General features: G+C 67.7%; 53 protein-coding genes (1 of these 53 only partly in view). 26 read left to right on the top strand and 27 right to left on the bottom strand.

Translation table 11 applies throughout. The features are described from left to right. Positions 1-255 precede the first annotated feature (255 nt). The 4 genes from ACT89H_RS07385 to dinB form a co-directional block, all read right to left on the bottom strand. A complete protein-coding gene (locus ACT89H_RS07385) occupies positions 256-729 on the bottom strand; it encodes a DUF1772 domain-containing protein (protein WP_445107758.1) in 474 nt (157 codons plus the stop codon). A gap of 107 nt (positions 730-836) precedes the next feature. Further along, positions 837-1691, bottom strand: coding sequence for a class I SAM-dependent methyltransferase (locus tag ACT89H_RS07380; RefSeq protein WP_445107757.1), 855 nt, complete (start codon positions 1689-1691; stop codon positions 837-839). 133 nt (positions 1692-1824) lie between these two features. Then, a complete protein-coding gene (locus tag ACT89H_RS07375) occupies positions 1825-2754 on the bottom strand; it encodes a nucleoside hydrolase (RefSeq protein ID WP_445107756.1) in 930 nt (309 codons plus the stop codon). A 110-nt stretch (positions 2755-2864) separates the two neighbouring features. Continuing rightward, on the bottom strand, positions 2865-4106 hold the full coding sequence (gene dinB / locus ACT89H_RS07370; protein WP_445107755.1) for a DNA polymerase IV: 1242 nt from the start codon (positions 4104-4106) through the stop codon (positions 2865-2867). 128 nt (positions 4107-4234) lie between these two features. On the opposite strand from dinB, the gene ACT89H_RS07365 reads away from it, so the two are divergent. The 4 genes from ACT89H_RS07365 (at position 4235) to ACT89H_RS07350 (ending at position 6661) form a co-directional block, all read left to right on the top strand. Beyond that, positions 4235-4615, top strand: coding sequence for a BlaI/MecI/CopY family transcriptional regulator (locus ACT89H_RS07365; RefSeq protein WP_445107754.1), 381 nt, complete (start codon positions 4235-4237; stop codon positions 4613-4615). Continuing rightward, a complete protein-coding gene (locus ACT89H_RS07360) occupies positions 4612-5562 on the top strand; it encodes a M56 family metallopeptidase (RefSeq protein WP_445107753.1) in 951 nt (316 codons plus the stop codon). Before ACT89H_RS07365 ends, ACT89H_RS07360 begins: the two co-directional genes overlap by 4 nt. Positions 5563-5717: 155 nt before the next feature. Further along, complete coding sequence (locus tag ACT89H_RS07355; protein ID WP_445107752.1) at positions 5718-6131, top strand: NUDIX hydrolase; 414 nt, start codon at positions 5718-5720, stop codon at positions 6129-6131. A 32-nt stretch (positions 6132-6163) separates the two neighbouring features. Continuing rightward, positions 6164-6661, top strand: a complete 498-nt coding sequence (locus ACT89H_RS07350) for a hypothetical protein (protein WP_445107751.1) — start codon at positions 6164-6166, stop codon at positions 6659-6661. Positions 6662-6724: 63 nt separating this feature from the next. On the opposite strand, the gene ACT89H_RS07345 is transcribed toward ACT89H_RS07350, so the two are convergent. Genes ACT89H_RS07345 through ACT89H_RS07330 form a run of 4 tightly spaced genes read right to left on the bottom strand, consistent with a single transcriptional unit; the run spans position 6725 to position 10434 of the window. Continuing rightward, positions 6725-7324: a GTP-binding protein gene (locus tag ACT89H_RS07345; RefSeq protein ID WP_445108245.1), complete on the bottom strand. Its 600-nt coding sequence runs from the start codon at positions 7322-7324 to the stop codon at positions 6725-6727. Beyond that, complete coding sequence (locus tag ACT89H_RS07340) at positions 7305-7679, bottom strand: DUF742 domain-containing protein (protein WP_445107750.1); 375 nt, start codon at positions 7677-7679, stop codon at positions 7305-7307. The genes ACT89H_RS07345 and ACT89H_RS07340 overlap by 20 nt, the downstream gene beginning before the upstream one ends. 8 nt (positions 7680-7687) lie before the next feature. Next, complete coding sequence (locus tag ACT89H_RS07335) at positions 7688-8101, bottom strand: roadblock/LC7 domain-containing protein (RefSeq protein WP_355073958.1); 414 nt, start codon at positions 8099-8101, stop codon at positions 7688-7690. A gap of 2 nt (positions 8102-8103) precedes the next feature. Beyond that, on the bottom strand, positions 8104-10434 hold the full coding sequence (locus ACT89H_RS07330) for a sensor histidine kinase (RefSeq protein ID WP_445107749.1): 2331 nt from the start codon (positions 10432-10434) through the stop codon (positions 8104-8106). A 186-nt stretch (positions 10435-10620) separates the two neighbouring features. Between ACT89H_RS07330 and ACT89H_RS07325 the strand changes: the two genes are divergently transcribed. Both ACT89H_RS07325 and ACT89H_RS07320 read left to right on the top strand, forming a co-directional pair. Continuing rightward, a complete protein-coding gene (locus ACT89H_RS07325) occupies positions 10621-12174 on the top strand; it encodes a succinic semialdehyde dehydrogenase (RefSeq protein ID WP_445107748.1) in 1554 nt (517 codons plus the stop codon). Positions 12175-12244: 70 nt separating this feature from the next. Continuing rightward, positions 12245-12667, top strand: coding sequence for an MmcQ/YjbR family DNA-binding protein (locus ACT89H_RS07320; RefSeq protein ID WP_445107747.1), 423 nt, complete (start codon positions 12245-12247; stop codon positions 12665-12667). 4 nt (positions 12668-12671) lie between these two features. On the opposite strand, the gene ACT89H_RS07315 is transcribed toward ACT89H_RS07320, so the two are convergent. The 4 genes from ACT89H_RS07315 to ACT89H_RS07300 all read right to left on the bottom strand — a co-directional run bounded on the left by ACT89H_RS07315 (position 12672) and on the right by ACT89H_RS07300 (position 15575). Beyond that, positions 12672-12995: a hypothetical protein gene (locus ACT89H_RS07315; RefSeq protein ID WP_445107746.1), complete on the bottom strand. Its 324-nt coding sequence runs from the start codon at positions 12993-12995 to the stop codon at positions 12672-12674. A gap of 397 nt (positions 12996-13392) precedes the next feature. Continuing rightward, positions 13393-14532 (bottom strand): alkaline phosphatase family protein, encoded by a 1140-nt coding sequence (locus ACT89H_RS07310; protein WP_445107745.1) that lies wholly within the window; start codon positions 14530-14532, stop codon positions 13393-13395. Positions 14533-14575: 43 nt separating this feature from the next. Further along, entirely contained in the window at positions 14576-14887 is a 312-nt protein-coding gene (locus tag ACT89H_RS07305; RefSeq protein WP_445107744.1) for a nuclear transport factor 2 family protein, read from the bottom strand. Positions 14888-14948: 61 nt separating this feature from the next. Further along, a complete protein-coding gene (locus tag ACT89H_RS07300; protein WP_445107743.1) occupies positions 14949-15575 on the bottom strand; it encodes a TetR/AcrR family transcriptional regulator in 627 nt (208 codons plus the stop codon). A 111-nt stretch (positions 15576-15686) separates the two neighbouring features. Between ACT89H_RS07300 and ACT89H_RS07295 the strand changes: the two genes are divergently transcribed. The 3 genes from ACT89H_RS07295 to ACT89H_RS07285 are packed head-to-tail and all read left to right on the top strand — an operon-like array spanning position 15687 to position 17892. After that, complete coding sequence (locus ACT89H_RS07295; RefSeq protein ID WP_445107742.1) at positions 15687-16748, top strand: SDR family oxidoreductase; 1062 nt, start codon at positions 15687-15689, stop codon at positions 16746-16748. A gap of 10 nt (positions 16749-16758) precedes the next feature. After that, on the top strand, positions 16759-16959 hold the full coding sequence (locus ACT89H_RS07290; protein ID WP_445107741.1) for a hypothetical protein: 201 nt from the start codon (positions 16759-16761) through the stop codon (positions 16957-16959). Positions 16960-17007: 48 nt separating this feature from the next. Next, a complete protein-coding gene (locus tag ACT89H_RS07285) occupies positions 17008-17892 on the top strand; it encodes an LLM class F420-dependent oxidoreductase (RefSeq protein WP_445107740.1) in 885 nt (294 codons plus the stop codon). 225 nt (positions 17893-18117) lie between these two features. Here the strand turns inward: ACT89H_RS07285 and mqo are convergent, their stop codons facing one another. Beyond that, the gene (mqo, locus tag ACT89H_RS07280; protein WP_445107739.1) at positions 18118-19614 is read right to left on the bottom strand and encodes a malate dehydrogenase (quinone); all 1497 of its coding nucleotides are present in this window, start codon (positions 19612-19614) and stop codon (positions 18118-18120) included. Between the two features lie 92 nt (positions 19615-19706). Here mqo and ACT89H_RS07275 point away from each other — a divergent pair, with 92 nt between their 5' ends. Then, complete coding sequence (locus tag ACT89H_RS07275) at positions 19707-20630, top strand: LysR substrate-binding domain-containing protein (RefSeq protein ID WP_445107738.1); 924 nt, start codon at positions 19707-19709, stop codon at positions 20628-20630. Here ACT89H_RS07275 and ACT89H_RS07270 read toward each other — a convergent pair. The 5 genes from ACT89H_RS07270 to ACT89H_RS07250 form a co-directional block, all read right to left on the bottom strand. Continuing rightward, positions 20610-20825, bottom strand: coding sequence for a hypothetical protein (locus tag ACT89H_RS07270; protein ID WP_445107737.1), 216 nt, complete (start codon positions 20823-20825; stop codon positions 20610-20612). The two genes, ACT89H_RS07275 and ACT89H_RS07270, sit on opposite strands and share 21 nt — an antisense overlap. Before the next feature lie 90 nt (positions 20826-20915). Further along, complete coding sequence (locus tag ACT89H_RS07265) at positions 20916-21551, bottom strand: HAD family hydrolase (protein ID WP_445107736.1); 636 nt, start codon at positions 21549-21551, stop codon at positions 20916-20918. Positions 21552-21755: 204 nt separating this feature from the next. After that, positions 21756-22706 (bottom strand): Lrp/AsnC family transcriptional regulator, encoded by a 951-nt coding sequence (locus ACT89H_RS07260; protein ID WP_445107735.1) that lies wholly within the window; start codon positions 22704-22706, stop codon positions 21756-21758. A gap of 183 nt (positions 22707-22889) precedes the next feature. Further along, positions 22890-24311: an amino acid permease gene (locus ACT89H_RS07255; RefSeq protein WP_445107734.1), complete on the bottom strand. Its 1422-nt coding sequence runs from the start codon at positions 24309-24311 to the stop codon at positions 22890-22892. 99 nt (positions 24312-24410) lie between these two features. Continuing rightward, a complete protein-coding gene (locus tag ACT89H_RS07250) occupies positions 24411-25556 on the bottom strand; it encodes an LLM class flavin-dependent oxidoreductase (protein WP_445107733.1) in 1146 nt (381 codons plus the stop codon). Between the two features lie 358 nt (positions 25557-25914). Here ACT89H_RS07250 and ACT89H_RS07245 point away from each other — a divergent pair, with 358 nt between their 5' ends. Continuing rightward, on the top strand, positions 25915-26928 hold the full coding sequence (locus ACT89H_RS07245) for an ABC transporter substrate-binding protein (protein WP_445108244.1): 1014 nt from the start codon (positions 25915-25917) through the stop codon (positions 26926-26928). Positions 26929-27003: 75 nt separating this feature from the next. On the opposite strand, the gene ACT89H_RS07240 is transcribed toward ACT89H_RS07245, so the two are convergent. Both ACT89H_RS07240 and ACT89H_RS07235 read right to left on the bottom strand, forming a co-directional pair. Beyond that, positions 27004-28212, bottom strand: a complete 1209-nt coding sequence (locus ACT89H_RS07240; RefSeq protein ID WP_445108243.1) for an MFS transporter — start codon at positions 28210-28212, stop codon at positions 27004-27006. A 250-nt stretch (positions 28213-28462) separates the two neighbouring features. Next, entirely contained in the window at positions 28463-29119 is a 657-nt protein-coding gene (locus ACT89H_RS07235; protein WP_445107732.1) for a hypothetical protein, read from the bottom strand. An 18-nt stretch (positions 29120-29137) separates the two neighbouring features. Between ACT89H_RS07235 and ACT89H_RS07230 the strand changes: the two genes are divergently transcribed. After that, on the top strand, positions 29138-29380 hold the full coding sequence (locus tag ACT89H_RS07230) for a hypothetical protein (protein WP_445107731.1): 243 nt from the start codon (positions 29138-29140) through the stop codon (positions 29378-29380). A gap of 65 nt (positions 29381-29445) precedes the next feature. Here ACT89H_RS07230 and ACT89H_RS07225 read toward each other — a convergent pair whose 3' ends face one another. The 5 genes from ACT89H_RS07225 to ACT89H_RS07205 form a co-directional block, all read right to left on the bottom strand. Continuing rightward, positions 29446-30729, bottom strand: coding sequence for a dihydrolipoamide acetyltransferase family protein (locus ACT89H_RS07225; RefSeq protein ID WP_445107730.1), 1284 nt, complete (start codon positions 30727-30729; stop codon positions 29446-29448). Between the two features lie 19 nt (positions 30730-30748). Further along, positions 30749-31732, bottom strand: coding sequence for an alpha-ketoacid dehydrogenase subunit beta (locus ACT89H_RS07220; RefSeq protein ID WP_445107729.1), 984 nt, complete (start codon positions 31730-31732; stop codon positions 30749-30751). Between the two features lie 19 nt (positions 31733-31751). Next, the gene (pdhA, locus tag ACT89H_RS07215) at positions 31752-32918 is read right to left on the bottom strand and encodes a pyruvate dehydrogenase (acetyl-transferring) E1 component subunit alpha (protein WP_445107728.1); all 1167 of its coding nucleotides are present in this window, start codon (positions 32916-32918) and stop codon (positions 31752-31754) included. A 10-nt stretch (positions 32919-32928) separates the two neighbouring features. Then, the gene (gene lpdA / locus ACT89H_RS07210; protein WP_445107727.1) at positions 32929-34380 is read right to left on the bottom strand and encodes a dihydrolipoyl dehydrogenase; all 1452 of its coding nucleotides are present in this window, start codon (positions 34378-34380) and stop codon (positions 32929-32931) included. A 158-nt stretch (positions 34381-34538) separates the two neighbouring features. Next, entirely contained in the window at positions 34539-35735 is a 1197-nt protein-coding gene (locus ACT89H_RS07205) for a PucR family transcriptional regulator (protein ID WP_445107726.1), read from the bottom strand. Between the two features lie 287 nt (positions 35736-36022). On the opposite strand from ACT89H_RS07205, the gene ACT89H_RS07200 reads away from it, so the two are divergent. From ACT89H_RS07200 to ACT89H_RS07185, 4 genes are read left to right on the top strand one after another with little or no spacing between them, the layout of a single operon-like run. Continuing rightward, positions 36023-36421, top strand: a complete 399-nt coding sequence (locus tag ACT89H_RS07200; RefSeq protein WP_445107725.1) for a TOBE domain-containing protein — start codon at positions 36023-36025, stop codon at positions 36419-36421. Between the two features lie 11 nt (positions 36422-36432). Then, entirely contained in the window at positions 36433-37212 is a 780-nt protein-coding gene (gene modA / locus ACT89H_RS07195; protein ID WP_445107724.1) for a molybdate ABC transporter substrate-binding protein, read from the top strand. Positions 37213-37262: 50 nt separating this feature from the next. After that, positions 37263-38021 (top strand): molybdate ABC transporter permease subunit, encoded by a 759-nt coding sequence (modB, locus tag ACT89H_RS07190; protein ID WP_445108242.1) that lies wholly within the window; start codon positions 37263-37265, stop codon positions 38019-38021. Further along, positions 38018-39067, top strand: coding sequence for an ABC transporter ATP-binding protein (locus ACT89H_RS07185; protein WP_445107723.1), 1050 nt, complete (start codon positions 38018-38020; stop codon positions 39065-39067). The genes modB and ACT89H_RS07185 overlap by 4 nt, the downstream gene beginning before the upstream one ends. Before the next feature lie 58 nt (positions 39068-39125). Here ACT89H_RS07185 and ACT89H_RS07180 read toward each other — a convergent pair whose 3' ends face one another. Continuing rightward, a complete protein-coding gene (locus tag ACT89H_RS07180; RefSeq protein WP_445107722.1) occupies positions 39126-39530 on the bottom strand; it encodes a DUF7144 family membrane protein in 405 nt (134 codons plus the stop codon). Positions 39531-39757: 227 nt separating this feature from the next. On the opposite strand from ACT89H_RS07180, the gene ACT89H_RS07175 reads away from it, so the two are divergent. The 5 genes from ACT89H_RS07175 to ACT89H_RS07155 all read left to right on the top strand — a co-directional run bounded on the left by ACT89H_RS07175 (position 39758) and on the right by ACT89H_RS07155 (position 44045). Beyond that, positions 39758-40294 carry a hypothetical protein gene (locus ACT89H_RS07175; protein WP_445107721.1) on the top strand — a complete coding sequence of 179 codons (537 nt, stop codon included), beginning with the start codon at positions 39758-39760 and terminating at the stop codon, positions 40292-40294. 62 nt (positions 40295-40356) lie between these two features. Continuing rightward, positions 40357-41175: a class II glutamine amidotransferase gene (locus tag ACT89H_RS07170; protein ID WP_445107720.1), complete on the top strand. Its 819-nt coding sequence runs from the start codon at positions 40357-40359 to the stop codon at positions 41173-41175. 17 nt (positions 41176-41192) lie between these two features. Continuing rightward, a complete protein-coding gene (locus ACT89H_RS07165; protein ID WP_445107719.1) occupies positions 41193-42581 on the top strand; it encodes a DUF2252 domain-containing protein in 1389 nt (462 codons plus the stop codon). Positions 42582-42831: 250 nt separating this feature from the next. Beyond that, the gene (locus tag ACT89H_RS07160) at positions 42832-43668 is read left to right on the top strand and encodes a glutamate ABC transporter substrate-binding protein (RefSeq protein ID WP_445107718.1); all 837 of its coding nucleotides are present in this window, start codon (positions 42832-42834) and stop codon (positions 43666-43668) included. 167 nt (positions 43669-43835) lie between these two features. Further along, positions 43836-44045, top strand: coding sequence for a TOBE domain-containing protein (locus ACT89H_RS07155; protein WP_445108241.1), 210 nt, complete (start codon positions 43836-43838; stop codon positions 44043-44045). A 398-nt stretch (positions 44046-44443) separates the two neighbouring features. Here the strand turns inward: ACT89H_RS07155 and ACT89H_RS07150 are convergent, their stop codons facing one another. Beyond that, complete coding sequence (locus ACT89H_RS07150) at positions 44444-45223, bottom strand: enoyl-CoA hydratase-related protein (RefSeq protein ID WP_445107717.1); 780 nt, start codon at positions 45221-45223, stop codon at positions 44444-44446. Positions 45224-45492: 269 nt separating this feature from the next. On the opposite strand from ACT89H_RS07150, the gene ACT89H_RS07145 reads away from it, so the two are divergent. The 5 genes from ACT89H_RS07145 to ACT89H_RS07125 all read left to right on the top strand — a co-directional run. Further along, positions 45493-47055 carry an esterase-like activity of phytase family protein gene (locus ACT89H_RS07145; protein ID WP_445107716.1) on the top strand — a complete coding sequence of 521 codons (1563 nt, stop codon included), beginning with the start codon at positions 45493-45495 and terminating at the stop codon, positions 47053-47055. 290 nt (positions 47056-47345) lie between these two features. Then, positions 47346-48437: an Rv2629 family ribosome hibernation factor gene (locus tag ACT89H_RS07140; protein WP_445107715.1), complete on the top strand. Its 1092-nt coding sequence runs from the start codon at positions 47346-47348 to the stop codon at positions 48435-48437. A gap of 87 nt (positions 48438-48524) precedes the next feature. Further along, complete coding sequence (locus ACT89H_RS07135) at positions 48525-48854, top strand: ArsR/SmtB family transcription factor (protein ID WP_445107714.1); 330 nt, start codon at positions 48525-48527, stop codon at positions 48852-48854. Continuing rightward, positions 48854-49570, top strand: coding sequence for a cation efflux transmembrane domain-containing protein (locus ACT89H_RS07130; protein WP_445107713.1), 717 nt, complete (start codon positions 48854-48856; stop codon positions 49568-49570). Before ACT89H_RS07135 ends, ACT89H_RS07130 begins: the two co-directional genes overlap by 1 nt. A gap of 452 nt (positions 49571-50022) precedes the next feature. Then, positions 50023-57206, top strand: the 5' portion of a protein-coding gene (locus ACT89H_RS07125; RefSeq protein WP_445107712.1) for a non-ribosomal peptide synthetase. It continues 1369 nt past the right edge of the window; only the first 7184 of its 8553 coding nucleotides appear in the window; its start codon is at positions 50023-50025; its stop codon lies beyond the right edge, outside the window.

Below are 57206 nucleotides of genomic sequence, written 5' to 3'. Positions count from 1 at the left end.
GGCGCCGCCCGGAAGGATATGGTCGCCGCGATGCTTGCACGCGGGGCACCGAAGCCGGGAAGTCCCGCCGAACTGGAGGTCTGGCGGTGGCGTTGGGTACGTTCGCCCAGGGCTGTCCGGTGGGCATGAGGACCGCGCAGCGACTCCCGGCGTTCATCCGCATCCACATCGGCATCGACGGTCGCTACGCCTTCCACCTGTCCGACCTCGGTGGCATTCCCGGAAGCTGCGCAGACATACCGCCGCCCAGCGTATTCAGCTCGCTACAGTGGCGGCGAAGAGACACCCGACCGCGACGGCTTGCAGGGTCGCGCGGGGGATGGCGACGCTGTCCCACTTCCGTTGGAGCGTTCTGATGGCGCCGAGGGTCTCGCCTTTCAGGGCTGCTTCGGTCATGGCACGGTTGATGGGGGCATTGATCCGCAGGTAGATGCCGAGCCAAGCCAGTAGAGCGGTGAGAGCCACGCTGTCGAGCACGATCGTTCCGGGTTTTTCCTGGATGATGGCCACTAGCGTGGCCGCTCCCGTCGCGACTGTGCCTCCTATGCCTGGTATCACGAGTCTTCGGTCGCCGTATAAATGGACGAACCCGCTCAAAGCGCCAAGAGCATGGTCGTCGAGGTGCGTCAACGCGGGGCGAAGTACGGTGGCGGCGAAGATGTCGGCCCCGTAGATGACAGCGGTGCCCATGATCGCGATGGCGGTGAGGATGACGTGCGCTGTACCCACAAGGTCTCCATTCTGTGAACCGTCCCCGAGTTCGATGCGCGAGGCCCCTTGGTTCACTCGGGCGAGGGACGCTGGGAAAAGGCGATCACCGTCGCAGATCCGGGCGCTCAGATGTGACGGAAACGGATGATCCCCGACCACGGGTTGCGCACGGGTTTGCGGGGATCGGGCTGGGGCAAGTAGGTGAACGGTCGCAGGTACCAGGGTGCACGGCGGAATTTGCGGGCGTGCAGTAGCAGGCTTTCGAGTTCGATGGGCTGCCAGCCGAGGTCTTCGAAGAAGCGGATCCCGTTGGGCGGCTCGAACTTCATCGGCGCGTTGGCGAAGGTGTCTCCGGAGCGCATCTTCTTCATGCCCAGGCTCAGGTCCAGCAGCCACCAGGCGATCTCGGGGCGGGTCAGGGCGTGCGCCAGATCGGTGACCGTCGGCGGGTCGAGGTACATGAGCAGGCCCTCGGTGAGCACGAGGGCTTTCGACGCGGGCGTGGTGGCAGGGCCGATCGCGCCCAGCGCCTCGTCGAGGAACTTCGCGCGGGAGTCCGGGTCGGCCAGATCGACCGCGCGGCGGATGAGCACACAGTGCGGTGTCGCACCGGCCAGCGCGCTGTCCTTCTCTGCGACGAGTTCGGGCAGGTCGGCCTCGATCCAGAGCAGCTCGTCCGGCAGATCGAGCCGATAGGGGCGGGTGTCCAGACCGGCGGCGAGGTTGAGGACGCGGTCGCAGCCTTCGCTGATCGCTGTGGCGACGAGGTCGTCGATCAGCTTGGTCCGGGTGACGATCGGCCACCCGTCGCGCATCATCGGCGGTGCGTTGTCGGCGATCGCGTGGCCGCGTTCGCCTGCCAGCCGGTCGGCGAGCGGATCGCGGAACAGTGCGTCCGGGCGTTCGGTTTCGCGGGCCCGGTAGGCCGCGACCCAGCGCGCGGTGTCCGAGACGTTGGACGGTACATCCCCTCGGGTCATGCGAGCCAGTCTGTCACATTCGTCGAGTCCTTTTCGGCGCCGGCGGTAGTGGTCGCTCGGCGTGGGTGGCGAGCATCAACAGCGGTGGAAGGCGTCGGAGCCGACCTCGGCCGGGTCGAGCAGACGGGTTCGGCTAAATATCGGTTCCATGCTCTGCAGCAGGGTGACGCACCAACTTCGATTCGACACGCTCCAAGCGGTCGACCAGCCAACGTCGGAATGCTAGATAATCGGCGCTTCGCGCGATATATGCCGTGGCATCGCCGTGCGTCAACCGCCCGGCGTCATCCAGACCGATGTCGACGGATGTCGCGGCGAGGAACGGCATACCGACGGAATGAGCCAAAGTGATCGGACCATGTAAAGTGACATACTTGCTGAACTCGTGGAACCACAAGTCCAGATGTAGGCGAAGCAGGGTTCGCGCTGGGTCCACCCCTTTTTTTAGTACGTCGTACTCGATGGAATCCTCGGTCAGCGCATTGAACGGGTGGAAGGAAATATCTGCCGGCACGATCCACGGGTGTATCCCGGATTCGAAGACATAGCGTGCCGCTGCCGTATCGAGTTCGATATTCCGATGCGGGCCCTCCTCTGCGAAATTGGACGCGCCCTCTTGTTGGGTCACCACAAGACGATCGCCTATCCCAGGGTTCTCCTGGAGCAGGCGCGCAAGGTTGGACATCGGCCCCAAGCCGACCCACCCGACCCGGCCGTCACTTCGCTCGAGAACCTTCATGACCGCCGCACCGACATCCCCCGGCTGAGGGCCGATCAAATCCGGTACCAGGCCCTCAGCCGTCCAGCTGTGGTCGTTGCCCAGATCCGCGCCCGCGACGACCGCGACGTCGCCGCGGCCCATCAAATCCAGCAGACAACGGGCCAGCCGGGCCCTGCGATCGCCATGCTCGTCACTGGTGATCACCAACGACAGAGCGGGCACACCCGCGGCGACCGCCAGTGCGAGCGCGTCGTCCGGCTCGCCACCGATAGCCATATCCACAATAAGCGGCATCGGCGACGGCTCCGGCCAATCGACCGATCGCCGCTCCAGCCCCTCCATCCCCGAGCCGAGCGGAACGGGATTCCGCGTATACTCCGACCAGTCCCTATTCCCGTCCACCCGAACTTCCTTCCGTATCGGTACTACCGGTGTTCGCGTACACGGGCCTGTCAGTCGGGGAGAAGGGGGACCGATAGGCCCTCGCCGCGGTGCAGGAGGGCGGCGCGGGTGACGGCGGCCGAGCCGAAGCGCTTGCGCAAGTCGTCGAGGGTCGCGTCGAGGCGGTTGGCGGCGCGGGCCTCGAAGGGCAGGGTGAGCTGCACCGAGGCAGCGTCGTCGAGGTTGGTCAGCGCGAGACCGATCAGGGTGAGGCCGCGTTCCTGGATCAACGGCATCGCGCCGGCGAGCAGGGTGCGGGCCGCGTGCAGGATCGTCTCGGTGTGGTCGGTGGCCCCGGCGAGCGTGTGAGAGCGGGTGGCCCGGGTGAAATCGTCGAAACGCAAACGCAGCACCACGGTTCGGCATACGCGGTCGGCGGCGCGCAGGCGCCTGCCGAGCCGATCGGTGAGCCCGTGCAGGTAGGCCTCGATCTCGTCGGGCGGCCGGTGCGCGCGGCCGAGTGCGCGTTGGGCGCCGATCGAGCGCCGCCGCCGACCGGTCTCGACCCGGCGCGGATCGCGCGCCCAGGACAGAGCGTGGAGATGGCGGGCCGCGGCGGGACCGACGATCGCCCGCAGCGGGCGCTCGCCCAACTCGGCCAGTTGGCCGACTCGGGTGATGCCGTGCTCGTGCAACGTTCGCGCGGTGACTTCGCCTACGCCCCAGAGTCTTTCGATCGGCAGCGGATGCAGGAAATCCAGTTCGCCATCCGGCGGTACCAGTCGTAACCCGTCGGGTTTGGCGACGGCGCTGGCCACTTTGGCGAGGAACTTGGTGCGGGCGATGCCCACCGAGATGGGCAAACCGACCCGGTCGCGGACTTCCGCGCGCAGCCGCGTCGCGATGACGACCGGCTCGCCCGCGATCCGGCGCAGGCCGCTCACGTCGAGGAACGCCTCGTCGATCGAGATGCCCTCGACCACGGGCGTGGTGTCGCGAAAGATCTCGAAGACGGCTCTGCTGGCCTCGGCGTAGGCGGACATGCGGGGCGGCACCACGATCGCGTGCGGGCACAACCGGCGCGCCTGACCGCCGTTCATCGGGGTGCGTACTCCGAACGCCTTCGCTTCGTAGCTGGCCGCCAGGACGACTCCGCCGCCGACGATCACCGGCTTGCCGCGCAGCCGCGGGTCGTCACGCTGCTCGACCGAGGCGTAGAACGAGTCGAGGTCGGCATGCAGGATCGATGCCTCCGGCCGCGCGAGGATCCGGGGCCTGCCGGATCGGGAGACGGGCGCATCGGACACGAACATATGTTCGCACAGGCCTCCGACATTGTGGGTCGTCGCGGATGGATCTACTGGTTGCCTCCGTAGTAACCCGTCGCAGCCGGTAACCTGTTCCCACGACGGGGCACAGCTCGGATGAGGGAGTCGGTACGGTGCGTGGATTCGGGGACCTGGAGGCGGTGATCATGGACCGCATCTGGGATCAGGACGCAGAGGACACAACGGTGCGCGAGATCTTCGACGAGCTGTCGGCTCAGCGCGACATCGCATACACGACGGTGATGTCAACCATGGACAACCTGCATCGCAAGGGCTGGCTGGCGCGCGAACGCGCGGGCAAGGCCTATCGATATTGGGCGACGCTCACCCGGGAAGAGCACAGTGCCCGGCTCATGCTGGAGGCACTGGGTTCCGGCGGACGCTCGGATCTGGTGCTCAGCCATTTCGTCGATCGGATCAGCGCCGAGGAGTCGGCCGGCCTGCGGGCCGCGCTACGCAGGCTCGCGGCGCGCAAGTCACCAGAAGTACCGTGAGCCTGGCTCTGGCACTGACGCTGTACGGCGGCGTCGTGGCGACCTTCGGTCCGCCCGTGCTGCGCAGACTGACCCACCGCGGGATCGCGCCGCGGCTCGGTGTGATCGCCTGGGTGGTCGCGATCATCGGTGCGCTGAGCGCATGGGGCGTCGCGGCGGCACTGCTGACCGTCGAGTTCGCCACCTACTGGGGACATCCGAAGGACGCGTTGCGCGCGTGCACCACATTCCTGTTGACTCCGGTGGATGCGCACGGCGCCGCGGCCGGCCACGCGGCCACGTTCGCGGTGGCGGCATTGGTGGCCACCGGCACCGTCGCGCTGGTGGCGCGCGCCGTGGGTGTCGTGATGGACATGCGCAGGCGCACCAGCGTCCACGCGCGGGCGGTGCGCCTGGTCGGCAGACCGGTGCCGGGTATCGGGGCGGTCGTGCTCGACTCACCGCAGCGGCAGGTGTACTGCGTACCGGGACGGCCCGACACCATCGTGGTCACGACCGCCGCGTTGGAGGCGCTGGACGACGATCAACTCGCCGCGGTGCTCGCGCACGAACGCGCGCACCTGTCCGGCAGGCACGCGGCGTTGACGGCGGTGCTGCGCGCGATATCCAGCACACTGCCCGGCCTGCGGTTGTTCACCGGTGGTGCGGCCGAGATCGCCCGGCTGCTGGAGATGTGCGCCGACGACAAGGCCGCAGGCGAGCACGGTTCGCTGCCACTGCTGGGCGGACTGCTGGCGATCGTCGGAATCACCGAGCCCGCGCCGCCGGGTGCGCTGGCCGCGGCGGGCACGGCGGTACTGGCCCGCGCCGAGCGGCTGGCCGACCCGGTCGGCGCGATCCGGCGCGCCACCACCCGCACCGCCCTGCTCGGCGTGATCGCCATGACGGTCACCGGGTCGGCGCTGGCCGCGGCGACGGTCGCCTGTGTCGGCACGCTGCTGAACTGAGTACGAGAAGGAGTCCGACCAGGTCGACGCCCTGGCCGCCACCGCGCCGAGTGCGACGGTGCACCTGCTCGGCGCCACGAGCGGCGGTGCGGCGGGGCACCGCGAGGACCACGGCCGATTCCGCGGTCACCGCCGCGCGGCGATAGGCTGCGGCGGTGGCGGACGGGCGAGTGCGGCAACTGATCGACACGGTGGCATGGGTGCGGATCGAGGAGGGGCGCATTCTCTGCGCCAGACCGCGTGGCAAGGACGTCTTCTACATCCCGGGCGGCAAGCGCGAGGGCGGCGAGACCGATCTGCAGACTCTGCTGCGCGAGATCGAGGAGGAACTCACCGTCGCGCTGCTGCCGGAGACCGCCGCGCACGTCGGCACCTACGAGGCGGTACACGGCCCGGCGGACGGTGCGCTGGTGCGGATGAGTTGCTATACCGCGGATTACCGCGGAACGCTGGCGGTCAGCAGCGAAATCGAAGAGGTCGCGTGGTTCTCCTATGCCGACCGCGCCCTCGTGCCTCCGGTCGATCAGTTGCTGTTCGACGATCTGGTAGACGCGGGCCTGCTGCGGTGAATCGCGGGTCGAACAGCGCTGCCGTCGGCGGTATGTCCTGGTTTCGGCCGCTGCTGCGCTACGCTGCCTACGCACTCCGGGCGCTGCCGCTGGCGCCGCGGCGAATCCCGACCCGGCTGCGCGTGCCGCGGCGAATGCTCGGCGAATCCGTTCTGCCGCAAAGGTTCTCGGCCCTCCGGTCGGTGTCGCACTCGGTCCTCAGTGGTGGGGTGGGCCTGCTGGCGTGGTTCCTGGCGTTTCTCGCGGTCCTCGGCGCGTTCCGTGGGGTGTGCTATCCACTCGTAGCGCGCGATGATTTCGAAAACTCTTGGGGCGGGCCGACCTTGGCGGGGGCTTGGGCGGTGCACGCCGCGCTCGGGCTCGGATTGCTGCCGGCGTGGCTGTTGCTCCTGGCCGGGCTGGGCGCGCTCCAGTTGTGGCTCACCCGCGGCCTGCTCGGCCGCAACGGGCCGCGGTGGCCCGTTCCCGTCGCGGTCGCGATGATCGCTGGTGGCGCGCTGCTGTTCGTCGCCTCGATGCGGCAGATGTGAGCCCCGAACACTCGGGGCGCCGTCACCGGGAGCCGGGCCCCGGGTGGGGAATAGCGGGACCGCTCAGGTGATGGCGCGTGCGCGCTGCGCCCGCTGGATCAGGTACTCGAGGAGGGTGAGCAGGACGTCCTTGCAGGAGCTGCGGTTGCGGGCGTCGCAGAGCATGATGGGGGTCATCGAGTCGATGTCCAGGGCGTCACGTACTTCGTCGATCGTGTATCGCGGCGCGCCGTCGAAGCAGTTGACCCCCACCATGAACGGCAGACCGCGCCGCTCGAAGAAGTCCACGGCGGCGAAGGAGTCGCCCAGCCTGCGGGTGTCGGTCAGCACGACCGCGCCCAGCGCGCCGCGGGACAGTTCGTCCCAGAGGAACCAGAACCGGTCCTGGCCGGGGGTGCCGAACAGGTAGAGCACCAGGTCGCGGTCGATGGTGAGTCTGCCGAAGTCCAGGGCGACCGTGGTCGTGGACTTCTGCTCGACGCCCGACAGATCGTCGATGCCGGTGCTCACCTCGGTGATCAACTCTTCGGTGCGCAGTGGCGCGACTTCGCTGATCGCGGAGACCATCGTGGTCTTGCCGACGCCGAACCCGCCGGCGACGAGGATCTTGACCGAGGCGGCCAACTGCGGTGTGCCGCTCGGGTCAAAGTTTTCGGATTCCATCGTGTACCGCTCGCAATATGTTGAGGTCATCGGGTCCGGCCTCCGTCGGAACGGGAGCACGGAAGATCAGTTGCCCGTCGCCGATCAGGTCACCGACGAGGATCTTCGTCACCGCCAGCGGCAAACGCAACTGTGCGGAGAGTTCGGCGACGGTCTGCGAGACCCGGCACAGGCGGAGGATTTCGGCGTACTCGGGTTCGCTGCGTCGCAGTGCGGACGCGGAGGTGTCCGCGACCACGGTGGTGAGCATATCCAGTTCGGGTCCAGCGCTACTGGTGCGTCCGCGGGTCAGCGCGTAGGGACGCACCAGCGGGCCTGCCGCATCGTCGAACCAGGGCTCACGCGGATCGGTCATGACGGTCGCTACTCGACATGTCCGACGAGGTCTTGGCGCGGGGTCGTGGACAGGTAGTTGCCTACGCGCTGGACGGTCAGGTTCATCTCGTAGGCCACCATGCCGAGATTGGCCGATTCGGCGGCTTGCAATGCCAGGCAGGCGTTGTCGCCCGCGGAGGTCACGAACAACACCGCGCGGTCGAGTTCGATGACCGCTTGACGGACACCGCCGCCGTCGAACCGGTTGCCGGCGCTGCGCGCCAGCCCGTAGAGCGCCGAGGACATCGCGCCGAAGTGTTCGGCGTCCTCGCGGTTCATTCCGCTGGAGCGACCCAATAGCAGTCCGTCGGTGGACAGCACCACCGCGTGGCGCACGCCGGCCAGCCGGTCGACGAGATCGTCGAGCAGCCAATTGAGATCACCTGCGGGAGAAGCGGACACACCTAGCCTTCCTGTTCGTCGGAGATGACAGCGCGACGGCCCTGTCTGGTCCCGTTCTCGATCGCGGACATCAGATCACGGGCGTGCTCGGCGGAGTGGGCCGGCCGCACGGGTGCGGCCTGCTCCGGAACCGGCTGCGCCGATTGCGGTGCGAGGCTGGGCTGTCGGTGCCTGCGGGGCAGCGCCGGACGGCCGTCCGGACCCGCTTGTGTCGGCGCTTCGGTGTACGAGCGAGGTCCGTAGCGCGGGGGCGTGGCGGGTGCGGCAGGCAGGGTCGCCACCGGCGACGCCGCGGAAGTCACCGGATCCGTCGCGACCGCGGTACCGACGGTGAGCGTGCGCCGGCTGCCCGGATCGGTGAGCTGCGGCGGTGTCTGCGGCGCGGCGGAATCGGCCGCGACCAGCGCGGACGGAATGAGCACGATGGCCTTGATCCCGCCGTAGTCGGAGTCCGACAGCCGCACCGCGACGCCGTGACGCGTGGCCAGCTGCGCGACCACGAACAGCCCGAGCCGCGAGTCCTCCGACAGCGCCGCCACGCCGAAATCCGGCGGGTTGCGCAACATCTCGTTCGCCTTGGCCAGGTCGGCTTCGGACATGCCCATGCCCTGGTCACCGATCTCGACCACGACGCCTTTGCCGACCACGTTGCCGGTCACCTCGACCCGCGACTGCGGCGGAGAGAAGGAGGTCGCGTTGTCCACCAGCTCCGCGAGCAGGTGGACGAGATCGGCGACCACCGTTCCGAGCACGTGGATCTCGGGCAGTCGCGCCACCCGGACCCGCGTGTAGTCGAGGGTCTCACCGACGGCGCTGCGCACCAGATCGACCAGCGGAACCGGGTTGCGCCACTGCCTGCCCGGCTTGCCGCCGCCGAGGATGGTGAGGTTCTCGGCGTTGCGCCGCTCCCGGGTCGCGAGATGATCGAGGCGGAACAGGGTGTCGAGCAGGACCGGGTCCTCCTGCCGCTGCTCGGCTTCATCGAGGATTTCCAGTTGCCGGTGGACGACGATCTGGCTGCGATGCGCGATGTTCAAGAACACCGCCTTGACGCCTTCCCGGGTACGAGCCTCGGCTACCGCCGCGGAGACGGCCGCGGAATGCGCGTGCTGGAACGCCGTGGCGACCTGGCCGATCTCGTCGCTGCCGTAGTCCAGGTTCGGGGATTCGGCCGCGGGATCGACGGTCTCGCCCTCGCCCAGCCTGCGCATCATCTCCGGCAGCCGTTCATCGGCCATAGCCAGCGTCTGGGCGCGCAACCGCTTCAACCGGCGGATGACCCGATCGGCGAGCACCACGGCGATGAGAAACGCCAGCACGCTGACCACCAGCACGCCGCCGCCGGCGAACGCGGATCTGGTCGCGGTCGCGGCGGCCTTGTCCTCCGCGAGTTTCTGCGATACCCGGTTGTGCGCGGTCCAGGCATCGATCAGGCCGCGGTTGACCTCGGCGGCGACGCTGTGCCATTCCTGCGTGCTCAGCGGAGGCGGACCGGGCGAACGGGCACCGCTGCCGGATGTGCTCGAACCGGTCGCCGACGCGGCCGGGGCGACGGCGCGCTGGGCTATGGCGTTCTCCATCGTGGTCAGCTGCTGCCAAGCCGGCCCCGCGGTCAGCGTCCGCAGTTGACGCTGCTCGGTGCCCTGCAGTTCCGCGCTGAGTGCGGCGATCTCGGTGTGATAGAAGCCGACCTGCCGCAGGTACTCCTCGGCGGGAATGGCGGGTGCGGCGGCGCCGTCGACGTACAGGCCGCCGAGCGCGTTGCTGCGCGCCATCGCCTCGGTGGCGTTGAACAGGCGCATGCCGGTGGCGATGCGCACGCCGATCTCGGTGTCCGGCGCGGTCTGCTCGGCGATTTTCGTACCCACGGAGATCACGTCGAGCAGGCGATTGAAGAACAGGTACGCGTCCGCGGGCGGCAGCGCCGCCGCGTCGACGCCGGAACGCACCGCGGCCATGTTCTGAGTCAGGGTGGTGAAGTCGGCGACGTTGTCGCCGAGCTTGGAGTCGTCGACGTCGCGGAGGCCCTCGGAGGCCTGGATCAAGCCGCGCAGCGCCCCGTCCATCCGCATCCGCGCCGCGCCGAGCGGGGCCGCCGCCGTGGGGTCACCGCTCAGCTGCGCGAGTGTCAAATATCGTTCCTGCTGAACCGCCTCCATCAACTCCCTGGTCGAGGAGATGGCCTTCTGGTTCTCGGCGGCCCAGTCCTTGGCTTTGGTTCCTTCCGCGACCAGATAGCTCGCAGCGCCCACGCCGACGACAAGCAGAGTCAGGCTCGGAATGAGCGCGATCGCCAGAATCCGGGCGCGAACCCCGAGCCTCGCTCTGAACATCGGCACAACGTAATCCACGAGCCCGGCGATTCGGGCGTCGTGTCCCGCTGAGCGGGACTGGATTTGACGTGACAGCGTCCTGGTGATTCGGCCGACGATCTGATGGAACGCATTGCGAGTTCATGGCGCCTCGGTGGCGGCGTAGATTGTCCGTATCCCTCGGTTACTCACAAGTAGGAGGCAACGATGCCCGCGCCGGAAGCCGATGTATTCGACCGCCTCAGCGCGCTGGCCGCGATCGAGGCGCCCGCAGAACGTCAGCGCAAGACGATCGCCGAGACCTTCACTGGAAAGCCGCTGGGCAGCGTGCCGGTCGGCACCGTGGCCGATGTCGCCGCCGCCTTCGACAAGGCCCGGCTCGCGCAGGAACGCTGGGCGGCCAGACCGGTGGCCGAACGCGCCGCCGTACTGGATCGTTACCGCGCACTGGTGGTGGAGCACCGCGCATTCTTGATGGACGTGCTGCAGGCCGAGACCGGCAAAGCTCGCTGGGCGGCTCAAGAAGAAATCATGGGCTTGATGTTCGCGGCCCGCTATTTCGCCAGAACCGCGCCGGGCCTGCTGGGCGGCCACCGGGTACCTGGCGCCTTTCCGGTGCTGAACCGGGCCTCCGTGCGGTACCAACCCAAAGGCGTCGTCGGCGTCATCGCCCCGTGGAACTATCCGCTGCTGCTGTCGATCGGCGATTCGATACCGGCGCTGATCGCGGGCAACGCGGTGGTGGTCAAGCCCGACAGCCAAACTCCGTTCTCCACGCTGGCCGGTGCGGAGTTGCTCTACCGGGCCGGTCTGCCGCGGGAGTTGCTCGCGGTCGTCCCCGGGCCGGGCGGCGTCGTCGGCACCGCGATCGTCGAGGCCTGCGATTACCTGATGTTCACCGGCTCATCGTCGACCGGCCGCACCCTGGCCGAACAGTGCGGCCGCAGACTGATCGGCTTCTCCGCCGAACTCGGCGGGAAGAATCCGATGATCGTGACCGCGGGCGCCGACTTGGACAAGGCAGCGCGGGCGGCGGTGCGCGCCTGCTTCTCCAACGCCGGGCAGTTGTGCATCTCGATCGAGCGGCTCTATGTCGAGCGGCAAGTGGCCGCGGCGTTCACCGAGAAATTCGTCGCCGCTGTGAACGCCGCGAGACTCGGTGCCGCCTACGACTATTCGACCGACATCGGCAGCCTCATCTCCGAAGCGCAACTGGAGACGGTAGCCAAGCACGTCGCGGACGCCACCTCGAAGGGAGCGAAGGTGCTGACCGGCGGTAAGGCCCGCCCGGATCTGGGCCCGCTGTTCTTCGAGCCGACCGTGCTCGGCGAGGTGACCGACGAGATGGAATGCGGCCGCAACGAAACCTTCGGCCCGCTGGTGTCGATCTATCCGGTCGACGATGTCGAGGAGGCCGTGCGGCTGGCCAACGACACCGACTACGGTCTCAACGCCTCGGTCTGGGCGGCGAGCAAGTCCGAAGGCGAGCGGATCGCGGCGCGGCTGCACGCGGGCACGGTCTGTGTGGACGAGGGCTACGCGCCGGCATGGGGCACCACCGGGGCTCCGATGGGCGGTATGGGCAGCTCCGGTGTGGGGCGCCGGCACGGGCCGGACGGCCTGCTCAAATTCACCGAGCCGCAGTCGATCGTGGTCACGCGTTTCATGAATCTCGACGCGCCGAAGCTGTTCCCCAAGGGCAAGTGGCAGCCGTTCCTGATGACCGTTGCCCGCAGTCTGCGTTTCCTGCCCGGGCGCTGACGCACGACTTCCGTCCGGGTGGTCGTGCCCACCCGGACGGAAGTGGCCGGTCACACCATAAGCTGCTCGCATGCGGACCGGTTCTGGGCGGGCGCGCCTCGCCGACGTGCACGAAGTGGCCTCGGGTATGCCCTATGTGACGCGCGTCGACGGACCGCGCGGTAACCCGATCTACCAGGTCGGCGGCAAATCGTTCGTGTTCTTCCGCAATCCACGCCCGGACGCCGTCGACCCGGTGACCGGCGAACGCTACGCCGATGTGATCGTGATCTGGGTGCCATCGGAGTCGGACAAACAAGCACTGGTCCAGGATCCGGACTCGCCGTTCTTCACCACGCCGCATTTCGACGGGCATCCGTCGGTCCTGGTGCGCGCGGCCCACCTCGGCGAACTGAGCCGCCAAGAGCTCACCGAGGTCATCCAGGACGCCTGGTTGTCGCGGGCCTCGCGTAAGCGCGCGGCCGACTGGCTTGCCGCCCATCCGCCGCGCTGAGCGGTCACTTCCGGATGAAAATGCCTGCGATGTCGGCGTTCTTGATCGGGGTGTCGGCGTTGGCCTGGGCTCCACACAACAGATCGACCGAGACGATCGTCGCGTCCACCACCGTCCCCGCCGGTTCGCGGTCGTCCTTGCTTTGCTGCTTGACGAACTTGGTGATCGTCGTGCGCTTGGCGTCCTGGTTCTGCTTGACGTACTCGCTGCAGGGGGTATCGCCGCCGCGGTTGAGCGCGCGTTCGATATCGGTGCAGCCCACGAGCGCCATGGCGACCATCGCGATCCCGAGGCCGGTTCGGCCGGTTCGTGACAGCGTGGCGTTCATGGGACTCCTCCTGACGGTTCGGCGGCGCCGCCCGCCGCAATCGGGCTCCAGAGTAGGCGTACCTCCGCCTTCGCTGCGGCCATGCGCGGAATGAGGACGGACTGCGTCCGGCTGTGCCCGTTATGCGTACCTCCGCCTTCGCTCCGGCCATGCGCGGGGCTAAGGACGGACTGCGTCCGGCTGTGCCCGTTATGCGTACCTCCGCCTTCGCTGCGGCCATGCGCGGGGCTGAGGACGGACTACGTCCGGCTGCGCCATTTTATGCGTACCTCCGCCGTCGCTGCGGCCGTGCGCGGGGTTGAGGACGGACTGCGTCCGGCTGCGCACATTAGGCGTACCTTCGACTTCGCTGCGGCCGTGCGCGGGGTTGAGGACGGACTACGTCCGGCTGCGCTCTCTAGGCGCGGAAGACGCACAGCGGAACATCGATCTCCGCCGGGGTGAGCGAACCGTGGTGGCCGATCAGCCGGGACTGCAGCGGTTCCGCGCCGGTCCGGATGACCCCGCGTCGACCACGGGCGACCACGACCAGATCGCCGATGCGCTCGGCGATCGCGGGGTCGACGGTGGGGCCGAACCAGCCTCGGCCAACGGTTTCCTCCTTAGCGAGCACCGCGAAGTCCGCGCCGAGCGTGGCCTGCCATGCTGCCGCGACGTCGGATTCGGCGCCCCGCTGGGTGTAGACGTGCCGGGCGCGTGCCTCACCGCCGAGCGCTCGGACACCCTCCTGCAACGCGGGGGTGGTGTCGAAATCGATACGGTCGTCCACCTGCACCATGCCGTGATCGGCGGTCACCAGCAGCACCGCGCCGGCGGGCAACTCCTCGGCGAGCGCGGCGGCGAGCCGGTCGGCGTTCGCGAGTTCCAATTCCCAGGACCGGGAGGCGGGCCCGCGCACGTGCCCGGTGAGGTCGAGATCGCCGTGGTAGGTGTAGACCAGGGAGCGTGGACCGGCGCGCAATGCGTCGCTCACATTGGCGACGAGATCGCCGAACGAGAACTGCGGGCGGAACTCGCAACCGCGCAATACCGCCTCGGTCAGTCCCGATCCCGCCTGATCACGTGGCGACACCTGCGCGACGGCGATGCCGTCGGCGACGGCGCGTTGGAAAACCGTTGTGCGGGGCTGGAACTCCGTCGGAACGAGCTCCTTCCGCAGATCGGATTTCGGTACGCCGTGCAGCCGCCAGGACAGGGGAGTGAACAGCGGGTCGTAGCCGGGGACGTGGAACAGGTAGCCGACGATGCCGTGCTCGCCGGGTGGAACGCCCACCCCGATGGAGGCGAGGCTGGTAGCCGTCGTCGTCGGGAAACCGGCCGTGAGCGAGGTCGGTGCGAGCCCGGACAGGAACGGCGCCGCAGCGGGATTCGCTACGAGATCGTGGTAGCCGAGCCCGTCCACCAGCAGGACGCAGACCTGGTCGGCGTCGAGCCGCAGTCCGAGGCGGTCCGCCTCGCCGGGCACGCCGAGACCGGCGAGGACGGAGGGGAACAGGTCGGCCAGGGAACCCGTACCGTAGCGCGGCGCGACGAACACGAAAGTCAGGATGTCAACACGGACGGCAGGCCGGCAAGGGTATTCACGCCTGTCCGGTCTCGAAACGGCTCACTTTGCCTTCCCGCAGCACGAACCGCCACGTGGTTCGCATCGAGCCCCACCGGGAATTGGTGTAGTCGGCGACCAGTTCGGTGCCGTTGTCGTCGGCCGACTCGACTCGCATCCGCGCATTGGTGTCGAAGATCTCCGCTTCGGTCCACTGCGCGAGGTTGCGCTCCACACCGTCGTCGGACATGGTGGCGTCGTCGGTGAGAACCGCGTAGAACCGGTCCTGATCATTGGCGTTGAGCGCGTCGACGAACTCCTGCACCGTCGGATCCAGCTGCGCGGTCATCCGTGTCGTCCTCTCGGATCGGTGTGGGAAGCATCGGAGGAGCAAACGTCTGGCATTCACTCTAGGGCAGCGGCGGCGTGCCCGGTTCGATCAATGTCGCGAAGGTCCGGATCACGTCGTCGACCAACGCCGAGGCGGTGCTGCCGAACTGTCCCGCGCGCTTCTCCAGCTGCCCGTCCAGCCAAAGCGAGGCCAGGCCGTGGCCGATGCCCCAGAACATGACGGCCAGCGTGTCGGCTTTATCGGCCGGTAGCACGCCCGCGCGGACACATTCCGTGATCGCGTCGGCCAGTACCCCGAACGCCGCGTCGCCGGCCGCCACGGTGTCGGGATGCTTGTCGGGCTGGGAGAGTTCGGGCCGGAACATCAAGCGGAAGTAGGCCGGTTGTTCGCGCGAGAACCGCACATAGGTGTTCGCCAGGGCGGTCAGGGCGGCCATCGGCGTTGCCGCCTCGGAGCGGGCGGCCGCCAGTTGCGCTGCGAGCAACTGGAAACCCTGGGTGGACAGCGTCGCCAGCAGGGCGGCTCGGTCGGGGAAGTGGTGGTACGGCGCCGCGGTGCTCACGCCCGCTTCGCGAGCCACCCGGCGCAGGCTGACCGCTGCGAGTCCTTCGGTCTCGATCAAACGCAGGCAGGCGGCCAGCAGCGCGTCGCGCAGGGCTCCATGGTGGTAACTGGTCCGCGTCACCGTCCGAGCGTATGTGATGCGTCCTGGACAACCTAACTATGCGGTGCTTAGATTATCTGAGCGGCGCTCAGATGGGCGTCCCGGTAGCCACTCCACGAAACGGATGAAGCCATGGGCACACGGGTATCGGTCACCGGCGCAACGGGATTCGTCGCCGGTCACGTCATCGCCGACTTGCTGGAGCACGGCTACGCCGTGTGCGCGACGGTTCGCGACCTCGCCGACACCGGCAAACGGGCACACCTGGTCGAGCGGGCTCGGCGAACCGGGGGCGAACTGGAGTTCGCGCAAGCCGACCTCAACGGCGACGACGGCTGGGCGGCCGCCGTCGCGGGTAGCACCGCGGTGCTGCACGTCGCCTCGCCGTTCCCCACCACTCCCCCCGACGACGAGCGTGAACTCATCGACACCGCGGTCGAGGGAACGCTGCGCGTGCTGCGCGCTTGCGCCGCCGCGGGCATCGTCCGCCGGGTGGTGCTCACCTCCTCGATCGCCGCGATCGTGTCCGGACACACCGAGGACGTTCTGCGCACGGAGAGCGACTGGACGGTGGTCGAGCGCAGCCCGGCCTATCAGAAGAGCAAGACGCTGGCCGAGCGAGCGGCCTGGGATTTCGTCGCGCAACTTCCGGCGGGCGAGCGATTCGAACTGGTCGTCGTCAATCCGGGCATGGTGCTGGGGCCGGTGCTGTCCACCGCGACGAGCACCTCGCACGAGCCTGTGCGGAGATTGCTCGCCGCAGACGTGCCCGGCACGCCTCGCGTCGGCTGGGCGCCGGTAGATGTGCGCGATCTCGCCGCGGCCCACCGGCTCGCGCTGGAGACGCCGGACGCCGCGGGCAACCGCTATATCTGCGCGGGCGAGCACCTATGGATGGCGGAGATGGCGCGCATCCTCACCGAAGAGTACGGGCCGCGCGGATTCCGGGTACCGACCAGGCAGCTGCCGGACTGGCTGGTGCGCTGCGTCGCGATCGTCGACAAGGGCGTCCGGCTGACCCTGCCGACGCTGGGACGCACCGAGTCGCTCAGTGCCGAGAAAGCCCGGCGCGAACTGGGCTGGACCATGCGGCCGGTGCGGGAAACCGTGGTGGACACCGCCGAAAGCCTGTTGCGGCACGGAATCGTCACGCCACAGCGCCGCAGGTCCGCCCCGCGCGCCGTGCGGATCTGAGGGCGCGGGCATGCTGGTCGCGACGTTGATCATCACCGCGGTCGCCATGACGCGGCGCTGGTTCGCCCGCCGATTCCCGCACGGCACCTCCGCCGGACGCGGCGCTGCAGGCCCGCTCCGGCAGGCGCTGCGCAGACCGGTGCCGGTGGCCGCCGCTGTCATCGCACTGCTCGGCGTCGCGGTGGCCGCGGGCGCGCTCACCCAGTGCTGAACCGGCCCCGAAGTGCGGCGGTCGGTGCCGGTTCGCTAGACAGGACACGTGACTGCGCAGCGCCCCTTCCGATTCGGTGTCAATATGGTGGTCCCCGATTCCCGGTCGAATTGGATCGAAAAGTGCCGTCGGGCAGAAGAACTCGGCTTCGACGTGGTCGGTGTCGCCGACCATCTGGGCCTGCCCGCGCCGTTCCCCGCGATGATCCTGGCCGCCGAGGCGACCGAGCGGGTGCGGTTGAACACCCTCGTGCTCAACACCGCGTTCTACAACCCGGTGTTGCTGGCCCGCGATGTGGCCGGTGCCGATCAGTTCACCGACGGACGGGTCGAACTCGGGCTCGGCGCGGGCTACGTGCGGGCGGAATTCGAGGCCGCGGGCATCCCGTTCGACAGCGGGAGCAAGCGCGTCGAGCACCTGGAGCAGACGGTGATCACACTGCGCAGGCTGTTCGCCGATCCGGAGTATCAGCCGCGGCCCGCGCAGCCGTCGGGTCCGCCTGTGCTCGTCGGCGGATGGGGTGACCGATTGCTCGGCGTCGCCGCGCGCCACGCCGACATCATCGCCTTCACCGGTGCGGCGGCCGCGCGCAACGGCGGGCCACTGCAGATGGCCGGGCTCGCCGAGATCGAGGAGCGCGTCGCCTACGTCCGGGAACTGCTCGGTCCACGGCGGGACCGGGTCGAGTTCAACATCCTTGTGCAGCGAGTGGTTCCGCCCCGCGAGCGCGCGAGCGTATTGGAGGTTTTCGGTCCGGCGCTGCCGCCGGACGTCGCCGACTCCCCGGAGGAGCACCCGATCCTGCTGATCGGCACCCCCGAGGACATGGCCGACCGACTGCGCGATCGGCGGGACCGCTACGGCATCAGCTACGTCACCGTCCTCGAGGACAGCATGGAGAAGTTCGCCCCGGTCATCGCGTTGCTGCGCTGATCCGCGGACGCGCCGCACAGTAGCGGATCGATCTGCCACCTCCTCATCGCGTGGTAGCGGTGGCATTGGCGCTCGTGGTCAAGCAGTGCGCGGGTGGCTTTCGCGGTCTGTGCCCCCGCATGCCAACGAATCAAGCGGGGCGGGTTCCGGCAATAGCCGTATGACGGGAGACTGTCACGGCCTGTCATACTGTTCTGATCCGGCTGATGCACCAGCTGCGAGATATTAGGCCAAACCGAGGGCCTGCCCCGTCCAAGCGAGGTTGTCATCGACGCGCTGCTGCTCGATGCCCACCGGTGTTGTCATAGCCGGCATCATCTTGTGGAGTATCGGCTCCCAACGGGTTTTCTCGTGTGGGAAGCACCGCGTGAGCAGGTCGAGCATGATCGCCGGAGCCGTCGATGCACCAGGAGAGGCGCCGAGCAGTCCCGCGATCGTTCCTTCGGCCCCGGTCACGAGTTCGGTGCCGAAGGAGAGGACGCCGACGCAATCGGGGCTGGGCTTGACCAACTGAGCGCGTTGTCCGGCCTGGACCAGATACCAGTCGGCGGGGTCAGCGGTCGGGTAGAACCGCTGCAATTGTGCGAATTTGCGGCGGTGTGTGGAGAGCAACTGCCCGATCAGGTACCGGAGCAGTGCCAGGTTCTGGATACCGGCCGCGAGCAGGACCGCGATGTTTCGTAGGCGCAGCGTGGTGAACAGGTCGATAAGTCGGCCGTGTTTGAGCAGCCGTGTACTGAAGGTGGCGTAGGGGCCGAACAACAGCGATTGCTGACCGTCGATCACGCGTTTGTCCATGTGCGGCACCGACATCGGCGGCGCACCGAGTGACGCCTGGCTGTAGACCTTCGCGTCATGGCGGTTGACCACGTCGGGATTGTCCGTCCGCAGGAATTGGGCGCCGAATGGAAAGACCGCATAGCCACGAACTTCCGGGATCCGGGCCTTCTGCAGCAGCTTGAGAGCATAGCCGCCCGCACCGACGAACACGAACCTGGCTCGAACGGTGAACCGCCGTCTGGTATCCCGGTCTCGACCTGTGATCGTCCAGACCCCATCCTCGTCGCGACGAAGCCCGGTCACCTCGTGTCCGACCTTCACCTGCGCCCCGGCCTTGGTCATGACACCGACCAACGCCGCAGTCAGAGCACCAAAGTCGACATCGGTGCCGAGGTCGTAGCGGGTGGCAGCCACCGGCTCGGTGTGCTCGCGGCCGGTCATCAGCAGCGGCGCCCACGTGGCGATCACCTCGGGATCGTCGCTGTATTGCATCGCCGAGAACAGCGGTAACGACCGCAGGGTCTCGAACCGCCGGCGCAGGAACGCCACGTCACGCCCGCCGAATACGACGTCCATGTGCGGGGTGGGACTGATGAACGTTGCCGGGTCGGTGAGGTCGCCGCCGTCGACCAGTGCGGCCCAGAACTGCCGAGACAGGTGAAACAGTCCACCGATCTGCTCGGCTTTCGTAGGGTCGTCCGGGTCGGGCATGTAGTTCAATTCGCACAGTCCCGAATGTCCGGTCCCAGCATTGTTCCACGCATTCGAGCTCTCCGCGGCGATCTGCCCAAGGCGTTCGAACATGACCATCTTCCAGTCCGGCTGAACCTTGGCGATCATCGCGCCCAGCGTCGCGGACATGATGCCGCCCCCGATCAGCACAACGTCGAGAATCGTTTCGGGTGCAATCGGTTTTCTGGTCGCGGTGTGTGTTGCTTGCATGTCGATTCCTCCCGTGGAGCGGTGTCGAGGAAATCTTCACGGCCGGCCGATTCATGCGTCTACAATCAATAGTGGACAGTTAGCATCCATTAATGGATGAATTTCTGTCGGCCGAGGTCGGGGCGCTGGTGCCACTGCTGGCGGCATTCGATGTCACCGCCGGTGAGGGACACATCACACGTGCCGCGCAGCTGCTGGGAGTCCCGCAGTCCTCGCTGAGCCGGCGGTTGAAAGCTGTCGAGAAGACCCTCGGAGTACAACTGTTCCAACCGTTGGGTCGGGGGATCGCTCTCACTCCGGCGGGGCTCGAGCTGTTCGAACGCACCCGTGGTCTCGTGCGCTCCCTCGACGACGCCGTCAGCGTGGTGCGTAGCAACGCCGACCCCGACAGCGGACTTGTCCGGTTCGGGTTCCCACTCACTCTGGGGCCGATCAGCGTGCCTTCGCTGCTGGCCGACTTCCACGCCACCGCACCCCGAATCCGGCTTCACCTGGTCCAGGCTCACGGCGAAGCGCTCGCCGAGTCGATCCGCGACGGCCGTCTCGATATCGCCGTGATGATCCCCTCACCTACCGACCTGCCTTCAATAGTGCTGGGGCGTCAGCGCATCCACCTCTACGTCGCGCGCCACCACCGTCTCACCGCCCATGACACCATCGACCTTGCCGACTTGTCCGGCGAAATTTTCATCGCCAACCCCCCGACCTACCATTTGCGCAACTTGCTCGACTCCTGGTGCGCCGAGAGCGGATTCACACCCAACGTCGCATTCGAGATCACCGAATTCGAGACCCTTCGCTCGCTAGTCGCCCATGGTCTCGGCGTCGCGCTACTCCCCGAACCCGAAATGCCACATCCCGACCTGATTCGTATCCCTTTCACGAATCCCCGTGATCGCACGATCGGACTCGTCTCCGGAAACCACCGGCCCACTCCATCAGTCGCCCGTCTTCACAGCTATATCGCCCAGCATGCGCTGACGCACATCGAAAGATTACACACCCGCCTGCAGTGAATCGGAATGGTTGCCAACCGACCCAAAGACCACTTCGCCGTCATCGAACCGCGTCGTATCGGAGAGCGGCGCGCTCATACCGACGATCGGACTCGTCCGCACGACGTCGACGAACGACAACGCCAGACCCACCGCGGCAATGAGCGGGAACACATACTTGCCGATCGTCGTGCGTGTGCGGTCGACACCGGCCACGGGGCGCAGCCCGACGGGTCGAGGCCGCGATCAAGGGTCCGCGAGGCGTACTTCCGCCTTCGCTCCGGCCATGCGCGGACTGAGGACGGACTACGTCCGACCGCACCCATCGGTGGTGACGGCCCCGAATTCCGACGCGAGCCAGGCGGGGAATTCGGTGAGGTCGGCCAGCACCACGTCCGCGCCGGCCGCGCGCAGTTCCTCGGCCGTGCACGGCCCGGTGCTGACGCCGACGGCGAAGACGTCCGCGGCGCGCGCACCGGTCATGTCGCCGACGTGGTCGCCGACGAACAGATTCGCGCCTTGTTCGCGCAGGGTCGCCGCCTTGCCCGCCGACCAGAGGTCACCGGCCAGATGGTCTACACGCCAACCGAGTTCGGCGATGTGCAGCTGCGCCAGCGGGCCGTGCTTGCCGGTGACCACGACGATTCGCCCGTTGCGGGCTTCGACGGCCGCCAGCGCGGCCTGCGCGCCCGGCATCGGGGGAATGCTCGAGACGATCGTCGGATAGAGGGCGCGGTAGCGGGTCACCAGGGACGGAACGAGATCCTCGGGCGCGCCCGCTTCGACGAGCAGGGTGGCCAGCGGCGGGCCGAGCCGATCGGCGAAGGTCGTCCCGCGCAGCGGCAGATCGAACTCGATGCCGAGCAGGTCGATGGCCCTGACGACGCCCGGCCGCGAGTCGATCAGCGTCATGTCCAGGTCGAAGCCCACGGTCCAGCTCACCTGATCGACCCTAATTCAATCGCCCGCGTGCGGCGGCGTGGCGGCCCGGCTGTTGTGATCCACAACTCGGCCGCGGGAGTGGCGGATCGTCCGAACGGTGTCGCTCGGTGGCGGCGGTCCTGATCCACGTGGAACCGACGATGCACTCGTTGCCGCGTAAGATGCTGTGCTGCTGGATGTTTCGGCAGCGGATGCAACTCGGCGTCAGGTGTATCGCGGTGGCGCGGCGCGCTTGGTGTAGCCGCTGACCGGGCTGATCTCCATCCGATTGACTCCGCTCAGCGCCCCGATCCGCTCCGTGGTGTAGCGGAACAGATCGTCCGCGTCACGACAGACGACGCACACCAGCAGATTGTGCGGTCCAGTGATCGCGCCGACAAACGCCGCCTCCGGATCGGCGGCCAGCGCGGTCGCGACGGTGAGCAGGTTGGCGGGGGAAACCGTGAGCCACAGCAGGCTCTGCACGGTGAACCCGAACAGCGCGGGGTCGATCTCGACATCGAATTCGAGCACGCGGGCATGGCGCAGTTCCTCGACCCGCCGCCGCACGGCGGATTCCGACCAACCCACGGCTCGCGCGAGCCGTGGATACGCTGCCCGCCCATCGACGGCCAGGGCTGGAAGCAGAAGCCGATCGAGCTCGCTGGGCGCCACGGTCGCGGCCGGGCCGGTGCGCGATGCGCCCAGCGCCGCGCCCTGCTCGGCGGACAGTGCCGACATCCGTCCGCGCCAGCGCCGTTGCATGACGTGCCGCAGTACCCGCTGGGCGTCCACCGCGCCGACCGCCGGATGGCGGGCCAGTTCGGGCAGGGGCGCGTCGCCGAGAGCGCGGAACAGGCAGATCAGTTCGGCTCCGCCGCTGATGACGGTCACCCAGGCGGTATCGGCACGGCAGGCGAGGGTGCGGGCCAGCGCGGCGGTGGCATCCGGCCGGACCCGCAGCCGGACCAGCCACTCGGTGTGGCCCACCCGCCCGGTGTCGGCGACACCGGTCACTCGTAGCCCTCCGGTGTCCAGCAAACGCCGATAGCGGCGGGCCAGCGTGCGTTCCGAGACGTCCAGCACCGGGGCGAGCCTACTGAACGGCGCCCGGCCGTCGAGCTGCAACGCGTGCAGCAGGCCTCGGTCGACGTCGTCCAAATTGACCGAATCCACCACATCAGCGTAGGGCAGTGCCGGAATCCTGCGAATCCTCCGTCGTGCCTGGCGGCGTGGCATCTGCCACACGCATCGTGGACGTCATCGGGAATGCGGATGTGCCGGTTCTCGAGACGGACGAGGGTTCTTTGTCTCCGCGCGATGCCTACCGCGCGGGACTGTTCTTCGCGGCGGAGTGAGTCAGGAGCCGGTCGGCGGGGTGGCGCCGAGGCGCGGTTCGGCGAGGGTGGAGCGCTTGCGACCGTATCCGAGGTAGACCGCGATGCCGACCAGCACCCACACGCCGAACCGCACCCAGGTCAGCGCGTCCAGAGTGGTCGCGAGCAGCACACAGCCGATCAGCGCGAGCACCGGGACCACGGGCACCAGCGGGGTGCGGAACGGGCGTTCACGCTCGGGCTCCGCCCTGCGCAGCACCAGCACACCCACGCACACCACCGCGAACGCCGACAGCGCGCCGATGTTCACCAGTTCGACCACGATGTCGATCGGCAGCAGGCCCGCGATGATCGCGCCGAGCGCTCCCAGCAGCAACGTCAGCCGCACCGGCGTGGAACGTGTGCCGGTCGCCGCGAGGGAGTAGGGCAGCAGCCGGTCGCGGCACATCGCGAACATCAACCGCACCTGTGCGTACACGATCAGCAGCAAGCCTTTCGTGAGCGCGATGATGGAGGCGATCACGATGACGTCGCCGATCCAGCCGATGCGCACCGCGCCGAACGCGGTGGCGATCGGCGCGCTGTTGTTCAGCGTCGCGAACGGCACCATGCCGGTGAGTACGGCGCTGACCAGCGCGTAGAGCACGGTGGCGATGAGCACCGTGCCGATGATCGCGAACGGTACGTCGCGGCGAGGGTGGCGCGCCTCCTCCGCGGACGCGGCGACCACGTCGAAACCGAGGAAGGCGAAGAACGCGATCGCGGCACCGCCGATGATCCCGCCGACCCCGAACGGCGCGAACGGGGTCCAGTTGTCCCCGCTCACGTGCGGGGCGCCGACGGCGATCACCAGCACGAGCACGCCGATGGTCACCGCGACCAGCGCCTTGGTGATACGCGCGGTGAACGTCACCTCACCGACCAGCACCGCGACGACGGCGGCGACGATCAGGACGGCGGGCAGGTTCACCGCGCCGCCTTCGGCCGGCCCCGCGACGACTGCGTGCGGGACGGTGACCCCGAACAGCGAGTCGAGCGCGGACACGGTGGTCGCCGACCAGCCGATCGCCACCGCGGCGCCCGCGATGACGAACTCCAGTAGGAGGTTCCAACCGACCAGGAATGCCGGAGCCTCGCCCAGGGTCGCGTAGGTATAGGTGTACGCGCTGCCGGAGACCGGCACCATCGCCGCGAGTTCGCTGTAGCACAGCGCCACCAGCACGCACACCGTTCCGGCCAAGGCGAACGACAGCACGATGGCAGGCCCGGCCTTCTCCGCGGCCGCCACGCCGGTGATGACGAAGATCCCCGCGCCGACGATGGTGCCGACGCCCATCGCGGTGAGATCGAGCCGTCCGAGCCTGCGCGCCAGCGTAGGGGCGCCCGCCTCGGTCGCGGTGTCGGGTAGGCGGCGGCGCCATCGCCGGGCAGATGCGGTGGTCATGACTCCCTCGAGAAACGGTCGATCGGCCACGGCGGTGTGCCGGACCGATAGACCATTCTCGCCGCTCGGCGGGGCGTTGGAATAACTGGGGTGTTGCTCTCAGCTGCTGGGTGACGTGGCGAAGGGCGTCGCGGCGGCGACGCGAGCCGTGCGGTTCGGATGCCGCCACAGGCCCTCGCGTTCCAGGATCGGTAGCACGCCCTCGCCGAACCAGTACGCCTCTTCCACGTGTGGGTAGCCGGAGAGGATGAAGTGGGTGATCCCCAGGTGCGCGTATTCGGCCAGCCGTTCGGCGACTTCGGCGTGCGAACCGACCAGGGCGGTGCCCGCGCCGCCGCGGACCAGGCCGACGCCCGCCCAGAGGTTGGGCGCGATCTCCAGCCGTTCGGTACTGCCGCCGTGCAGTTCCAGCATGCGCCGCTGGCCTTCGGATTCGCTGCGCGCCAGATTCGCCTGTACCCGTTCGATGTCGGCCGGGTCGATGCCGGACAGTAGCCGGTCGGCCTCGGCCCACGCCTGTTCGGAGGTGTCGCGGCTGATCACGTGGACGCGCAGGCCGTAGTCGAGCACACGGCCGTGGTCCACCGCCAGACGGCGGATCCATTCCAGCTTCCTGCTCACCGCGGGCAGCGGCTCACCCCAGGTCAGGTAGGTGTCGCTGTAGCGGGCCGCGACCGGGCCCGCCGGTTCGGAAGAACCGCCGAAGAACACCGGCGGCACCGGGTCCGGTCGATTGCTCAGCAGTGCCCGATCGACTCGGATGTGTTCACCCTCGAACTTCACCGGCTCGGTGGAGGTCCACAGTTTCCGCACCACGTGCAAGAATTCGCCCGTGCGTGCGTAGCGCTGGGCCTTGTCCAGGAAGTCGCCGTAGGCCTGCTGCTCATGCGGCTCGCCACCGGTGACCACGTTGAGCAGCAGCCTGCCCCTGGAGTGCCGCTGGAAGGTGGCCGCCATCTGCGCCGCGAGCGTCGGACTGACCAGGCCGGGCCGGAAGGCCACCAGGAACTTCAACGTCTCAGTGGACTCCACCATCATCGCGGTGGTGAGCCAGGCGTCTTCGCACCACGCGCCGGTGGGGGTGAGCACGGCCTCGAACCCGTTGTCCTCGGCCGCGGCGCCGATCTGGTTCAGATACCGCAGGCTGGCCGGGCGGTCACCGGACATGAAAGTGCCGTGCCCACCTGCGATCAGTCCGCGGGAATCACCGTACGTGGGAAGGAACCAGTGGAACGACAGACTCATCTCGAGCCGACTCCCTTCCAGAGGCCGTGGTCTGGCCACCGCGGTGACCAGCGTGCACGCGAAGCGGGCGCGCCGCGGTTATCCATACTGGGCGCTCGACCGGCGCGGGTCACGATTTGCGACCAAGCCGGTTTTTATTCCGCCACGAGTGCGCATGCGTGGTTCGCGGGTAGTACGCGTCATGATCGCGGCTGCCTGCGCGGGAGACGTGCCACCGGGCCACCGGCCCGGCAATCCTCCGTGTCCTTTCGAATCTCGCCGAAGACAACCATGGACACGAAATAGCGGATGCTCAACGATCGCTGCACTGCGACGCGACGGCGCGTTGGCCGATGTATCGAGGGAGAGCATGAGCGTGATGACGCGTAGCAAGTTTCTGATAGGTGCGGTAGTTGCCACCACTGTGGCGCTGCTGTCGACCGCATGCGGTGGCGGAGAGGCCCGTACCTCCGGCGGCGTGCCGGTACTTCGGTATCAAGGCTGGCCCTCGCAAGTTATCATTCCCGAACTCGCCGAGGAGCTCGGCTTCTTCGAAGGCAAAGTGAAGCTCGAATGGCAGGGCAATACCATCAGTGGCCCGCAGGACATTCAATCGGCGGCGACCGGCCAGGTCGACTTCGGCGGCGCGTTCGGCGGAGCGGTGGCAAAGCTGGCGCAGGGCGGTGCGCCGATCACGGCGGTGGTGAACTACTACGGGTCCGATGAGAAGACGTTCACCGGATTCTACGTTTCCGACAACAGCCCGATCAGAACTCCGAAAGATTTGCTGGACAAGAAAATCGGGGTGAACACCCTGGGCGGTCAGGCCGAGGCGGACGTCCACACCGCGCTGAAAAAGGCCGGTTTGACCGAGCAGCAGATCAAGTCGGTTCAGCTGGTGGTGTTGCCACCGCCGAATACCGAGGACGCCGTGCGGCGCGGCCAGGTCGACGTCGCCGCTCTGAGCGGACAGTTCCAGCAGCGTGCGATCGCCAACGGCGGTCTCCGTCCGGTCTTCACCGACTACGAGGAGTTCGGCCCGTTCAACGGCGGACAGTACGTATTCCGCAACGACTTCATCGCCAAGAACCCCGATAGTGTCCGCGCATTCGTCGACGGGGTCGCCAAGGCCATCGAGTGGCAGAAGACGACTCCTCGTGACCAGGTGATCGCGAAGTTCACCGACATCATCGAAAAGCGAAAGCGTTCGGGGGAGGACGCTTCGTCGGTGAAGTACTGGCTTTCGGTCGGCGTGCCCGCCGTCAACGGCGCGATCGTCGACGCGGACTTCCTGCGCTGGGAGGACTGGCTGCGGGATACCGGCGCCATCACCGGTTCGCTCGGGCCGTCGAAGTTCTACACCAACAAGTACAACTCGCAGGCTTCGAAGTAACACAGGCGACGGATCAGGCTGCGCTGCGTAGGCGGACCTGATCCGTCGCCCCTGTCCGATCAGCCGGAACGGTGACTACGGGCGAAGTGGGCGATTGCCGAGTGCGGGCCGAGGGATGTACACCGGAATGTATCGAGCCATCACCCCGGCACCGAGCGCCGATACTCCTCCGATGGCGAGGACCGCCACGGCCAGCGGACCGATCGCCGCCAGCCCGCTGACCACCAGCGGCCCCACGAAGAAGCCGCCGTCATGGGTGAGCCGCCACGCGGCGAGGAACTCGGCACGGCCGGCGGCGGGCGCGATATCGGCGCCGATGGTCATGATGACACCGTTTCCGATACCATTGCCGATCCCCATGACGATCGCCGCGGCACCGAGTGTGAGCGCCGAATGGGTCAGCGCCACCGAGAAGTACGCGACGGTCAGGATGAGCAGCGACGGCACCGCGATGAAGCGCCTGCCGTACCGGTCCATCACATGGCCGGCCGGATAGGCGCACAGCACATCGAGGCCCGCTCCGATGCCGAAGATCAGGCTCGCGGTGGCCGCGTCGACGCCGAGATGATCCGCCCAGAGCGGCAGTACGGCTTCCCGTGACGAACGCGCCGCGCCCATCAACAACGACCCGCCGCCCAGCGTCAGCAACAGCGCACGATGTGCACGCGTGATCTCGATGAGCGACAACGGCGGTCGCGGTGTCGCCGCGGCGGCCGAGGTCTTCGGATCGGGCAGTCGGGCCATCAGCCACCCGGCGATCCCGATGGCGATCAACTGGACGACGAATCCACCGCGCGCGCCCAAACCGGTGATAGCGGCCGCGCCGAGAAATGGGCCGACGAAGAACCCGAGTCGCATGGCTCCACCGAACAACGACATCGCCCGCGCTCTGCGTTCGAACGGTACGACCTCGGAAAGATAGCTCATCCGAGCCAATCCCCAGACCGCGTTCGACAGTCCGACGATGATCAGCCCCGCGCACAAGATCGGCACCGCCCGGGCGAACAAGCACATCAGCACCCCGATCGAACCGGCCGTACTCGCGGCGACGATGGAGATCCGTTCACCGAGCCGGGCCACGACCTGTCCCGCGGGAATGTCGCCGAGTATCTGTCCGAGTCCGACCAGGGCCACCGTCAGTCCGGCCACGGCAGGCGACGCACCCAGGTCGAGCGCGGTGAGCGCCATGACCGGCGCCGCGGCTCCCATACCGATTCCGTACGCCGCCGCGGGTACGTACACGGTGAACAACAATGGCCGCAGCGAGGGGAGTTCGACCGGCATACCGTCCTGCCGGTAGGTGGTCACGCGATGACTCGACTATGCGTCGGCAAGAAAAGCACCCTTCACTGATCGGATGATGGGACCATATCGGGCCACTGTACGAATATTCCGATCGGCTACACATCGTGAAAATCGGGGTGATTTTTTCTGGGGCAGTGGGATTCGGTAACGGCCGAGCGGAATGCCGCCACTGCCCTTCTCACTCGCCGAGAACCCCTGCGCGTTCCAGACCTCCGGGCTCCCGATTCGGTCAGGAATTCGTGCGATCCGGTGTCCGGACGGCTATTTCGCCACTCAATGCGTGGTCGCCGGACAGCCGTAGTCGGTCTCCGCTCCAGAATCGGCCCGGGTCGTACCAGTCGGGGCTGCGGTGTTCGGGCAGCAGGCCCATCGCTTGGTATGTCGCGGCGACGATTTCGGCGCAGTACGCGTTCTCCAGTTCGCGGGCGGTCGATCGGCTCGGCTTCCGGCGGGGCAGACGGGCACGACCGCGGAGCCAGCGCCCCGCCAAGCCCGCGGTGGAGGGAAAGGGAGTGCCGTCGAGCCGGGCGATGGTGCGCAGCACGCTGTCCTCCATTTCTCTGGTCGCGGGCGGATCCAACTGGCGCAACCATGCCTGCTGACCGTAGCGGTGCGCCCACACCAGCACGGCATCGCGCAGGTTGTGCAACTGGGCGCCACGGTGTGCGGTTCCCGACCACATGTCGGGTAGCGAGCGTCCGAGCTCCGCGTGCCAGATCAGCGCGGGCAGGTCGTCGATCACGACGGACATCCCGACGTGATTCACCGGACTGTTCGTCGTCATGCGAATGACCCGGTCGGCTGTGGAATGGCCACGGAAAAGCCAGATGTCACCCGTCCTGGTGACCTCGACTGCTCGGTCGAGATCGATGCCCGTCCCCGTCATGGTCGTAGCCTATGCGGTATGAGGTGGTGGAAGGCAGTGGGATTGGCGGGTGTAGCCGGTGTGGTCGCCACCGGCGTCGTGGTGGTGCGCGCCGAGCGCCGCCGCCGTGCCTACACTCCGGACCAGGTGCGCGAACAACTGCACGCGCGATTCGTCCAGGCGGCGACCGGGGAAATCGCCCGTGCGCAGCCGCAACCTGTGCCGGGCCTGACCGAGCGTGTCCGGCGATGGTTCGGTCGCTGGTCAGGACGCGGCAAGTAAGGTCGTGTGCTTCTTCCGAAGCGCGGAAAGTTCACCTCCCGCTCGGCAGGCTGAGCACCGAAACGTCAGGTCACGATGCGCAGCGGATGTTCCAGCAGGTCCTTCAGCTCGTGCAGGAACTGCGCGGCCACGGCTCCATCGATGGCGCGGTGGTCGGCGGACATGGTGATCCGCAGGATTTTCCGGGTCACCACTCGGCCGTCGTCCAGACGCAGTTCGTCCGTGGCCGCGCCGACGGCCAGGATGGCGGCCTCCGGCGGGTTGATGACGGCGGTGAAGTGCTCGACACCGAACATCCCCAGGTTGGAGATCGTGAAAGTGCCGCCGCTCATCTCGTCGGCGCGCAGCTTGCGCTCGCGGGCGCGTTCGGCTTTGTCCCGGCTCTCGGCCGCGATCTCGGACACGCTCTTGCGATCGGCGTCGCGCAGCACGGGAACGAGAAGGCCCGCGGGCGTCGCGACCGCCATACCGAGGTGGATTCCGCGGTGCCGCAATAGTTTGTCGCCTGCGAAGGAGACATTGACCGTTGGGTTGTTCCGCAGCGTCACGGCGACGGCCTTCAGCAGCAGATCGTTTACGCTGACCTTCGCACCTGTCTGTGCCAGTGTGGTGTTGACCTGTGCGCGGAATTCGAAAAGTTCGGTCACATCGATCGCGGTGGTCAAATAGATGTGCGGAGCTTGCTGTTTGCTCTCGGTGAGCCGCGTGGCCGAGACGCGTTGAACAGTGGTCAGCGGAATTTCCTCGTAGTCGCCCGCGACCGGAGCCGCGAGCGCGACCGGGGGAGCGGGGACGACTTGCTGCTGCGGATCGAGTTCGGCTGTGCGATGGGCGGATTCGACATCCTGCCGGATGACGCGTCCACCTGGACCGGTGCCGACAACGGTGGTGATGTCGACGCCGAGCTCGGCGGCGATCTTGCGTGCCAGCGGAGACGCCTTCTTTCGCTCCGCCGCCGTGGGGGTGTGGGAGGTGGATTCGGCGACGGGGGCAGCCGAAACCGCGCGCTGAATGCCGAGCTCGGAGCTGTTCGTCTCGCGAGGGGCCTGCTCGACGGGTGCGTTCGTGGCCGGGCCGGGCGCGCTACCGGCGGAGCCGCTCGCGGCGGCACCACTGCCGTCGCCGATGAGGCCGATCGGAGTGCCGATCGGCACCCGCGCGCCATCTCCCGCGAGGATCTGCTCGAGCACGCCGCTGTCGTACGCCTCGAGTTCCATCAGGGCTTTGTCGGTTTCGATCTCGGCGAGGATTTCGCCTTGTTCGACGGGATCGCCCACCTGCTTGAGCCAGGAGACGATGACGCCTTCCTCCATGGTGTCGGAGAGACGGGGCATGGTGATTTCGGGCATGAATGCGTCCTCTGGTGTCTCAGCGTCGCTTGCCGACTGCCGCGAGGGTTTCCACCGCGGCGGTGTACAGCGAATCGGCCGATGGCAGGGCGAGCCGTTCGAGCGGCTTGGCATAGGGCAGCGGTACCTCGGCCATGGCCACCCGCCGCACCGGGGCGTCCAGGTAGTCGAAGGCGCCATCGGAGATGGAGGCGGCGACCTCGGCGCCGATGCCGTAGGTGAGCCAATCGTCCTCGCCGATCACGGCGCATCCGGTCTTGCGGACGGACGCTACGAGGGTGGCGCGGTCCAGCGGACGAAGGCTGCGCAGGTCGATGATCTCGGCCGAGTAACCGTCGGCGGCGAGTCGCTCGGCGACCTCCGAGCAGATGGTGGCCATTCGGGAGTAGCCGATCAGCGTGATGTCGGAGCCGGTCCTCGTGACCGCGGCCTTGCCGATCTCGGCGCTCGGAAGATCGTCCGGCACTTCGCCTTTGGTGTTGTACAGCGACAGGTTCTCCAGGAACAACACCGGATCGTCGTCTTGGATGGCGGCTTTCAGCAGTGCTCGCGCGTCGGCCGGGGTGCTCGGCGCGACCACCTTCAGGCCCGGCACGAACGCGTAGTACAACTCCACGTTCTGCGAGTGCGTCGCGCCCAGTTGCTGCCCGCCGCCACCCGGGGTGCGGATGACCATGGGCACGCTGGTCTGCCCGCCGAACATGCCGTAGATCTTCGCGGCGTGGTTGACGATCTGATCCAGCGCGAGCAGCGAGAAATTGATCGTCATGATCTCGACGACCGGGCGCAGTCCCAGCATGGCGGCGCCGATGGCGGCTCCGACGAAGCCCTCCTCGGCGATGGGAGTATCGCGCACCCGCTTCTCGCCGAATTCGGCCAGCAGGCCCGCGGTGATCTTGTAGGAACCTTCGAAGACGCCGATCTCCTCCCCGATGAGGAAGACATCGTCGTCGCGGCGCATCTCCTCGCGGAGGGTCTCGCGCAGCGCTTCCCGATAGGTCATGACAGCCACGGTGATGTCCTTAATCGCGGAAAAGCGGATCGGCGGGCAGGCGGCGCGAGTCACCCGCCACGGGCGTCGCGTAGTTGTAGTCGAACAGGCTCGACGGCTCCGGATGGGGACTGGCGTCGGCGAACTCGACCGCCGCGGCGACCGCGTCCGTCACCTCCGCTTCGAGCGCGGCCACGGACCGATCGTCCAGCACACCGGCGGCGAGCAGCGCGTCGCGCCAGCGCACGATGGGGTCGTTGCTCCGGGCGGTCGAGACGGCCTCTTCGGTGCGGTATTTTGCCGGGTCGACCACGGAGTGACCTTTGAGACGGTAACTGACCGCCTCGAGCAGCGCGGGGTTCTTCTCGCGCCGGACGGTTTCGATCACCTCACCGGCCACATCGCGCACGGCCAGCACATCAGTGCCGTCGACCCGCTCCCCGCGCATGCGATAGGCGGCGGCGCGCTTCCACAGATCCGGTTCGGCGGAGGAACGTTCCACCGTGGTGCCCATCCCGGTCTGGTTGTTGATCACCAGGAACACCACCGGCAGGTTCCACAGCGCCGCGATGTTCAGCGACTCGTGAAACGCGCCGATGTTCGTCGTCCCCTCACCCATCTGGCACACCACGACGTCGTCGCCGCCGCGGTAGTCGATGGCCAGCGCCGCGCCGACGGCCAAGGGAACCTGACCGCCGACAATGGCGTAACCGCCGAGCATGCGGGTCGCGGTGTCGTACATGTGCATGGAACCGCCCCAGCCCTTGGAGGTGCCGGTGGCGCGGCCGTAGAGTTCCGCCATGACCCGGCCGGGTTCGATGCCTTTGGCCAGCGCGTATCCGTGCTCGCGGTAGTTGGTGAACAGATAGTCGGTCGGACGCATGGCCGCGCCGAGGCCGACGACGGTGGCTTCCTCGCCCAGGTTGAGATGGCAGTAGCCGCCGATCTTGGCCTGCTGATAGCTCTGCGCGGTGCGCTCCTCGAATCGGCGCACGAACAGCATGTCGCGAAACAGCCCGCGCAGACTGTCCGGATCCTCCGCGGCGATGCGCGCGTCGACCGGGACGGAGTCGATGTGCGTCGGCGCGGGTACGGCGTCGTCGCTCGCGCGATCCTCGGCGACCGGAGCTGAGCTGCGGGCGGCCGTCGACCGAGCTGTCTCGCGACTCGGCTTACGGGGTGCGGTGCTGGTGGTCACGACAGGCTCCTCAACGCTTCCGGGGCGGGATGTGCACGGGTAGTCCGAGTCCGGCCAGGGCCGCCTCCATGCCGATCTCGCCGAATGTGGGGTGGGCGTGGATGGTGTCGGCGAGTTCGTCGAGAGTCGCCTCCAGGGCAATGGCCAGGGCGCCCTCGGTGATCAGGTCGCTGGCCGACGGGCCGATGATGTGCACCCCGAGCACTTCTCGATGACGCTGCCCGGCAACGATTTTGACGAAGCCCTCGGTTTCGCCGAAGGTCTTGGCCCGGCCCAGTGCCGCGAAGGGGAACCGCGCGACGACGACGTCGTGCCCGGCGGCGCGGGCCTTCGTCTCGGTGAGCCCGACGCTGGCGATCTCCGGGTGAGTGAAGGTGGCGGCCGGGATCGCGGTGTAGTCGATGTGCGCCGGGTGCCCGGCGATCACGTCCGCGGCGGTGAGGCCCTGATGTGAGGCTACGTGCGCGAGCAGGGCGCGCCCGGTGACGTCACCGATGGCGTAGACGTGTTCCACGCCGGTGCGCAGCTGCTCGTCGACGGGAATGAACCCCCGCTGATCGGTGTCGATGCCCGCGCGGTCCAGGCCCAGGTCGGCGGTGTTGGGACGACGTCCGACGCCGACCAGCACCACGTCCGCGTCCAGGGCGGCGGCGTGCTCGCCCGCGACGGTGACCCGCAGGGCATCGGTCCGCGTGATGGATTCGACGGTGGAGTTGGTGAGCACGGTGATGCCGCGCTTGGTGAACGACCGTCCCAGCGCGGCGCCGACCTCGGCGTCCTCCAGCGGCACCAGGGTGTCCCGCAGTTCGACGATGGTCACCCGGCTGCCGAAGCTCGCGAACAGGCTGGCCCATTCCGCGCCGACCGCACTGCCGCCGATGACGACGAGGCGGTCGGGTACCTCGGTCAGCCCGAACGCGCCGTCGGAGGTGATGACGCCCGGCAGGTCCGCACCCGGAATCACCGGCCGGACGGGCACCGATCCGGTCGCGATGATCACGTCGCTCGCGGTGATCGTCCGGGTGGCCGTGGCCCCCGCAGCGGCGGCGTAGCGGGGGCCGCCGGGGAAGATCGGTGATGGTCCCGCCTCGAATACCTCGACGCTGGTCGGCCCGGTGAAACGGGCGTGGCCCTCGATCACTGTCACGCCGTTGGCGGCGAGCAGGCTCGCCACACCGTCGGTGAGTTGCTTGACGATGCCGTCCTTGCGTTGCCGCACCGCACTGAAGTCATAGCGCACGTTGTCGGCGTAGACACCGAAATCCGCTGCGGCCGTGAGCGTCTGGAATATCTCCGCGGACCGCAGCATCGCTTTTGTCGGAATGCAGCCCCAATTGAGGCACACGCCGCCCGGGCGCTCTTTCTCCACCAAGCCGACCCGCAGGCCGCGCTGCGCCGCGCGGATGGCGGCGACATACCCGCCCGGGCCGCCGCCGACCACCAGTAGATCGAAATCCGGCACTCGTGGTGCTCCTCGTCCTCGACGATTCGATCCGCCTCCGGTTGTGGGGTGGATCATCGCTATCGAGTGTTGCCGTAGCGAAGTGCACAGACAATCGCCACGAAGCCCAGAAGTGCAATCGTCGGATTGGGCGCCGCGCCCAATCCGACGGGATCGGATCAGGGTTTATCCGGTGACCGGTCAAGGTCGAGGGCGGCCAGGGCCAACGACAGTTCCACATAACTGCGCTGACCTTCGAGCGGGCGGCCGAGCAAGGTCGAGACGCGGTGGAGGCGGTTGATGACGGTATTGCGGTGGCAGTGCAGCCGTGTCGCGGCATGGGCCGCCGAGCAGTCGTTCGCCAGCCATGCCGCGAGCGTGTCCAGCAGAGTCGCGCGTTCGGCGGCGGGCAGTGTGAGCACCGGACCGAGAGTGTGGGCGACCAACATGTCGGTCAAATCGGTCGAGCGCATCAGCAGCGCGTGCTGGAAGCGTTGATGCAGGGGCACGAGCCCCGTCGCGTCGTCGGGCAGGGTCTGCAGGGTGAGCAGTGCCCAGCCGTGCGCGGTGCCGATCTGCGCCAAGCCGGCGACGGGGGGAGAGGCCCCGGCTCGTCCGCGCACATGCGGTTCGATCCGTCGCAACACCGAGGCGATGTCGTGGCGCTCCACCGCGATCAGCCCGACTGTCGAGTCGACGCGATCGTGCCACACCGAACGGATGCCGACCGCGGCCAAGGCCGCTTCCGTGCCGGTGTGTATCGCCGCGCCCGCACCGCAGGCGACGACGACGAGATAGTCGCTACCGGCCGGAAGGTTCAACTCGCGTGCGGCGCGTGCGGCGAAGGTGGTGTCGTTGGCTCGGCCTGCGAGCAGGTCCTCGATCAGGGCGTGCCGCCTGCGTTCGTCGCTGCGCAACTGCTCCAATTCGGTATTCCGGTAGGACGTGACCAACGACGTGGACAGCCCGTCGATCACGGCCCACAACGCGGTGCCCGCCGCGCGGATCTCGCCGGGAGCCAGGTCGTCCGACTGGTCGAGCAGGACCTCCCATACGATCCGGCCGCCGAGCCGAAAGGTGCGCAGCATGGCCTCCAGCGGCACGCCCTGTTCGGCGCGGCGGCGGCCGATCGACGCGGCGACGTCGTCGTCGACCGCGGTCGTCGGAGCAGCCAGCAGGTCGAGTATGCGGGTCACGTAGCGGCGGCAGCCGTCGACCAGATCGGCGCGGGCAACCCGCGAGTAATCGGTCCATTCGGGGTTGTCGGTGAAGATCTCGGAGATCAGCCGATCGGTCAGGGCCGGAATCTCCGCACGACAGGCAGCCACCAGAGCCCGCGTGCACGCGTCCGGATTCACCTTCTTCGAGGTCGGCATGTCGCTGGAGATCCTTCTTCTTCGGCCGTACGCCACGACCGCGCGAGTGATGGCGTACCACGACGGTATAGCCATCCGGATTCTGCGCCGATAGCGACGCTCGGCGAAACACACCGACGGGCGGTGCCGCCGCCGAACCGCGGCGCCTACCGCCAGGGGCGACGTCGACCCCGTCGTGCGCCTACCAGGGGGCGGGCCGATCGAACGGTGATATGCGACCCGAAGTAGTCGGAATCGCGGATCCGATCGACTATCCATGCCGTGGATTCGGCAATAAACTGTCGTCCGTGTCGAATCTACGGATCAGTGAAGCCGCCGCGTTGCTGGGCGTCAGCGACGACACGGTGCGTCGATGGATCGATCAGGGCCGCCTGACCGCGATTCAGCTGGACAACGGCCGTAAGGGTGTCGGCGGTCGCGAGCTCGCCCACTTCCTGCGGGCCAATGCCGAGGCGCCCGCACCCGGCGCGACGGTCGCGGCGTCGGCCCGCAACCGGATGCGCGGAATCGTGACGCGGGTGGTGAAGGACACCGTTATGGCGCAGGTGGAGATGCAGGCCGGACCGTTCCGGCTGGTGTCGTTGCTGAGCCGGGAATCCGTGGACGAACTCGGTCTGGAAGTCGGCAGCATCGCTGTCGCGTCGGTGAAGTCCACGCACGTCGTCGTGGAGATACCGGAGAGTTGACGAGGATGAGGATGATTCGCAAGTTGAGTGTCGCCACCGCGACCGTACTGGCTGTGGTGACCGCGGCCGGCTGCGGTTCGGACGAGACGACCGAACACACCGGCGCCGAGCAGGTCTCGGGAACGGTGACCGTGTTCGCCGCCGCCTCGCTGACCGAGACGTTCACCGAACTGGGCAAACAGTTCGAGGCCGCGCACCCGGGCGTCAAGGTGATCTACAGCTTCGGCGCGAGTTCCGCGCTCGCCGAACAAATAGCTCAAGCAGCGCCGGCCGACGTGTTCGCCTCGGCGGCGCCGAAGAACATGCAGCAGGTCCGCGACAAGGGCGAAGTCACCGCCGCACCGGTCATCTTCGTGCGCAACAGACTCGAGATCGCGGTGCCGAAGGGCAATCCCGGACATATCGCCGGGCTGGCCGATTTCGGCAGGGCCGAGCCCAAGCTCGCGCTGTGCGCCGAGCAGGTGCCCTGCGGCGCGGCGGCCAAGACGGTGTTCGAGACCGCGAACATAACACCACAGCCCGATACCCGCGAGCAGGATGTGAAAGCGGTTCTGACCAAGGTCACGCTCGGTGAGGTCGACGCGGCGCTGGTGTATCGCACCGACGTCAAGGCGGCGGGCGACAAGGTCGAGGGCATCGACTTCCCGGAGTCCGGCACGGCGATCAACGACTACCCGGTCGCGCCGCTGGCGCACGCGCCGAACCGGGCGGCCGCTGCGGCATTCGTCGACTTCGTGACCTCGGAGAAGGCCAAATCGGTCTTCGCCGCGGCGGGATTCGACACCCCGTGATCGCGCCCTCGCGGCGGCGGGCGGTGCTGGGGCGGCGACCGGTCGCGCTGATGCTGCCCGCCGTCTGCGGGCTGGCGTTCCTGGTCCTACCACTGCTCGGGCTGCTGGTGCGGGCGCCATGGGCGACCATGCCGGATCGTCTGTTCAGCGCCGATGTCGGCCGGGCGCTTCGGCTTTCGCTGTGGTGCGCGACCACGGCCACGGCGATCTGCCTGGTGCTCGGCATTCCGCTGGCCTGGGTGCTCGCGCGAGCGGAACTCCCAGGGCGTGGGCTGATCCGTGCCTTGGTCACCGTGCCGCTGGTGCTGCCGCCGGTGGTCGGCGGTGTCGCACTGCTGCTCGTGCTGGGGCGGCGGGGGCTGATCGGGCGGTATCTCTACGAATGGTTCGGTGTCTCACTGCCGTTCACCACCGCCGGGGTGATCGTGGCCGAGGCATTCGTGGCCATGCCTTTCCTGGTCATCTCCGTCGAAGGAGCCCTGCGAGCGGCCGATCCGCGCTTCGAGGAGGCGGCCGCGACGCTCGGCGCCACCCGCTGGTACGCCTTTCGCCGGGTCACGCTGCCGTCGGTGCTGCCCGGAGTGGTCGCGGGCGCGGTGCTGTGCTGGGCCCGCGCGCTCGGTGAGTTCGGCGCCACCATCACCTTCGCAGGCAACTTTCCCGGCCGCACCACCACGATGCCGCTGGCGGTCTACCTCGCGCTGGAGACCGATCCGGACGCCGCGATCGTGCTCAGCCTCGTGCTACTGGCCGTCTCGGTCGCCGTGCTGGTCGCGCTGCGCGAACGGTGGATCCGGGGGGCGATGTGAGCTTGGAGGCCGACCTGCGGATCGACCGAGGGCATTTCGCGCTGGAACTGCCGCTCGCCGCCGCGCCCGGCGAGGTGATCGCTCTGCTCGGACCGAACGGGGCGGGCAAGACCACCGCCCTGCGAGCCCTGTCGGGGCTGATCGCGCTGAGCGGCGGGCACATCCGGCTGGACGGAACCACCTGGGATGCCCCACCGTCGGCGTTCGTGCCCGCCGAACGCCGACGGGTGGGCGTCGTGTTCCAGGACTACCTGCTGTTCGGGCATCTGTCGGCCGTGGAGAACGTCGCTTTCGGGCTGCGCGCCCGTGGATGTCGGCGGGCCGTCGCGCGGGAGCGGGCCACCGAGTGGCTGGGCCGGGTCGGGCTGGCCGATTACGCACTTCGCAAACCCCGGGCGCTGTCGGGAGGGCAGGCCCAACGGGTCGCCTTGGCCCGCGCGCTGGCCACCGAACCGCAGCTGTTGCTGCTCGACGAGCCGCTCGCGGCGCTGGACGCCGGTACCAGGGTCCAAGTGCGCTCGGACCTGGCCCACCATCTGCGCGATTACCCCGGCCACACCGTTCTGGTCACCCACGACCCCCTCGACGCCATGGTTCTCGCTGACCGGCTGATCATTCTCGAGGGCGGTGCGATCGTCCAGCAAGGCACCCCCGCGCAGGTCGCGGCCAGACCACGCTCCGACTACGTGGCCTCCCTGATGGGCCTCAACCTCTACCGCGGCACCGCTCGCGGCACGACTGTCGACTTGGACGGCGGCGGCAGCATCACCATTGCCGAACCCGCGCAGGGACTGGTTTATGTGGCCTTCAGCCCGAACGCGGTGGGGCTGCACCCGGAACAACCCGTCGGCAGCCCCCGCAATTGCTGGCCGGTCACGATCACCGGTATCGAGCAACACGCGCACATCACCAGGATTCGTCTCGACGGCGCCACGCCCGTGCTCGCCGACATCACACCGGCCACCGTCGCCGAGTTGCGGCTGCATCCGGGGCAGCGGCTGTGGGCCGCGGTGAAGGCCACCGAGACTCGCTCGTACCCGGCATGATCCAGCGTCGGCGGCAAAGGTGTCCGTCGGCCTCCGCGGGCACCTCGGCCTGGTCACCTCACATGCGGCTCGGCTCCCAGGTCGTCACCGCCCAGATCACGACGACGTCCAAGGCGATCACGATGGTCGACCACCACGGGTAGTACGGCAGCCACAGGAAGTTGGCCAGGATCGACAGCGCGGCGAGAAACACCGCGGTGACTCTCGCCCACATGGCTCCGGCGATCAGCGCGATGGCCGCGATCACCACCAAGATCCCGAGTACGAGATGGATCCAGCCCCAGGTGGTGGTGCTGAACTGGTAGGTGTAAGCGGGCCCGGTGACGAAGAGATCGTCCTTGGCGATCGCGGAGATCCCCTGAAAGATCGACAGGAGCCCCGCGGCCGACAGCAGAACCGCGGCACCGATCGATGTACCCGCCGCGACCGCCTGCTTGACGGAATGCTCATGAGTTGCTGACATCTGCCGGTAACCTCTCTCATCGGCGATGCATGGACGAATGCATCGGTCTGAAGGCGTCACTTGCCCGATCCGAATAGGACATACCGAAACAAAGCCCGCGCACGTCTCCGCGCGCTCGACCTAAGGGTAAGCCCAGCGATCTTCTGGCTACTATTTAGTGGGTCATTGCCGTGGCTCGGCACAACTCGGGATGACGAATCCCCGGCGACGAACTCGGTGAGAGGTCGATGGAAGCCAGCAGACAAGCACTCCTGCACGGACCGCTGTTCTCCCGGAGCGCTCCACTGGACCGCCGCAACGCGGCCAGCCGGATCAGCGCGTATGTCTATGGCAACGTCCTGATCCTCGCGGCGCTGATACCCGTGACGACCTCCGTCGAACATGTCGGCATTCTGATCGTCCTCGGGACGGCCCTCTCGACGTTCATCGCGCATTCCTTCGCCGAAGGGGTCGGGCAGAGCGTCCGGCAGAACCGTCCGATCTCGTCTCGGGAGCGCTGGATGGACCTGCGGGACTCGGTGCCGATCCTCAGCTCGGCGGTGCTGCCGTGTGTGATCCTCGGCGTCGCCGCGATCGGGTGGATCGAACCGCGCACGGCGCAACTGCTCGCGGAGGTGGTCATGCTGGTCCGGATCGGCGGAATCGTGTTCGTCATAGAGCGGCTCAACGGTGCGCGGCCCCGGCGTTCGACCCTGCTCGAGGCGCTGCTCTTGGCGGCTGCGGCCACCACCGTCGTGGTGGTCAAGGTGATCATGACCCACTGACCGCGGCGCGGCCGGTAGCCGACGACCGTCCGGTCTGCTTCAATCGATATATGTGCAGGTGGATGGCTTATTCCGGTGAGCCGATCCGGGCAGAGGACCTCTTGTTCCGGCCGGCGCATTCGTTGATCGACCAGAGTTTGCACTCCCAGCTCGGTGCGACGACCACGAACGGTGACGGCTTCGGGATCGGCTGGTACGGCGAGGGCCCGCGACCGGCGGTGTTCAAGAACATCGAACCAGCGTGGAACGACCGCAACCTGCGGGAGATCGCGGCCGAGGTGCGGACGTCGCTGTTCTTCGCGCACGTGCGCGCGTCGACCGGAAGCCCGGTGCAGCGCAGTAACTGTCACCCGTTCCGGCACGGGCACTGGTTGTGGATGCACAACGGCGCCTTGCGCGGGTTCCGGCAGTGCAAGCGCGATTTGCTGACGGCGGTCGATCCCCTCCTGTTCGGTGACATCGAGGGATCGACGGATTCGGAGTTGTTCTTCTTCCTCGCATTGACCTTCGGGCTCGTCCACGACCCGTTCGGCGCGGTCGCTCGTGCGGTCGGCTTCATCGAAGAAGTCGGCCGCGCCCACGAGGTCGACGCTCCGGTGCAGATGACGGTCGCGACCACCGACGGCGAGTCCATGTGGTTTTTCCGGTATTCCACCGAACGGCAGACGCGATCACTGTTCTATTCCAATGATGTCGCGAAAGTGCGCGCGCTGCATCCCGAGGTGAAAGCGCTGCGCGCGCTGGGGGAGGAGGCACGATTCGTGGTCTCCGAGCCGCTGCGCGACCTGCCGGGAGCATGGAACGAAGTCCAGGAATCGTCGGCCGGCGTGGTGCGTCTCGGTCACGATGAAACGCGCCCGTTCGAACCGATCACACCCTGAGTCGCCGGACGGTCACCGTGAATGATCGCAACGCCACCCGCGCCGCGCGCACCGAACTGGGTCTGGCCGCTCGGCGGACGACCCCGATCCCCGCTCTCGCCGAGCACGATGCCACCGGGCGGGACCCGATCGGCCTGCTCGATCGGCAGTCCCGATCGCGCATTCCGCAACTGATCCCGGTCCGGTACGGCCGCATGGTGAGCTCACCGTTCGCTTTCTATCGCGGGGCGGCCGCGGTCATGGCGGACGATCTGTCCCGAGGGCCCACCACGGGGCTGTGTACTCAATTGTGCGGTGATGCGCACCTGAGCAATTTCGGGATCTTCGCGACGCCGGAACGTCGTCTGGCTTTCGACATCAACGATTTCGACGAGACCTACCCCGGTCCGTTCGAATGGGATGTCAAGCGGCTCGTCGCCAGCTTGGCGGTTGCCGCCCGGGAGAACGGATTCTCCACGAAACACCGGCTGCGGGTGGCGCAAGCGTGTGCGGCCGAATACCGGACGACCATGCGGCACCAAGCCGAACAGAGCACCACCACGGTGTGGTACTCGCGCATCGACCCCACAGCCGAATTGCCCGAACTGCGCGACGAACTGGACACCTCGACCCAGCAGCGGGTGCGCAAGGCGCTGGCCAAGTCGCGGACTCACGACAGCCATCACGCACTCGCGAAGCTGACCACTCGCGTCGACGGCAGGCCGAGGATCATCAGCGATCCTCCCCTGATCGTCCCGCTCGAGGAACTCTTCGCCGAGGTCGACGCCGACCATCTGTATCGCGACCTGCGCCGACGTCTCAGCGACTACCGTGCGACGTTGCAGGACAACCGCCGTGTTCTGCTGGACCAATTCGAATTCGCGCAAGCCGCGCGCAAGGTGGTCGGTGTGGGCAGCGTCGGCACCCGCGCCTGGATCATCCTGATGCTGGGAGTCGACGGGGATCCATTGTTCCTGCAGGCGAAAGAGGCACAGCCGTCGGTATTGGCTCGGTATCTGGCGGGTCCGTCGTTCTCGAACCAGGGTGAGCGGGTGGTGCGGGGACAGCGGCTGATGCAGGCGGCGAGCGACATCCTGCTGGGCTGGCAGCAGGGTCCCGACATCGACGGCGAACCACGAGACTTCTACTTCCGGCAACTGCGCGACGGCAAGGGCTCGGCGGTCATCGAGACCATGGGCCACAAGGGGCTGCGACTATACGGCCGACTGTGCGGGCGGGTGCTGGCGTACGCACACGCCCGCGCGGGCGACCGGATAGCGATCGCTTCGTACCTCGGCGCGACCGACGAGTTCGACCGTGCCATGGCCGAATACGCCGAAACCTACGCCGACCAGAACACACGCGATCATGCCGAACTAGAGCGCGCGATTCGGGAAGGGCGCATCACCGCGCAAATCGGAAGGTGAGAGCGTCGGCGAAGCCGGCTCCGCGTTGGCGGGAAGCTTCGCGGCAGCCTCCCGGGCATCAGCTCACGAGCGCGCGCGACCCGCGATGCGCAGCGTCGCGGGGAAGGATTCTTCGGACGCAGCACCACGCCTGCGCCCGCACTTTCCACTGGCGGGAGGACAGTCGGGCCGGGCGCTGCGACTTCCGGGAATGATGACGTGTCGTCAGTCCTTGGGACCGACAGCTCAGCGCGAGAAGGAGCCGAATTCGATGAGGATCAACCGAACACTTCGCCTCGGTATCGGGGCGATCGCTGTCACCCTCGTCGCCACCGCCTGCGGTGGTGGCGGCGACGCCGCGTCCACCGCCGATCACGTGCGGGACGGCAAGTTGACCATCGGCATCAAGTTCGACCAGCCTGGACTCGGGTTTCGTGAAACGGACGGCTCCTACCACGGGTATGACGTCGAGATCGCCGAGTACGTCGCGAGCAAACTCGGCGTGCGGCCCGACGGCATCACTTTCAAAGAAACGCCGACGGCTCGACGTGAGGCGATGATCATGGACGGCGAGGTGGACTTCATCGTAGCCACCTATTCGATTACCACCGAGCGCAAGGAAAAAGTCGACTTCGCCGGACCGTACTTCGTCGCCGGACAGGCGCTGCTGGTGAAGAACGAGACCACCGATATCACCGGTGTCGAGTCGCTGAACGGCAACAAGAAGCTCTGCTCGGTCACAGGCTCCACCCCGGCGCAATACGTCAAGGATCACTACGCCAAAGACGTGCAGCTGGTGGAGCTCGACACCTACTCACAGTGCATCGACGCCCTGCGGCGCGGTTCGGTCGACGTGGTGACCACCGACGACATCATCCTCGCCGGTTTCGCGGGGCAGGCGTCGGGAGAACTGAAGCTGGTCGGCAACACGTTCACCACCGAGAAATACGGGATCGGCCTGAAGAAGGGCGATCAGGAGACCCGCAACAAGATCAATGACGCGCTCGAGCAAATGGTCGCCGACGGTTCTTGGCGGAAAGCGTTCGAGGAAACGATCGGACCGCTACGCGACTCGACACTGACGCCGCCGGTCATCGACCGGTACTGACCGGAACTCACGATTCGCATCCGCGCGAACAGCGCAGCTGCTCGGGCAGGCCCGATCTCGAAGTCGAGTATGCATCGGAGTCGAGGATGCAATTGCCAGGGGCGCAGCCCGCGGACACCCAGCGGCAATCCGCACCACCCGAGCCAGGTCTGCGTACCATCACCGACATGCAGCTATCCACCCGCAACCAGCTCGACGGCGCCGTCGTCTCGATCACCCGCGGCGAAGCCATGGCCGTGGTCCGTGTCCGGCTCACCGGCGGAGACGAGATCACCTCCTCGATCACCCGTGACGCTGTCGACGATCTGGGACTCTCCGAAGGCTCGCGCGTCAAAGTCCTCATCAAGTCGACGGAGGTGGCGCTCGGCGTGGAATAGCCGGGTGGCGCCGTTCGCCCGGACGTGACGAGGGCGTGGCGAACGCGAGGTGCCGCGCTCAAGGGTCGTCTCGGTTCGGCGGCGCGGAGATCGCCTCCCGGCGTCGCCAGGCCGAGGGGCCTGTGCCTCGGGCACGCTTGAACGCGACGCTGAAAGCGTCGAACACCGGATCGGCTTCGGTGTCTCGCCCGAGGCCGCACGGCTGCCCGCCGGCATTCTCAGCCGGCTTCCGCGCGGCGGCCCCGGCACCATACCCACCGATCACGTGCAACAAGCCGGCCCGGACATTGGAGAACTATGTCGCCGAAGCCGCCGCCGCGGGCCATTGGCACCGGCCCGCGCGACCCGCAACCGGTACCGACTGACACCGACAGCGCGAATTCACGTGCCGGACTGCGCTAATCGGGCCAGACAGGTGGGCGCTTCGCCAGGAAGGCTGCCATTCCTTCGCGGGCGCCCGGAAGTTGAGCGGCGGCGGCCATGACTTCCAGCGCGAGGGTGTAGGCATCTGCTTCGGGGCGGTCGAGTTGGCGGTAGAGCGTGCGTTTGCCCAGTGCTTTGCTGGCCCGGCTGCCGCGGGTCGCGCGGGCGAGCAATTCGTCCACGGCGGCGTCCAGTTCGGCGTCCGGCACCGCTCGGTTGATCAGGCCCCATTGTTCGGCGGTGCGGGCGTCGATCGGATCGCCGGTGAGGGCGAGTTCCATCAGTCGCTTGCGGCCGACGGCGCGGGCCACCGGCACCGCGGGGGTGTGACAGAACCAGCCACCCTTGCCGCCGGGGAGGGCGAACCCAGCCGATTCGGCGGCGACAGCAAGGTCGCATGAAGCCACCAGTTGGCAGCCTGCGGCCGTGGCCAGACCGTGCACCCGGGCGATCACCACCTGCGGCACCGATTCGATGGTCGACATGAGCTCGGTGCACAGTGTGAGCAGTTCCCGTACGCCGAGCAGGTCACGAGCTGCGACGTCGGCGAAATCATGTCCCGCGGAGAACACCGGGCCGCGCGCCCCGAGCACGATCCCGGTCGCGTCGGTCTCGCCGGCGGCCCGGAACGAGGCGAGCAGTTCGCCCAGGTGTTCGCCCGACAGCGCATTGCGCTGCTGCGGCCGGTTCATGGTGATGCGCACGGTGTCGCCGTCCCGCGCGACCAGCACATGCCGATACTCCACGGCGGTCATACCTCCACCGTAGATCCCCACGGGCAAGGACACGACACCTCGAGAGCGATCCAGGCCAGGACGCAGGGCCGAGACCCCTACCGAAGCGATGGTGACGGGGCCGGTCTCGGCGTGGTGACCGCTCGGCCCGCGGTCGGATGCCGCGATGTCCGGGCCCGTCACCGGTGGTAACACTGCACACTGATCGGATGATTGTGGGGATCGACGGCTCACGTTCAGCTCGATGCCAACTGGCGGCCGGGCCCGGACGGTACGCATCGCTGGTGAGAATGCAACGCAGTACCCGAACCGCGCTCGTCACGGTCGCCGTGTGCGCGACAGCTGTCCTGTCCGCTTGCTCGTCGTCGAACTCGGAGGCCGGCTTCACCGCCGCCAAGGATCAGCCCTTGGTGATCTCGCTGGACGATCTGCTGGCCGAGACCGGCGGCAGCGCCGCGGTCGCGATCGCCGATCCGCAGCACGGCACGATCACCCGGCGCACCGACGGTGCGGTGGTGTACACGCCGGCGGCCGGATACACCGGTTCCGACAGCATCACCGTGACCACCACCGACGCCGTGAAGTTGTTCACCACCGATATTCCGCCGCTCGGTGACTTCGGTGGCGTGAGTGTGCAGGGCAGCGGATACGGGTCGGCGTTCACGCCGGTGCCCGGATCGACCGACGAGTTCTACGGTCTCACCGACCGCGGTCCGAACGTGGACGGTAAGGGCAAGAACGAGAAGCTCACGCCCGTACCGTCGTTCACCCCCACCATCGCGAAGTTCAAGCTCGTGGGCACCAAGGCGGTGGTGGAAAGCACCATTCCGTTGAAGAATTCGGCGGGCAGGCCGTTCAACGGCCTGGTCGACACCTCCGCCGGCACCGGCGAGACCATCCGCGACCTCAGCGGCACGATCCTGCCGCCCACCGATCACGGTATCGACAGCGAGGGCCTGGTCGCGTTGCCCGACGGCAGTTTCTGGGTGTCCGACGAGTACGGGCCGTTCATCGTGCACTTCGATGCCGGCGGCACCGAGCTCGAGCGGCTCGCGCCGGGACACGGTCTGCCCAAAGAGCTTTCGCTGCGCACCCCGAACCAGGGTATGGAGGGGCTCACCATCACGCCGGACGGCAGCACACTGGTCGGCATCGTGCAGAGCGCTCTGAACGAGCCGGGTGTCGCGTCGGCGCGTGAGGTGCCAATGACCCGGATCGTCACCGTGGATCTGAAGACTCGGGACGTCAAGGAATTCGTGTATCCGCTGGAGAATCCGAAGCAGAAGCTCGCGGTCTCCGAGATCACGGCGCTGAGCAATACCACCTTCCTTGTCGACGAGCGCGACGGCAACAAAGCGCCCAAGGCCAGCAAGAAGCTGTGGACGATCGACATCACCGGCGCCACCGATGTCGGCCCGCAGGCGAAAGTCCAGGGCGCGCAATATGATCCGGAGCTGGGCCTGTTGGTCGACGGCAAGCCGCTGGAACTGCTCGTCGGTGCCGTGCCCACCGCCGACGGCGTCGCCACGCTGCGGAACGCGGGGATCACTCCCGTCACGAAGAAGTCCAACCTGGACCTCGGTGGACTGCTGGACAGCCTGAACGCCGACGGCAAGTTCTTCGGCCACGACAAGATCGAGGGCGTCGCCACCCGTGACGGCGGCAAGACCCTCTACATCTCCGACGACAGCGACTTCGGCATCGAGGCCGCCACCGGGGACCAGCCGCCGTTCGGCCTGAAAGCCAAGATCCTCGCCAACGGCGTGCAGGACTCGGGTGAGGTGCTGATGGTCGACACCACCAAACTGCCCGCCAAGACGCAGACGAGGACGATCACGATCACCGTCAAATAACGAACGAACACCCGGCGCCGTCGGCAGCCTTCCCCTCCCCGAAGTCGTGACAGCCGCGACCGGGAGGGCGCCTGCCGGTCGGTGCGAGAAGACGTCGGCGTCGCCGGGTTCGGTTTCCAACACCAGCCGCGTCGACGTCGGTTTCGGCCATGGCTTTCACTTCCTTGACGGTTGTCGTGGCGACTACCCTGGCCGGGCTGGGCCGAACCGCCGTACGGAACGGCTGCCGAGTGCACTCGCGGCTCTTGATTCGCCCAGGTCCAGCCGGGTACGCGCAGGATGTGTATGGCATGAATCTCAGAGAAATAGCGCAACGCCGGGGTCCGTTCGTCTCGCTCTGCATCGACGCCTCGCACAACACCGAAGACGCCGAGAAGCAGAGAGCGCTACGGTGGCGCTCGATCCGCGAGCGGCTGGCCGCCCAGGAAGTTCCCGAGAAGACACTGGCGCTTCTCGACGATGCGATCGGCAAGACCCAGCCCGATCAGGGACGGGTCGGGCGTGTGCTGATCGCCGATTCGGACAGCCTCCTCGTCGATCACTTGCTCGCCGAGCCACCCGCACGCGAGATCGTCCGGGTGTCGGCGCTTCCTTATCTGCTGCCTCTCATCGAGCAGCAGTCCCGCGAGGTGCCACATGTGATCGCGGTGGTCGACCGCGTCGGCTGCGATCTGTACGGCGTCGACAAGGACGAGAATCTGATCGAGATGACCGCCGAAGGTACCGCGCATCCGGTGCACCAGGTCCGTCACGGCGGAGGGTGGGCACATCTGTCGATGCGTCGCCGGGTCGAGGAGACGATCCGCAGGAACGTCGAGGAGGTCGCCGCGGCGGTCCGGAATCTGGCGGATCGGGTCGACGCGCAGATCATCGTGCTGGTCGGTGAGGTCGGCGCCCGTGCCGCGCTGTCCAAGGCGCTCGATTCGCCTACCGCTCGGATCGTCGAGGTGGAGGCGGGAGCCCGCGCGGCGGGTGCGGATTCCACCGCCCTGGAGGCGCAGGTCGAGCAGGCGGTGCGGACCCATGCGCGGCAGCAGCAGGGGCAGGTCGTCGAGCACTTGAACACCGCGCGCGGCAGGGCCGACGGCATGGCCGTCGAGGGGCTGCCCGAGACGGTTTCGGCGCTGCTGGCGGCGAACGCCGATACCTTGCTGATCGACGCGGAGACCGTGGGAGATCGATCCGTCGAACTCGATCCGGAATTGCTTCGCGGTATCTCCGCCGCGCAATGGATCGATGCCGACGCGACATCGTCTCGCTCCTACCGCGCGGACGAAGCACTGCCGGTGGTCACGTTGCTGCAAGGCGGTTCGATCGTGCCGGTCGAAGGTGCTGTCGTGCCGCGGGAAGGGGTCGCTACCCTCTTGCGCCACCGCGGGTGACTCTCCGCCGGTGGGCTCGATCGCGGCTCGGGTGGCGGCCACGATTCACAACTTTCTGAATACAGATTTCCATGTATCGTATGGATTGTGGAGACCGCTGTACACCACGACGCACTGGCCCGCTTCGGGCACGCGTTGTCGGATCCGACTCGCACGCAGATCCTCTTGAGCCTGCGCGGGGGACCGGGATATCCATCGGATCTGGCCGAGCGGATCGGGGTGTCACGTCAGATCTTGTCCAACCACCTGGCGTGTCTGCGTGGGTGCGGGCTGGTGGTGGCGGTACCGGAAGGCCGCCGCAGCCGCTACGAGCTCGCCGATTCCCGCATCGCGGCCGCTTTGGAAGATCTGCTCGGCCTGGTGCTGGCGGTGGATCCGGCGTGCTGTCCGGTCGCCGACGCGCAGGAGTGCTGCTGATGCCGGCGCCGCCGGTCGTCGCGCCGGGTGCGGCGCCACGGCGACGGGAGGTGCTTGCCCGGCGGATCCGTCGGCTGGTGGCGGCGACGATCTCCTACAACGTGCTGGAGGCCCTCATCGCGTTGAGCGAGGGCACGCGGGTGTCGTCGACGGCGTTGATCGGCTTCGGCTTGGATTCGGTGATCGAGGTGTCCTCGGCGGCGGCGGTGGCGTGGCAGTTCTCCGGCCGCGACCCCGAGAAGCGGGAGAAGACCGCACTGCGGGTGATCGCGTTCTCGTTCTTCGCCCTCGCACTGTATGTCGCCGTCGACTCGGTCCGGTCTCTGCTCGGCGCCGGGGAAGCGCGGCATTCGGCGGTCGGAATCGGGTTGGCTGCGGCCAGCCTGATCATCATGCCGGTGCTGTCGGCCGCGCAACGCCGCGCGGGACGCGAACTCGGTTCCGCTTCCGCGGTGGCCGACTCCAAGCAGGCCCTGTTGTGTACCTATCTGTCGGCGGTGCTGCTGGCCGGTCTGCTGCTCAACACTCTGCTCGGGTGGTGGTGGGCCGATCCGATCGCCGCACTGGTCATCGCTGGGATCGCGGTCCGCGAAGGCATCAATGCGCGGCGTGGTGACACCTGCTGCCCGGCACCCGCAGCGCTGGGCGCCGCTACCGGCGCGGGTGGGCACGCCTGCGACTGCGGCGAGCATCCATCGGCCGCGAAGGACGCCTGACATCGCGCCGTTTGCTCGGTTTGCGCCCGGTACCCGGCACAGCTTCCGCAATGGCGCCCAGGTCGTAATGCATGGCGGTGTGGCCTCCAGCCCGCTCGAACACGCATGTGGGTGCTCGCGGGATACCCAGACGCGTGGCGAGCTCGGCTTTTCGAAAGACTGCGCCGGCGAGCGCTGGCGAGTTATCGTGGAAGTTCCTGCTGGAGGCCATGGTCGAGGGGGCACAAGAGCCTCCTGACCAGGGCCTCGGGGATACGACATGCACGCAACGACCGCGTCGCTCGCCGACAACCTCTGCATGCCGCCCCGCGAAGTCCGTCGCGGCGGTCGATTCCAGCGCGCTTGTGCGATTCGTCGCTCTAGATGCCAACCCAGTGTTACTACAGCCGTAGTGCCGGATTCGGGGTAAACGCCCCAGGTCGCTACGGCACGGTCACTATGAAGGTCTCGTCATGCAACAGTATTCCGCTCGACCGATCGGTACCGGTATCGAGCTGCCGGACGGAGTCTTTCCACTCTCGGCGGCGCAACGCGGAATATGGTTCGCCCAGCACATCGCGGGTGACGTCCCGATCTCCATAGCCCAGTACGTGGACCTGGCCGGTCAGATCGACCTCGACCGGCTCGCCCCGGCAGCGCGCCAGGCCGGGCGCGAATTCGGCACCGGCTATCTGCGCCTGATAGAAAGCGACGGTTATCCATTCCAGTGCGTGGATACCAGCCTCGACGACAGTGCGCGCATTCTGGACTTCCGGTGTGAGGGCGACCCGGTGGGTGCCGCGCACGCCTGGATGCGTGAGGAGTACTCGGCGCCCCTCGATCTGATGAACGATCGGCTGGCCTGCGTCGTCATGCTGCGGATCGCCGACGATCGCTGGTTCTGCTACTGGCGGATGCATCACATCGCGCTGGACGGCATGGGGGTCTCGGCCATGGCGCGACGCACCGGCGAGCTCTACACCGCGGCGATCGAGGGCAGGCCACCTCCCGCCGCACAGGCCGAGGACCTCAGAAAGATCGTCGACGCCGATCTGGCGTACCGCAGCTCCGATCGTTTCGCGGCCGATCGGGAGTATTGGCTTCGACACCTCGACGGGATCGCCGAGCCGGTCAGTCTGGCGGGCCGCACCGCCGAGGTGGACGCGCATCCACGGCGCGTCGCGGGGGCGCTGGCACAGGAAACGGCCGTGCTGCTGGAGACCGTCGCGAAGGCCGCATCGTCCGGTGTGGCGCCCACAGTGGTCGCGGCGTTCGGCGCCTATCTGGCCGCGATCACCGGTGCTCCCGAGGTGGTATTGAGCCTGCCGGTCTCCGCGCGCACGACAGCGATGATGCGGCGCTCCGGCGGCATGATCGCCAATGTCGTCCCGGTGCGACTGCGCGTGCATCCGACCACGACCGTCGGCGAATTGATCCGGGCCGCGCAGGGCGAGCTGACCGGCGCGCTACGACGGCAGCGCTACCGCCAGGAGGACATCTTCCGCGACCTCGGTTGGCCGATGGACGAGGTCGCGACATTCGGTCCCACGGTGAACCTGATGATGCTGGACACCAGGGTTCAGCTCGGTGCGGTCACCGGACGAGCGCATGTGCTGACGGCAGGGCTGATCGAGGACCTCTACGTCAATCTGTATCCCGGCGTGGGCGGCGAGAGCACCCACATCGACTTCCAAGGCAACGCGAATCTGTACAGCGATGCGGATCTGCTCGCCCACCACGGACGATTCCTGCGGTTCCTGCGCCGGTTCCTCGCCGCTGGACCGGACGCGGCGCTGTCCACGATCTCTGTCGTACCCGACGAGGAACTGGCCGAGCTGGCACCGGCACACGGACCTGCGAGCGTCAGGCCGCGTACCCTCCCCGAAATCCTCGCCGCCGGTGCGGATATCGATCCCGACGCAATCGCTGTTCGGAACGAGGCGGTCCGTCTGAGCTACCGTCAGGTCCAGGAATACGCCAACCGGCTGGCGCGCGTCCTGATCGCCTGCGGCGCCGGGCCGGAATGCGCTGTGGCCATAGCGATTCCGCGCTCGATCGATTCCGTACTCGCGATGGTGGCGGTGGCGGCGACGGGCGCCGCCTTCGTCCCGATCGACCCGGCCTTCCCTCCCGACCGGATCGTGCACATGGTCGACGACAGCGGAGTGGTCATCGGCGTGACCGTGGCGGCCGCGCGAAGGCTGTTGCCGGACCGGGTGAACTGGCTGGTGCTCGACGAGGACCAGACCGGCCGGGATATCGCGGAGCAGGATGCGGCGCCGGTCGACGACACGGTGCGGCGTGCGGCCGTGCACTTGGACCAGGTTGCCTACATGATCTACACCTCGGGGTCGACCGGATTGCCCAAAGGGGTGCTGGTCACGCACCGGGGGCTGGCGAATCTGGTCGCGAGTTCCTCGTGCGGCTTCGGCGTCGGCGCCGACTCTGTCATGGCACACGCCGCTTCGCCGAGTTTCGACATCTCGGTCGAGGAGATCCTGGTCAGCTTCGCCGCCGGCGCCACGCTCGTCGTCATCCCGCCGTCGGCGTACGCCGGGGAAGAGATGGCAGCCGTTCTCCGCACGCAGGGGGTGTCCCACCTGGATGCCACACCGGCAGTCGTGGGATCCCTCGACCCGGCGACACTACCCGCATTACACACCGTCGTTGTCGGTGGCGACACTTGTCCGAACGAGTTGGCGTCCGAGTGGTGCGGCCGTGCCGTGATCAACGGGTACGGGCCCACCGAGACCACGGTCACGGCCACCTTGAGCGACGCACTGACACCCACCGCGCCGGTCACGATCGGAAGCCTCACTCGCGGTGTCTCCGCGGTCGTACTCGACTCCTGGCTGCGGCCGGTCGCTCCGGGCGCGATCGGAGAACTCTACCTCGCCGGGGCCGGCGTCGCGCGCGGCTACCATCAGCGTAAAGGTCTCACCGCAGGCCGATTCGTCGCGAATCCCTACGCCTGCGGCGAGCGGATGTACCGCACCGGAGATCTGGCACGCTGGACCACGAGCTCCGGAAGGCGGGAGCTGGACTACAAGGGCCGCCGCGACTTTCAGGTGAAGGTGCGCGGCCTGCGCATCGAGCTCGGCGAAATCGACGCCGTGCTGCGCAGGCACCCGGATGTCGACTTCGCGGTCACACTGAGCAAAGAGACCGGCTCCGGTTCCACGGCGCTGGTGTCCTACGTGCTGCCCGAAACGGATGCGGAAGTGTCTGCCGAAGCGTTGAAAGCAGCTGTCGGCGAATCACTTCCGGAGTACATGGTGCCCGCCGCGGTTGTGCTGCTGGACAGCGTCCCGCTGACACCGCTGGGCAAGGTGGATCGTACGGCGCTGCCCGAGCCCGAGTTCGGCTCTCGCGCACGGATGCTCCGACCGCCATCGACTCCGCGGGAAGAAGTGTTGGCCGCGTTGTTCGCCGAGGTCCTGGGACTGGACTCGGTCGGCGTCGACGAGAGCTTCTTCGCCCTCGGTGGTGACAGCATCTTGTCCATCCAGCTGGCCTCGCGGGCGAAGTCGGCCGGGATCGGCTTGAGCGCACGAGATGTCTTCGAACGCAAGTCCGTTGCCGCGCTGGCGGCGGTGGCCACGGAGGTAGATGTCCCTGTGGTGTGCGAGCTGCCCGGCGGGGGAGTCGGCGCCGTCGACGTCACACCGATCGTGCGCGCGATGCTGGACCAAGGGGATACCTGGCGCCGGTTCGGTCAGGCGGCTTTGATCGGGCTTCCGGCCGGTCTGGATCACGCTCGACTGGTGCGAGCCGTGCAAGTGCTGCTGGACCACCACGACCTGCTGCGTTGCTCGTTGCGAAACACCGACCACGGCTGGGAATGGATGGTCGCCGAGGTCGGTTCGGTCGACGCGGCCGGCTTGGTCGACGTCGTCACCGCGAGTCACCAGCGGGACGGGACCTGCGAACCCGAATTGCGGCGTGCCGCGGATCTGCTCGATCCGGAGGCCGGAATCGTCGCGCGCTTCGTGCTGATCGAACGAGCGGACGCCGCTGCACTGTGCTGGATCGTGCTGCACCACCTGGTGACAGATGCCATCTCGTGGCGCATCCTGCTGCTGGACCTGGCGACCGCCGCCGTGGGCGGCACCCTCGCACCGGTCGGCACCTCGTTCCGGCGTTGGGCGCACGAACAGCTCGAGTGCGCGACCGGTCGTGGTGCCGAACTGCCGTTATGGCAGCGCATATCGGCTACACCCGATCCGCCGATCGGCACGGGAACCCTGGACCCCGCCCTGGACGTCGCCGCGACTACGGCGACGTATCAGTCCACCACGGCTCCCGAGGTCGCGGACAAAGTACTCACCACAGTGCCGGAGCGATTTCACTGTGGTGTCGACGATGTGCTGCTGACCGCGCTCGCGATGGCGGCAAGCCGTTGGCGCGACCGAAGGTCATGGCTTTTCACCCTGGAGGGTCACGGTCGGGGCGACGCCGTCCTGCCCGGCGCCGATCTCGCGCGCACCCTGGGCTGGTTCACGACTGCTTATCCGATGGCCATCGATCTCGCGGGGATCGATCTCGATGACGCGTTCGACGGCGGCCCCGCGGCGGGCGCCGCGATCAAGACCACGAAGCAGCAACTGCACGCGATACCCGACAAGGGCATCGGCTTCGGCATGCTCCGCTACCTGAACGCCGACACCAGCGCCGCGCTCGCGGACGCGCCGACCCCGCAGATCAGCTTCAACTATCTGGGCCGGGCGCCGACCGGCGACACCGGAGCATGGTTGCCACAACGCTTCGCGGCAACGCGAGACGACCGGGCACCGATGGCCGCGGTCGTGGATATCAACGCCATGCTGACCGACAGCGGCCTGGATGTCACCTGGGCGTACGCTTCTCGGCTGCTCGACGCGGCGGACGTCGAAGAACTCGCCGCCCTGTGGTCAGCCGCCCTGCGGGCGCTGGCCGATCACGCCGATAGCTCGGCAGCGGGCGGGCACACACCATGCGACTTCGACCTCGTCGCGGTGACTCAGCCGCAGATCGAGAACTGGGAACGCGCCTATCCGAACCTCGCTGACATATGGCCACTTTCACCTCTGCAACACGGCCTGCTCTTCCACGCGCTGTACGACCCGGACGGCGCCGACGGCTATACGGTGCAGACCGTACTCACGCTGGCGGGCACCGTCGATGCCGCGCGCCTGCGCAGCGCCGCGCAGACGGCGGTGGCACGGCACGATATCCTGCGGGTCGCCTTCCTGGAAACCGACAACGGACCGCGCCAGCTCGTCCTCACCGACGCCGGCATCCACTGGCAAGAGCTCGACCTGACCGGAATCGCCGACGCCGAGCAACGCCGGCGAGAGCTCGATCGAGTGATCGCCCTGGACGCGAGCACTCGGTTCGACCTGACCCGTCCGCCGCTGGTGCGCTTCACGCTGGTACGTACCGGCTCCGATCGGTACCGGTTCATGCTGACCAACCACCACCTCGTGCTGGACGGTTGGTCGACGGCCCTGCTGGTCCGGGAATTGTTCACCCTGTATGCCACTGCGGGCGACGCCTCCGCCCTGCCGCCCGCGCGCTCCTACCGAGATTTTCTGTGCTGGCTGCGCGCGCAGGACCACGCTGGGTCGACCGCCGCATGGGCGCGATCCCTGGCAGGTATCGAGACGCCGACCCGGACCTTCCCGGCACCGGTCGAAACCGGGATCGTGAAGACCGGAATCGTTTCCGTCGACCTCTCCCAGGACACCGCCGACCAATTGGAGGCAACCGCGCGCGATTCGGGCACCACGGCGAACACGATCGTGCAGGTGAGCTGGGCGATGTTAGTGGCCATGCTGACCGGACGAACCGACGTGGTATTCGGCGCGACGGTATCCGGTAGGCCACCCGAGCTGGCCGGTGTCGAAGAATCGATCGGACTCTTCATCAACACACTGCCCGTGCGCGTGCGGCTCGATCCCGCGGAGCAGGTCGCCGACCTGTTGGCTCGGGTGCAGCGTGAGCAGGCACGGCTGATGGATCATCAGCATGTCGGGCTGCCCGCGATCCAGAAGGCGGTGGGCTCGGCCGAACTGTTCGATACCCTCACCGTTTTCCAGTCCTATCCGATCGACCGAGAGGCGTTGTCGGCGCTGCCGGACATCGCGGGCATTCAGGTGCTGGACATCGCGGGCACCGACGCCACGCCGTATCCGTTGAATCTCATGGTGATTCCGCTGCGTGGCAGCGATGGGCACCGCACCCTGCGGATCAGCGTGAAATACCGTGCCGACCAGCTCGCGCCGGAGGCGGCGCGTCCGCTGCTGGATCGCACGGTCCGGCTGCTGACTCAGCTCGCGGGCGACCCGCACGCCGTGGTATCCCGGCTCCAGTACTGCGACGCGGCGGAACATGCCGCACTGCTGCCGGTTTGTGGACCGGAGTCGGTACCACCGCGACCTCTGCACGAGATTCTCCGCGACCGAGCACGGATCGCACCCGGCGCCATCGCGATGACGGCGGGGGAGCGCGTGACGTCCTACGGCGAACTCGACGCCTGGTCCAATCGCCTTGCCCGGGTCCTGCTGCACCGGGGTGTCCGGCCGGAAATGCGCGTCGTGCTCGCCCTCGGCCGATCGTTGGAATCGGTGGTGGCGGTGTGGGCGGTAGCCAAGACAGGAGCGGCTTTCGTGCCACTGGATCCCGGCTATCCGATCGAGCGGATCGAGCACATCCTCGCCGATTCGAAGGCGCCGATCGGCGTGACAGTGACCGCGATCGGCGCGACTCTGCCGGGAACCGTCGACTGGCTGCTGCTCGACGACCTCGATACGCGCCGCCGGGTCGAAAAGGTCTCCGCCGCACCGGTCACCGACGAGGAGCGCGGTAGTCGTGTCCACATCGACCAGGCGGCGTACCTGATCTACACCTCGGGCTCCACCGGCAAACCGAAGGCGGTGCTGCTCAGCCATCGCGGTTTCGCGAATCTGGTGACCGCGCTGACGGAGTCGCTGGAGCTGGACCCCACGGCCGTCGTGCTGCACGTGGCGTCCCCGAGTTTCGATGCGTCGATCTTCGAACTGCTGTCGGCGCACGGAGCGGGCGGCAGGCTCGTGATCGCGCCCCCGGAGGTCTGTGCGGGCGCCGACCTGGATCGGCTGCTGCGCGCCGAGCGGGTCACGCACGCGTCGGTCACGCCGTCGGTATTGTCCACCCTGAACCCCTCGGGGCTCGATCACCTGCGGGTGCTCGGCGTCGGGGGCGAGGCCGCGAAGGCGGAACTGATCGAGCAATGGTCGATCGGGCGGCGGATGGTGAACCTGTACGGTCCGACCGAGTTCAGCACTTGGGCGACCTGTCGCGGCGAACTCGTAGCGGGAGCGCCGATCACCATCGGCGGGCCGATCCGCGGTGCCGCGAGTATGGTGCTCGACACCTGGCTGCGTCCGGTGCCGGTCGGCGTCGCCGGGGAACTGTACCTGGCCGGTCCCGCGCTCGCCCGCGGCTATCTCGACCGGTTCGAGTTGACCGCGGGAAGGTTCGTCGCCGATCCCTACGGCGCGCCGGGAGAGCGGATGTACCGCACGGGGGACATGGTGCGCTGGGTCATCGGTCCGGACCGGACATACGAGCTGGAGTTCTTGGGCCGCAACGACTTCCAGGTCAAAGTCCGCGGCCTGCGGATCGAACTCGGCGAGAT

The organism is Nocardia aegles, assembly GCF_052545135.1.
The sequence above is the reverse complement of the archived record's forward strand: the minus strand, read 5'-3'. Positions and strand labels throughout refer to the sequence as shown.

Excerpts from the sequence above, each read along its gene's own strand:
- ACT89H_RS07380 (WP_445107757.1), bottom strand. The coding sequence starts at position 1,691 with ATGACCCGAGGGGATGTACCGTCCAACGTCTCGGACACCGCGCGCTGG.
- ACT89H_RS07375 (WP_445107756.1), bottom strand. The coding sequence starts at position 2,754 with ATGGAGGGGCTGGAGCGGCGATCGGTCGATTGGCCGGAGCCGTCGCCG.
- dinB (WP_445107755.1), bottom strand. The coding sequence starts at position 4,106 with ATGTTCGTGTCCGATGCGCCCGTCTCCCGATCCGGCAGGCCCCGGATC.
- ACT89H_RS07350 (WP_445107751.1), top strand. The coding sequence starts at position 6,164 with ATGTCCTGGTTTCGGCCGCTGCTGCGCTACGCTGCCTACGCACTCCGG.
- ACT89H_RS07345 (WP_445108245.1), bottom strand. The coding sequence starts at position 7,324 with ATGGAATCCGAAAACTTTGACCCGAGCGGCACACCGCAGTTGGCCGCC.
- ACT89H_RS07340 (WP_445107750.1), bottom strand. The coding sequence starts at position 7,679 with ATGACCGATCCGCGTGAGCCCTGGTTCGACGATGCGGCAGGCCCGCTG.
- ACT89H_RS07330 (WP_445107749.1), bottom strand. The coding sequence starts at position 10,434 with ATGTTCAGAGCGAGGCTCGGGGTTCGCGCCCGGATTCTGGCGATCGCG.
- ACT89H_RS07325 (WP_445107748.1), top strand. The coding sequence starts at position 10,621 with ATGCCCGCGCCGGAAGCCGATGTATTCGACCGCCTCAGCGCGCTGGCC.
- ACT89H_RS07320 (WP_445107747.1), top strand. The coding sequence starts at position 12,245 with ATGCGGACCGGTTCTGGGCGGGCGCGCCTCGCCGACGTGCACGAAGTG.
- ACT89H_RS07315 (WP_445107746.1), bottom strand. The coding sequence starts at position 12,995 with ATGAACGCCACGCTGTCACGAACCGGCCGAACCGGCCTCGGGATCGCG.
- ACT89H_RS07305 (WP_445107744.1), bottom strand. The coding sequence starts at position 14,887 with ATGACCGCGCAGCTGGATCCGACGGTGCAGGAGTTCGTCGACGCGCTC.
- ACT89H_RS07295 (WP_445107742.1), top strand. The coding sequence starts at position 15,687 with ATGGGCACACGGGTATCGGTCACCGGCGCAACGGGATTCGTCGCCGGT.
- ACT89H_RS07290 (WP_445107741.1), top strand. The coding sequence starts at position 16,759 with ATGCTGGTCGCGACGTTGATCATCACCGCGGTCGCCATGACGCGGCGC.
- mqo (WP_445107739.1), bottom strand. The coding sequence starts at position 19,614 with ATGCAAGCAACACACACCGCGACCAGAAAACCGATTGCACCCGAAACG.
- ACT89H_RS07275 (WP_445107738.1), top strand. The coding sequence starts at position 19,707 with ATGGATGAATTTCTGTCGGCCGAGGTCGGGGCGCTGGTGCCACTGCTG.
- ACT89H_RS07255 (WP_445107734.1), bottom strand. The coding sequence starts at position 24,311 with ATGACCACCGCATCTGCCCGGCGATGGCGCCGCCGCCTACCCGACACC.
- ACT89H_RS07250 (WP_445107733.1), bottom strand. The coding sequence starts at position 25,556 with ATGAGTCTGTCGTTCCACTGGTTCCTTCCCACGTACGGTGATTCCCGC.
- ACT89H_RS07245 (WP_445108244.1), top strand. The coding sequence starts at position 25,915 with ATGACGCGTAGCAAGTTTCTGATAGGTGCGGTAGTTGCCACCACTGTG.
- ACT89H_RS07240 (WP_445108243.1), bottom strand. The coding sequence starts at position 28,212 with ATGCCGGTCGAACTCCCCTCGCTGCGGCCATTGTTGTTCACCGTGTAC.
- ACT89H_RS07235 (WP_445107732.1), bottom strand. The coding sequence starts at position 29,119 with ATGACGGGGACGGGCATCGATCTCGACCGAGCAGTCGAGGTCACCAGG.
- ACT89H_RS07230 (WP_445107731.1), top strand. The coding sequence starts at position 29,138 with ATGAGGTGGTGGAAGGCAGTGGGATTGGCGGGTGTAGCCGGTGTGGTC.
- ACT89H_RS07225 (WP_445107730.1), bottom strand. The coding sequence starts at position 30,729 with ATGCCCGAAATCACCATGCCCCGTCTCTCCGACACCATGGAGGAAGGC.
- ACT89H_RS07220 (WP_445107729.1), bottom strand. The coding sequence starts at position 31,732 with ATGACCTATCGGGAAGCGCTGCGCGAGACCCTCCGCGAGGAGATGCGC.
- ACT89H_RS07205 (WP_445107726.1), bottom strand. The coding sequence starts at position 35,735 with ATGCCGACCTCGAAGAAGGTGAATCCGGACGCGTGCACGCGGGCTCTG.
- modA (WP_445107724.1), top strand. The coding sequence starts at position 36,433 with ATGATTCGCAAGTTGAGTGTCGCCACCGCGACCGTACTGGCTGTGGTG.
- modB (WP_445108242.1), top strand. The coding sequence starts at position 37,263 with ATGCTGCCCGCCGTCTGCGGGCTGGCGTTCCTGGTCCTACCACTGCTC.
- ACT89H_RS07180 (WP_445107722.1), bottom strand. The coding sequence starts at position 39,530 with ATGTCAGCAACTCATGAGCATTCCGTCAAGCAGGCGGTCGCGGCGGGT.
- ACT89H_RS07175 (WP_445107721.1), top strand. The coding sequence starts at position 39,758 with ATGGAAGCCAGCAGACAAGCACTCCTGCACGGACCGCTGTTCTCCCGG.
- ACT89H_RS07170 (WP_445107720.1), top strand. The coding sequence starts at position 40,357 with ATGGCTTATTCCGGTGAGCCGATCCGGGCAGAGGACCTCTTGTTCCGG.
- ACT89H_RS07160 (WP_445107718.1), top strand. The coding sequence starts at position 42,832 with ATGAGGATCAACCGAACACTTCGCCTCGGTATCGGGGCGATCGCTGTC.
- ACT89H_RS07155 (WP_445108241.1), top strand. The coding sequence starts at position 43,836 with ATGCAGCTATCCACCCGCAACCAGCTCGACGGCGCCGTCGTCTCGATC.
- ACT89H_RS07150 (WP_445107717.1), bottom strand. The coding sequence starts at position 45,223 with ATGACCGCCGTGGAGTATCGGCATGTGCTGGTCGCGCGGGACGGCGAC.
- ACT89H_RS07145 (WP_445107716.1), top strand. The coding sequence starts at position 45,493 with ATGCAACGCAGTACCCGAACCGCGCTCGTCACGGTCGCCGTGTGCGCG.
- ACT89H_RS07140 (WP_445107715.1), top strand. The coding sequence starts at position 47,346 with ATGAATCTCAGAGAAATAGCGCAACGCCGGGGTCCGTTCGTCTCGCTC.
- ACT89H_RS07130 (WP_445107713.1), top strand. The coding sequence starts at position 48,854 with ATGCCGGCGCCGCCGGTCGTCGCGCCGGGTGCGGCGCCACGGCGACGG.